Raw genomic sequence first — 57,671 nt, forward strand, 5'->3', positions numbered from 1 at the left:
ATAACTGGCTGCCGGTTCGCTGGCGGGCGGCAGCTTGATGCCTAACCTCTCCAATCTAGAAAACGTATCCTCCATCGGTACATCATTTTCCATGCCGTTGTCCCCCTTCACCCTTCTCTATTGCCGATTGCTTAGATCACAGTCTATACTACAATTGACCCCTAACAAAGTGTCAGTCAACTACTATTTTTAGTGGTCAGATTGACTGAAGCGGAGGCACTTACCCCCATGGATATAACGCTTCATCCGAACGATACAGGAGCGCTATACTTACAGCTTTACAAGCGTATCAAATCGCTTATTCAGGATGGCATCGTACAAAACGGAACAAAACTTCCCTCGGTGCGGACATTATGCAAGCAATTAGGCGTCAGCAAAACGACCGTCGAGACCGCCTATCAGATGCTCTTGGAGGAAGGTTACGCGGCGAGTAAGCCTCGTTCTGGCCTATATGTGATCCATCACCATTATGGACAGCACCCGCGCGTGAGCTCATCTCCGCAGAATAGTGAACCTGCGAGACAGCAATACGAGCAAGACGCAAAGCCGCAGGACGCGGTGATCGACTTCAGCCTATTGACCGTCGACGGCGAGTCCTTCCCGCTCCGCCTGTGGCGATCCGCCCTAGCCGATTCGCTTGCGGCAAATAGCCGCTTCATTCACGAATACGGAGATCCGAAAGGCGAATACAGCTTGCGCGAGCAGCTTGCCCGCTACTTGACGAATTCGAGGGGAGCAGTCTGTACGGCCGAACAGATCGTCGTCGGCACGGGCATTTCGAACAGCATCCATGTGCTGTCAAGGCTGCTTGGAGAGGGATTGGCCGTTGGCGTAGAGGCGTATGGCATTGCTCAGGTGAGGACCATTTTCGAACAAAATCAATTACAGCTCATTCCGATTCAAGGCGAAGGCGACCATCACGAATTGACCTTCGAGCAATTGGAACGCAGCACGCTACAGGCGCTCTACCTGACCCCGTCGCATCGTCCCGCGGGCAGTCCTCTTCCCTACAAAACGCGGCAACAGCTTCTGCAATGGGCACAAGCAAGCGGCAGTTATATCATCGAAGACGATTATGACGGCGAATTCCGTTATTACGGCAAAACAATCCCTTCTTTGCAAGGGATGGACTGCCATGATTCCGTTATCTATTTAGGCACATTCTCCAAGTCGTTCACACCCGCGCTGCGGATGAGCTACATGGTGCTCCCGCCGAAGCTTATGGAGAAGCTAAACGATCTAACGCATATTCTGACATGCCCGTCGCGAATCGATCAGTGGGCGATGGAGCTGTTCATGGAGAAAGGCCATTGGTATCGTCATATTCGCAAAATGAGGCAGGTGTATCGGAGGAAGCATGAATGGCTGATCGCATGCATCGAACGCTGCTTGCCGGGCAAAGCGCAAGTGACAAGCGATCATGCCGGGCTGCATATTGAGCTGACGCTGGAAGCGAGCTGCAGACCCGAGCGGCTCATCGAGCTTGCGGCAGCCGCAGGAGTTCGCGTCTACGGTCTGCAAAGCCCGGACCTACCCGGACTTAACGACAAGCCTAAGCTGTACCTGGGCTTCGGAGGCATAACAGACAGCGATATGTCGCATGGCATTCAATTATTAAGCGAAGCATGGACGCCTGTATGGCGTCATTAATAAAAAAAAGCGATATGGCCCGAGAGCGCATATCGCTTGCTTCGTATTATTTTTTGCTAATTCTAATAACGAGATAAATGACCTCTACAATAAGGCCAACGGCGAATCCGGCTGCAATCAACTCCATGAACACAAGGATACTGATGAGATCCTCCCAGCCGGTCATATCCCTAGAATAAACGGCCATTCCGATTAGACCCGCCGCGAGTCCGGCAGTCGAGCATAATGCCAGCTTACGCGCGCCCAGCCATCCGAAGAAGCCGAACAGAAACGATAAGCCCGTGCCTAACAGCAGAAACCGGAAAGCATACACTCCCGTGAAGGCTTGCTCCATAAGGACGAACCGTATAAGCCATAGCAGCAAGGTTGCCGTAAGCGACGATATGCCCGCCCATAGCCACCACCGACTGCTTCTTGCAGCAGGAAGCCAACGCATAACTACTGCCCCTCTCTCGAAACGCTTTTTCTTGATGCATCTATAAGACGTATCTCGAGTTGCATTTGTTTCGGGACTAGGCTCGAAGCCCGGCGACCTTGCGGTATTTCATGTAAGAGACCACGCGCCAAGGCAATACGTAGGAGAACGCAACGAGCATGAACAAGGCGCCCAGCGTCGAAGGATTAACGATATCCAGGTACCCTCTTAGGGCAAATCGAATAACAAGAATCGCGAGGAAGGCGAAAATAAATCCCATATTTTTTTTCGCATAGATTTGATTGTCGTCCCGAACCTCATAGTTCGTCGTCCATATGAGCGGCAGCGACATCGCGACGCCTAGAACGACTGCGATAAGCCAATCGTACATCGGTGCATGTACGTCCGCATTCATGAACAAAGTGATGCCCGGCAGCATGAAGAGCATCGGCAGCAATAACCGTTTACCTCCGCGCACCGGCTTGTAGAAGGACCTCGTACGCCTCCAAAGCACCAATGCGGCAATCGCCAAAACCATAATATACATTTCGTTCGTGTTCATTTCCCCACCGCTTTCCGCTCCATTTTTATCCTCAATCAGTATACATCGATAAGCATATTTTGGAAATATTTATGTGCGCAAAAAAATAGAGCATCCTAAGATGCTCCTAACGAATAACGATGATGTTGCTTGCTACATTTGACGGCGTCTTACCGTATTCAGTTCCATCTCGTTCTGATGCCATTCTTTAATGATATGCTGATAAAAATGGCTCTCTTGCGAGCTTAAGCCCCGCTTATTGCTCTTCACGGCAAACTTCTCGATGCGCTTCTTCAAAATCTCGTTGCGACGACCCAACAAATCCGAATAAGTCAAGTAAAATCAGCCTCCAGCAGTCGTATTCTGTCTCGTCTCGATTAAGTATATCGGAATAACCGGGTATTGAAAAACCGCATATGCTCGCTATTATCCGCAAATATCCGCCTCAGCGTCTCTCTTCCAAAGCGAGCAAATCGTATTCGGAAATATCCTTCCCGATACGCAGTCTCGCGATAGGAGGGCAGCCTATTTTCAGCTAATAGAGTAGAATCGTCCAAGCCGTTTGGCAACCTTTTCATAGAATATATGAATCTATTGAAAGGTTGTGAGATTAGATGGCTGTGTTTAAATATTCAACTGGCCCCGTCGAGAACTCCGTTAATGTCGACGATTCGTTCACGCCGCCGGGCGCGTCGAGCTTCGTCTTCGTCAAGGCGCTCAACAACAGTACTTGCAATAACGTAAGGGTACGCGTGAAGCTGTTTCAATTGAACGGAAGAAAGCGGCTCGTGAGTAATCAGTCATTTACATTAAGAAGATTCGAATCCAACTTCGTCATCCTCGACGTTGCAACAATCGCGCAATACGAGGTGCAAATCTTCACCAGCCACAAGAGCGTGCTCGTCTCCGCTTGGGGCAAAGACGCAGACGGCCAGCTCGTCGCCGCTCAGCGCTTCACCCAACAGGAGCTTACCAAAGCAACCTTCAAAGGCTAACAAACTAGGATGAAATGGTTGTGCAGGCTCTCCCTCCTGTGCCGCCATTTTTTTGCGTTTAGTGATATAATCTAGAGTAGCCGAAAGACACTGTTCTTTGGCGGCCTAAGATTTTTCATAGTGAAACAAATGGGAGATTATTCGAACATGGATAACTTGTATAGGATAGATAACAATCAATGGAATATGCTTGTTCAAGACGTAAGCGACAGCTTCGACGATGGGACCATTAAGCGCGGGTATGCTTATTACAGACAGGGGCGGGTGCTTCATATCGCGATGAGCGCGCCGCAGCAAATAGAGGGAATCGTCGAGGGGAACGACAATTATAAGGTCGAGATTAACCTCGATTTTTTCACACTGAGCAACTGCTCGTGTCCGGTAGGCGGCAACTGCAAGCATCAATTCGCGATTCTGCTCGAGTACGCCAGACTGCAGAACCGATCCGTCGAGATGCTTGTGAACGCTGGACAGCATGTTTTCAGCCAGCCTTCGCCGCGATCCGCAACTACATTCGCAGCATCCGTACGCAAACAGCAGCCCGTTGCTAATAAGCCAGCCGTCTTATCGGCAGCAGAACTGACCGGCAAGGGCAGCATGCTTGCACAGATGACGATCGCCCAGTGGCAGGAATGGTTCGCCCTCTGCACGGCAGGACTCGAGGAGAAGACGCGGAACGGACAATATGTGCAGGATTCACTGAAGGCCATTATGGCTCACAAGCCCCCGCTCTCGCCCGTACTGGAGCAGCTTCTTGGTCTGAACGCCCGGCTCTTCGTTCTTCAAGCGCTGACGAAGCCGATAGCGAACTCCTCCATGCCGGGCCACTTCTATATGGGTTTCTTCACGAATTCAGCCGCTATCGATCTAGAAAAAGAAATAATGGGCGTATTGGATTCGAATCTTCCCATCCAAGCCGAACCTGAGCAATGGGATCGCGTCAAGGAAACTCTCGCTATTATTCGCCGCGCCATGCTCGTCCAATCACGCATTCAGCAAGCTGCGGTCAGCTTCTACTTCCAACTGTGGACGGAGTGGCTTACACCCAATATGAACGGCACGGCGCTTTATGAGGATGAGCTTCGGGAGCTGGCGGCTGCTTCCGAAGCGCTGGGAAGCGAACTCCGCCAATATCCGTGGCTGATTGCGCGAAGCTGGATGTCGTTCAGCCTATCCGAGGACGAGAAAGCTTGGGAACTGCTGGGCACGATCAAACGGTCCGATGGCAGTTCCGATGATCTTTTCCGATTCCTGCATGCGCTAATCAAGGATGAACATTGGGACCGCTTGATCCAATGGCTGTCATGGTTCGGTTCGAACATCGTAGGCTTAGTCACCCATGCCGAGCAATTGTATTCGCATCTATGGGACGAGGCACTTCTTCATCGTCCAGACGCCGAGCCGCTCATGTGGCATACGCTGAAGCAGCGACTGCCAGCCAGTCAGGAAGCTTATGAGGACAAGCTGCTCAATTACGGCAAGCTGCGCGAGTGGATGGACTTTCAGATGAGCTCGGGCAGGGAACCGCTCGATTATCGCGTCTCGGAATTCGCGGATATTGAGCGCAACGATCCGAAGCTGCTGCTCCCCTTTTACCACCAAGCCGTTGAGCGGTACGTTCTGCTCAAGAACAGAGCCGATTACAAGCAGGCGGTCAAGCTGCTTAAGAGGCTCGCCAAGCTATATAAGAAGCTGAAACGAGAGGACAGATGGGAGCTGTTCTTGAACTCATTCCTTGAGCGGCATAGCAGGCTGCGCGCCTTATCAGAGGAATTGAGGAAAGGAAAGCTGATACCATGAGTGCGAACATGAACATGAGCATCCAAGTAGACATGATTAAGGTTACCGTTACAATAACGACACAAGGCGACGCCCTCTTATATGGACATAGAGCGAATCGCAACACCGCTATGAGCGGCTTGGCGCTAAAGCACCGATTATTTGCCTGGCATGAGCCGTCCTTCTATGGAACAGAGCTAGAAGTCATGCAGGTACAGCATACAGAGCTCATTCTGCTGCCTGCCGAGCAGGTGCTTCCGTTCTTCGCCGAGCTGGAGCTCCTCTCTTCGATTGAATGGGAATGGGCCGGACATGGTCCCTCGCTCGTTCAGCTGGCGCCAGTGCTGGCGGCATGTCTGGAGGAAAAACAATATATTCCGAGTCTCCCTGCCTTCCAGGAAGGCAAGCTGGAATGGTCGTGGGACAATGCAGACGCGCAAAGGATACTGGATCAATCGCAAGATCATGAGGATCAGGATGAGCAAGCGGAGGATACCCTTGCGGAAGGGCTTCGAGCGTCATTCTCGGCCGCCGTATTCGGTCGTTTCTATTCTACCGAAGCCGAGCAAGCCGATCTGCACCGGGAATTTCCGCTCTTATTCGCGGAAGATCGCTCGGCGGCTGCCGGGATGGACGAGCAGGCTTGGCTCATTGCGGTCGGCTGGAGAGCCGATTCGGCGCCGTTCCGGCCGCTTCTGCAATTGCTTGAGCCGGGCGAGGAGGAGCTGGACTGGCGGCTGCGGCTTGTGCTGCAGGACAAGCTGGACGCTGCGGCGATTACGCCAATCCGCCTGACAGGGAATGGCAGCGCGTTAGGCTCTTGGCCGACGTCATGGACGGGCTTCGTGCAAGAACGCTCGGCTGGCTGGCTGGAGCATCTTCGCGCTTGTCTGCCGGCTGCGCAACTTGCTGACGCGGGCGCACACGACGATGATCTGCTTAGCGCTCCGTTATCGGACGAAGCCGCATGGCAGTTTCTAACGACGGACAGCAAGCGTCTGCTCGAAGCCGGCTGGCAAGTGCTGCTTCCCGCCTGGTGGGAGGCGGCGAGCAAGAAGAAGCCGCGGCTGCGCGCCAAAGTGAAAGACAGCGCGGGCCGAGCAACGAACCGCTCGTTGTTCGGTCTCGATTCCCTCGTCGACTTCGACTGGCGAATCGCAATCGGCGAAGCCGATCTCACCGAGGAAGAGTTCGCCGCGCTCGTCTCTCGTAACGAACGTCTCGTTCGCTTTCGCGGGCAATGGATCTCGCTTGACCCTGCCCTGCTGTCGCAAATTCGCAAGCTGATGGCCAGCGTGGATCGGACGGAAGGACTGTCCTTCCAGGACGTATTGCAGCTGCATCTGCTCGGAAACGGCGGCGCGAGCAGCCCTGAAGAAGAGGCTGCTGCAGCGGCGGACAACGCGGCCCGCATCCAGCTCGAGGTCGAGCTTAACGAACACCTCGTTAAGCTGATCGGTCAGCTCGGCTCGCAATCCGAGCTGCCGCCCCTTGAGCCGCCGGCCGGGCTCCGCGCCGAGCTGCGGACTTATCAGCGGGAAGGCTACGCATGGCTTTCCTTCCTGAGACGCTTCGGTCTCGGCGCCTGTCTCGCCGACGACATGGGCCTGGGCAAGACGGTACAGCTGATCGCGTACTTGCTGCATATGAAGGAAACGGGAGCGCTGCAACACGGCGCTCCCCCGGCCCTTATCATCTGCCCAACATCCGTACTCGGCAACTGGCAGAAGGAAATTACGCGCTTCGCCCCATCGCTCAGCGTCACGTTCCACTACGGCGGCAGACGCAACAGCGGCGACGACTTCCTTGCGCAGACTCAGCAAGCCGACATCGTGCTGACCTCTTATGCGACGGCCACGCTTGATCAAGAGCTGCTGCAGTCCATTAATTGGGCTGCAATCTGTCTTGACGAAGCGCAGAACATTAAGAACGCTCAGACGAAGCAGTCGTCGGCCGTTCGCGGCATGAAGGCCAAGCATCGCATCGCCCTTACAGGCACGCCGATCGAGAACCGGCTGAGCGAGCTATGGTCGATCTACGACTTCATCAATCCCGGCTTCCTCGGCAGCGCGGCCGGCTTCCAGCAGCGGTTCGTCAAGGCGATCGAAACCGAGCGCGACGAGAAACGGATGGCCGACCTGCAGAAGCTCGTTAAGCCGTTCATGCTGCGCCGCAAGAAGAAGGATCCCGCGATCCAGCTCGACTTGCCGGATAAGAACGAAATGAAGACGTACATTCATCTCACGGCCGAGCAAGGCGCGCTTTATGACCAGAGCGTGAATCAGCTCATGGACCGCATGCAGAAGCTTGAGGGCATCGAGCGGAAAGGCGCGATTCTTGCCGCGCTCACCCAGCTGAAGCAGCTATGCGATCACCCGCTACTGCTGACGAAGGAGAAGACGGCGGCAGCAATCGGCGAAGCCGCTGCCGATGCCCCGCTTGATACGGAGGCGCTCATCAGCCGCTCCTCCAAGCTGGAACGCCTGCTCGCGATGGTTCGCGAGCTGCGCGACGAAGGCGAGCGCTGCCTCATCTTTACGCAATACGTCGGCATGGGACAGATGCTGCAGCAGGTGCTCCGGCATGAGCTGCAGGAGCCGGTGCTGTATTTGAACGGCAGTACGTCCAAGGCCGCGCGCGACCGAATGATCGAGCAATTCCAATCGCAGACGCTGCCACCCGAGGAACAGCCGAACGTATTCATTCTGTCGATCAAGGCTGGAGGCGTCGGACTTAATCTGACAGCGGCGAACCATGTCTTCCACTTCGACCGCTGGTGGAATCCGGCCGTGGAGAACCAAGCAACCGACCGCGCATATCGGATGGGTCAGACCCGAGATGTACAGGTGCATAAGTTCATTTCGCTCGGTACGCTCGAGGAGCGGATCGACGAGATGCTCGAGAGCAAGCAGCAGCTTAGCGACACGATCATCACAAGCTCCGAAGGCTGGATTACCGAGCTATCGACCGATGCGCTGCGCGACCTCTTCACGCTGCGGCATGATTTTGCCGATTAAATATGAAAACGGGATGGAGCAGACATTATTCTGCTCCATCCCGTTTCAATTTGGCCTCTTCCCTTCGTTGCAGTTTGTACAACTGATAAGGCTTTGAACCGCCCTTTTGTCGGTCCTCCCGACTAGCTATTAAATTAACTTAAATTAGCCAACTTCCCTGCCAGACTTCGCTCTCCCTGCGAAGCAGAACTGAAACGAGGTTCCCGCCCCTATCCTGCTTTGAATGTCTATCTTGCCGTTCATCTTCTTAATGATGCCGAACGACACCATCGTCCCAAGGCCCGTCCCTTTCTCCTTCGTCGAATAATAAGGCGTGCCGAGCCTCCGTATTTGTTCCTGCGTCATGCCGCAGCCGGTATCGTTAATGCTAATAAGCAATTGATCTTGATATTTTTCCGATCTGATCTCGAGCAGACCGCCGCCCGGCATCGCCTCGATCGCGTTTTTGCCGATGTTGATCATCGCTTGGCGGAACTTGTATCGATCCCCGGCAACAAAGAGCGGCTGTTCGTCCGCTACGTACTCTTTAATCTGAATGTTGTTATAGTTCGCATAAGTGAGCAGCACGTTCGACAAATAATGAACCTCTTCATTCAAGTCGATATTTTCGACCGTCTCGGGATCGGGCTTGGCCAGGGTCAAGTAATCGGTGATGATCAGCTGCGCGCGATCTAATTCTTCCAGACTGATCTTTTTGTAAAACTCTTTCTTCTGCTGGCTTAAGTTCGCCGTCCCGAGCAGCTCGATGAACCCTCTAACGGTCGTGAGCGGGTTGCGAATCTCGTGAGCGACGGAGGCGGCCATGTCGCCGACGATCTTCATTTTCTCGCTGCGAATAACCTCTTCCTGCATGTAAAAATATTTGCCGAGAATCTCGATTAAATAAATGCCGATTCCGATAATGACGCCTTGCAGCAGATAGGTTTCCAATGTCTCTATCGGCTTTTTGTAAAGTAATTCGAAACTTCCAATCATCGAGAGGTAGAGAGAGAATGCAATAAGTTTAATGGAAGTGCACAACAAAATGGCGGCCATGATCTTATGCGGCAGCTTGAGCGCATGATAACGTTTGTTGATCCCATAGACGATAATCAGAGTTGGCAAAAGAGCGCACACATAGATCAGCTCGTTCGGATTGCCTGACAAATACCGAAAGATCAGCAATGTCGCATATAACAACAACGCGACGGGCATCCCCCCATATAACGAGCCAATTGCTAAAGGAATAGAGCGAAAATCGTATGTAAGGCCATGGATATGGATAGGAAAAGACATCGTCGTAATGAGCGCAATCGCAAAAAGAATATAGAGAAGAAACCGATAGAGCGGCAATTTGCCCCTTACTCTGAAAATATACGGATAAAACACGAGCGGGGAAAAAATAAGAAAAATGTTAAGAATAAAATCTTTGAATTGAGCAACCATGACTTCCCCCAGCCCTATACCTATTTGACCTAAATATATCATAAAAGGTCGCTGTTGGATGCATCTTTTCAGCAAGAAAAAAAGCGGTCCGCAGTCTTTGTCCAGACTGTCGGAACCGCTTCATTTATAGAGTCCATCTTGGCCGCCCAGCTAGTGCTTCCGCTTGTAATACGTTATCGCTAGCGCAAGTGCCAGAACGGAGCCTTTCACAATATCCATCGCGTAATAAGGTACAGAGAGCATGACGAGTCCGTTGGACAAAATACCGATAAGCACCGCGCCCGCGAACGTGCCGAACGCGTTAGGTTTGCCGGCTCCGAATACGGAGTAGCCGATGAACGCCGCCGCAACCGCGTCCATTAAGTACGAGCCGCCCGAATTAACCTCTGCATTCATGACGCGCGCGCCGAGTATGATTCCGCCGACTGCCGCGAACAACGCCGATACGAGATAAGCGATCAAGCGGTACTTGCCCACAGCGATGCCTGACAGCTTAGCCGCTTCCGGATTGCCGCCAATCATATACATATAACGGCCATGCTTCGTATACGTCAGGAATAGATGTACGACGATGACTACGAGCAGCATAATAATGATGATCCAAGGCACTTCGCCCAGCTTGCCGAAGGAATCGGGAATGACGCCCGTGGCGAAATCGCCGTTTGGCATAATCATATTTTGCGAGATCGTCGCGCCCTTGGTGTACGTCAGCGCCACGCCTTGGAAGATAAACATCGTCGCCAGCGTCATCAACATATCTTGTATCTTGAAGTTGATCACAAGAAACGCGTTAATCAAGCCGATAACGAGACAGAAGGCGATCGTGATCGCGATGCCGACGCCGATGTTCTGTCCGTGCCAGACGAACATGGAGATGACGAGCGCGTTGGCGACCGAAGCCGTCGAGCCGACCGATAAGTCGAAGCCTCCAACCGACAGCGATACCGTAAGTCCGGTTGCGATAATCGTTACAATAGCAATCGAACGCAAAATGTTAATAATATTAGCGCCGTTCAAGAAGTTGTCCGTCATTGTGCCGAACACGGCTATGAGCAGCAGGATCGTAATCAACGTCCCGTATTTATAGAGAAAGTCAAAGAAATGAAACCCTTTCGCGCTCCGATTGGCATTCGCTTCGGCAGCCTTCATGTCAACAAGCCTCCAGTGCTGTATAGCAAAATCTCTTCCTCGTTCGTATGCTTCGTCTCCAGCTCTTTAATGACGCCTCCGTCATACATGACGTACATGCGGTCGGTGATGCCCATCATCTCGGACATTTCGCTGGAGGCGTATAGGATGCATTTGCCGCGGCTAGCCAGCTCGGCTACCAGCTCGTAGATGTCGCGCTTCGCGCCTACATCCACGCCTTTGGTCGGCTCGTCGAAAATGTAGACGTCAGCGTCGACGAGCAGCCATTTGCCGATGGCGACCTTCTGCTGATTGCCGCCCGACAGATTGCGAACCTTCGCCGCTCCGCTTGGCGTCTTAATGCCAAGATCGGCAATGATCGCCGTCGCGGCTTTCTTCTCCTTCGCCGCGCTCAGCCACGAACCCCATTTGGTGAATCGGGACAGAACCGATGCCGTAATGTTGTCGGACACCGACTCATCGACGAAGACGCCTTCACGCCGACGCTCCTCAGGTACGAGCGCCAGACCGTGCTTCACCGCTTCATGCGGCGAACGAACCCGCAGCTTGCGCCCTTGCAGATAGGTATCGCCCGTCGATGTCGATGACGCTCCGAACAAGGCGCGGCAAAGCTCCGTCTTGCCTGCGCCAACGAGACCCGCGAGACCGACGATCTCGCCTTTGCGGATGAATAGCTCGACGTTCTTCACCTTGTCCGTATCGCTGATCGACTTCGCCTCGAACCACTTCTCCCCTATCTCTCTTTCCGACCTCGGGAATTGTCCGTCCAGCTTCGCGCCTAACATATGCTCAACTACTTGCTGCTGGCTGAGCCGCTTGATTTCGTCTCTTATGACAAGCTTCCCGTCACGCATGATCGTGATGTCGTCGCATATTTCATACAGCTCCGGCAGACGGTGGGAAATGAAGATAATGCCTACGCCTTCCGACTTAAGCTGCCGCACTAAGCGGAACAGCTGCTCCGTCTCGCTATGGCTAAGCGGCGCGGTCGGCTCGTCCAATACGAGGAAGCGGCATTCCATCGACACCGCCCGTGCGATCAAAACCATCTGCTTCTCCGCAAGCGTCAGCTCTTGGACAAGCTTGCGTGTCGGCACCTTCACATTCAGACGGTCCAGCACAGCCTGGGCCGAGCTGTGAAGCTGCTTCCAGTCAATGAGATGGCGTCCCTTCATGTTATGGACGGTTTGTTCCATCATAATATTTTCGCCGACGGTCAAGTTGGGAATTAAGACAGTGTCTACTTCCTGATAAACGATCTGAATGCCGTTATCCTTCGCGTCCTTCGGCGACCGAATAGCCGCTTGCTTGCCGTCCAGCCATATATCGCCCGTGTAGTGATTGTACGCGCCCGAGAGCACCTTCATCAGCGTTGATTTACCCGCCCCGTTCGCGCCGATTAAGGCATGGGCCCGTCCCGCCAACGTGTGGAAGTCAACGTCGGTTAACGCCTTTACACCGGGAAACTCAATCGAGATCCGTTTCATTTCAAGCTTGCTTGCTTGTCGCTCCGTCAACTGCCCTACCTTCCTCTCCAAACAGGATAGAGCGCCCCCATCCGGATGGACAAGGGCGCTTTCCTTAAGCTTCATGCAGCTAGTGCTAGCTGTACCTATTTGCCGTTAGCGGCTTTCAACGATTTGATCCAGTCCTCTTCAAAAGCATCCGTCGTTCCCCAGCCAGGGATGATTTCGGCAAGCGTAACCATGTTGACAGGGTTAGCCGACGTCTTCAATGTTGCTTGGTCAATCAACGCCGCTTCCAAGTTGTACGATGCAGGCGTTTCTTCGCCAGCCAGCTTCTTCGCAAGCAATCTTACGTTCACCGCGCCGATCATCTTCGGATCAACCGCAGCAGTGGATGCCCAAGGGCTGTTCTCTTCTTGCATGATTTGCAGATCGGCGTTCGATACGTCGATGCCGTAAATCTTGATTTCCGTACGTCCCGCTTCGATCAGCGCTCTAGCTGCACCGATTGCGAATGCGTCCCATGTTGCGAAGATCGCGTCGATCTCGCCTTTCGGGTATTTCGTCAGCATTGCCGCTACCGCGTTTTGCGTGTCAACCGATGTGTTCTCATTCGCAACGCCGAAACGGTCAACTTCCTTGATGTTCGTATATTTGGCAAGCGTATCCGTGTATACCTTGTTGCGGCGAACCATTGGAGGGAAGCCGTCTACCCAAAGGTATACGATCTTGGCATCCTCGCCTTGCTCTTTCACGAGATTGTCTAGGGCGAATTGCGCGAGCGCTTCGTCGTCTTGCGAAGTAAGCGTAACGCCGGATACGCCGGACAGCTCTCCCACGGAATCGAAAGCAACGACTTCGATGCCTTTATCTCTTAGCTTTTGTACAGCTTTCACCGTAGCAGGGTCATCGCCGTGCGAAACCACTACGCCGTCTACGTCGCTGTTCGCCGCTTGGTCAAGCGCGTCAAGGAACTTCACCGTGTCGCCGTTCGCCGAGAACGTGTCGACGCTGAATCCAAGCGACTCGCCCTCTTGCTTTGCGCCAGCAAGGAATTGTGCTGTATGATCGTCTCCGCCAATCTTGCGGATTACTTTCAGCTTTATATCGCCTTTATCGGCCAATGCCGCAGGAACGTCTACCTTCTCTACATTTGCAGACTGGTTATTGCCGCCTGCTGCTTCGTTTGCGTTGTTGTTCTTCGCTTGTCCGCAGCCCGTAGCTACGATAACGACGGCCAGCATCAGACCAAGCATAGAACGAAGTTTCTTGTTGTTCATTTTGTTTTCTCCCCTTGTATCTACAAATGAATGTATTAATACAAGTAATCCTATCGGATATTCTATAGCACGTCAATAGATTATGTATTTATTATTTTTAAAAACAGCAAATTTGCTTTGATTTTGTTCGCACAATCCCCATTATACCTCAAAAATGACTCATAAGACGAAAAAAACTTCCCGAATCATGAAGAATGTTCGGGAAGTTTGTAGAATTGAGTCTATTATTTTGCGTTTACAGCCATTCCGATCGTCACGATCTGGTATGGCTGAACCTTCAACGACGGCTGGCCGGAGCTATTCGCTTCAAGCGCGGCACCTTGCGTTTCCAAGATGTCGCTGCTGTATGGCGAGCTAGCGTTATGAAGAGACAACGCCGTCTCGTTCGCACCCATGTTGAACCAGCGCAGCATGACATCGTCGCTGCCCGGCTTCAGCTTCATGGAAGAGAAGGCGAGCTCGCTGCCTGCTTCCCAGCGGATTGGCGCATGCGCCGGCGCAACCGCGCCTTCGTGTACACCCGTCTGGCTGGCTGTCCATGGTACTTGGAACTGGTAAGCAGCTGCGTAAGCGCCGCCGTTCATTCCATTGCCGCTGTGCGGTATTAAGCAAAGCTCTACAGTGCTCTCGCCTAGGCACTGCGCCTCCGGCGTAGGGAAGTAACCCCAGTCGCCAAGCTCTCCGACTGCCCGCAGCAGCGTAACCGCGATCGTGTTGCGACCGTCCCTCAGCACCTCATACTCGTTCAACCCGAGGTTCGCAACGGTCAATCCCGCATCGACGCCGCTTACGTCGACGAATGCTTGCTGATGCTGGGCGTTGCTTGGATTGCTCCACTCCGGCGCAGGTTCGTTGCCGCGCTCGGCGATTTCGAACATCGAATCTACCCGGTGCGTGCTCGCAGCCAGATCGGTAGGGAACAATGCCCGGAGACGGTGATCCTTCGCTTGATTATCAAAGGTAGCTTTGACGTTCAGCCCTTTGCCGCTGCGCTCCAAGGACAGCACCGTACGAATCGTCATCGTCACCATCTCAGTAGAGCGGCCCGACTTGCGCTCCGGATAATAGATCAGCTCGCGCTGCTCCTCATCCAGCTTGCTCTCCGCCGATGCCGGCAGCTGCCAGTCATGCGTAATTTCGAAGGAAGCACGGAACGGCGTATCCTCGATCAGACGGATGCTCGCCTTCGAGTCTTTCGTCGTAAGCGCGGCTTCTCCATTCGGCTGCTTGTACATATACTCGTTGCCGATGTCGCCCGTGTTCTCATATACGCCGAGATCGCGGTACTTGGTGCCGCTCGCCTTATCCGTCAGCGTGTATGAACCGTCTTCCGCAATCGTGACCGCTAGACGGTCATTTTCCATCGAAGCAGCTCCCGTCACCATGGAGGCGCGGTTAGCTTCATTCGTCGGCGCTGTTGCGTCGGTTTTGACCAACGCATACGTCTTCCAGCCGAGCGCCGGCACTTGACCAGCCTCGAACGTCAGCTTCACCCGGCGGCACATGTACGGCTGGCGGAACTTATCGTCCGGCAGATCGTAGCCGAATTGCAGCCCTAGATCCTCCATGGCGTATGCCGTTTCCGTTCCCTCAGCATCGATCAGCACGCGACCAGATAGGTCGGTCTCCTTCACGATTCGAGCAGCTTCCTCTAGGGTATACCCGTCGCGGAAGTAGAGGCGCAGCGCGTCGAGCTCTACGGTCAGCACGCCCGAACGCTCCCAGCCCGTCGTGTTGAATACGACGACAGGCAGCGCGTCTTTGCCGTGTTTGCCGAAGCCCGTTGTATCAATCGCATCGGATAGCGCCGCTTTGCTGCTGTCGATGATCGATTCTGCGACATGGCGGCTTTTGTCAAAGCGGGTAACCATTTCGCGGTGAACCTCATCGACGCTGCATCCGCAGATGCTGTCATGCGGATGGTTCTGCATCAACGTTTTCCAAGCATAGGTGAACAGATGATGCGGATAGGCTTGTCCCGTAAGCTTGGCTAATGCCGCCAGAGGCTCGGCAACCTTCTCCAGCATCGCTTGTCCGAGCTGATTCATCTGCTTCAGATAGACGCGGGCCGACGCCGTGTTGACGAGCGTACCCCAGCCGTCTGTCCGCTGGCTTCTCAGCTCGCCCTTAACCGAGGACAGCGCTTGATCCATCGATTGGTTAACGGCGACTAAATAATCTTCGAACGTTGAATGGATAAACTCCGTGTCCGGGTACAGCTGACGCGCCGTCTCCAGCGCTTCAGGCAGATCAAGTTGAATCGGCTGATGATCGCAGCCGTTCATGTAGAGCAATTGGTTGGTCGATGCGTACTTCTCGGCGTCAGCCAGCTTCCGCTCCCAGTAATCGGCTGCCGCTTGCTTATCGACAGGTACCTCGTTGCCGTTGGAATACCAGTTGGCGAACAGGATGCCGAGCACCTTGGAGCCGTCCGGCCCTTCCCACAGCAGCTCGGAGAACGACGACTCGTAGCCGCCGTCGGATACCGTGTTATTGAAGCCCGTCGGTTTCACGCCGCGTCCGAAGAACGCGTTCGTAATGCCTGCTTGCAGCATTAATTGAGGCGTCTGCCCCGTTAGCCCGAACGTATCGGGGAAATAGCCGATTTTGGACGGCGTGCCGTATTGAAGCGCGTCCTGATGCCCGATCTGCATATTCCGCACGTTCGCTTCGCTACTCGTAAGGAACGCGTCCTGCAAAATATACCAAGGGCCGATGATGATGCGGCCTTCTTGAATGTATTTTTCGAGCCGCTCGCGACGTTCGGGACGGACCTGCAAATAATCTTCCAGAATGATCGTTTGTCCATCCATATAGAAGCTTTTATACGCCGGATCTTCTTCAAGCTTATCCATCAGCGCATCCACCAGCTCGACGAGGCGGACGTGATGTTTCTCGTAAGGCAAATACCATTCTCTATCCCAATGCGTGTGGGAGATGATATGCGCCGTGCGTTTTTTTGCCATGATGTTAATCCCCTCCACCGTTAGGAGCCAGCCGGCTCCCGCTTTATTCTCACTTTGTTAGCTCATATATGCATTTACATTTACATTTACAGTTATCGCTATTCGGTGACTGCCACGTTTACCTCGTTCGGACGATAGACCGACAGCAGCCGTCCCTCGCGATCCGCGAAAAATAACACGCTGCGCTCTTTCTCCAGCTTGAACGTATAGGATACGCCAGTGCTCTCATCCTTCACGGCGATATCGGCGTCCCAAGCATACTCCGATACGAACACATATAAATATCCGCTCTCGTAGCTCAGCTTCCGCCCATACACGCCAGGCAGATCGCCGCCGGACAACCATTCGAGGCCGCCCTTAGCGCCAGCCGCGTCAGCGGCGTAACGGTACAGCTTCACAAGCGGCTCGAGCCGCTCGTTAAGCTCGACCGGGAGCGAGCTCCAGAGGAATTTCCCTTTGCCGAGCGGCATTTCAAACAATTCGTAACCGCCAGCTGCGTTATTCCGCTGTTCCATAGCGCCATCAACGGGCACTTCCTTCGCGATCTCCGCAATGCGGCGATGGCCGTACGATACCGGCAACGCTTCGCCGGCAAGTACGAGTCTCTCCTCGCGCTGTACATTGCGAACATCTGTTGCGCCTAGCTTGTCTTCCACGCGCCCAGTCACATGCCAGTATGCGTCCAAGCTAAGCGGACCTGTTGCAAGCAGCGTAGCTCCGGTTTGCTCTGCAATGGCGAATAGCTGGCGGAGCGCATCGCTGTCTACGTTATGCGCGCTTGGCAGCACGATCAGCTTCGCAGGCTGCGCCGTTAGATCGTCCAGATGATACTCCGATACGCCTCGGAACGGAAGGTTCAGCTCGTAAGACATTGCCCGAGTGAGGAGTGTCGTCCCGTCAAAAGCGAGCTTGCGATTCGAGAAGTCATTCGAATACGGGAATACGACTGCAATATCCTCCAGCTCCCGATCTCCGAGCAGATGGCCGATTTCGCTTATGAACGCGCCGAAATCGTACGATACGTCGGCTTCCGGCTTCTCCGTTCCATCCGCGCGAAGCGCGCCGATCTGCGATTCGTTCGCGTTATCCATGTAGAAGTTCGTATTCCAAATCCATTGGATCGCGCCAGCACCGCCCGTTGCAAAGGCGTATGCGTACTTACGCTCCAGGAAGCCGCGAAGCTCCTCCTCGGAACGTTTCGCCCTGCCGTCCGGCGTCTCCACGTACATAATGCCCGTTTCCTGAATGACGTTCGGCTTATCCGCCGTTTTCGCAAAGATTCCGTCCCATAGCAGGTAATCATTGAACCACCAGGAGTGAACGGTCGTATAATCGACCGCTTCCGCATAGAAGAACGGCGAAGGCCGCTGAGCGCCAAGCGCCTCGTCCTGTCCGACCGTTACAAGATGGTTCGGACAGAGCTCCTTGATCGCGGCTGTCAGCTCCGATGCCCATCTATTGTGCATGTCCATCGAGAACAGCACGTAGTCGAGCCAACGCGTCCCTTTTTTCGCCGAATGAATGTCCTGAATGCTGAAGTTGATCTCCTCGGCCTCGGGAGGCTTAGCGGACGCAAAGTCAGGCAATTGCAGCGGCGTCAAATTCCAGTGCTCTCTCAGCACATCGATGGAGCCGTGACGCTTCTCCAGCCATTCCGCGAATGCGGCCTGCTCGAACGGATCGCGGCAAGATCTCGGTCCGTCGGAAAAAATCTGGGCAGGATCGAACATGGATGGCTCGTTGATAAGATCCCAGTCGATGTTAGTTGTCTCGCGATGCCTGGAGACGATCGAGCGGATGAACCGCTTCTGCGCTTCCACGCTGCGCGGATCGAGGTAAGGATTGAGTCCTTCCCACGGCTCCGGCGTGAATGAGAAGAAGGTGAACGTCAATTGCAGATCATGACGCTTCGCCGTTAGGACGAAAGCATCGATTGCCCGCAACACCTCCTCCGACGCATGACCGTCAACCTGCATAATATTGCGGTAAGCCGTCCATATGCCGGTACGGATCCAGTTGATGCCGGCTTTTTTCATTTGGGCCATATCGCGGTCCCAGACCGCCGCATTCGGCAGGAACAGGAATTTGCGCGCAACGTCGCTCGTCATATACGTCATGCCGACGACCGGCATCGTCTTGCCGTTCTTCACGAAGAAGTCGCGTCCTGTTTGGATGGGTTCCCCTTGCTTCAACAGCTCGTCGTCCCTGCCCCAGAAGCCTTGCTTCAGCACGCGTACTTCTCCGCTCGGCGCTTCGGCGCGGCAAGTAACGCGATAGAAGCCGCTTTCGATATCAAAAGGCAGCGAAATGCGGACGATATTGTGCCAGTCCGTCACTTCCTCCTGCCATGTTTTTGTCCATAAAGCCTCTGCTTCGCCTTCCCGTTGGGCGGTTAGATCGAAGCTCCACGTAGTAGACGCGCTTGCAGCGGAGCGGCTTAGCCGCTGCGTTTGCAGCGTCAGCTGCGCGCGGTCGCCAGCTTCATAAGAAGCATAATTCGGCTTCAACCACAGTTCTGTTACGCCGTGAGCGGCGAATGCCGCCCAGCTTGCCACATGCTCTGCTCCGCCGGCAGACCAGAAGTCGGCCGTAAGCGGCTGGCCGACGAACAGCCAGCGGCCGCCCTTGAACGGTCCGCCGACATGCTCCCAAAGCACAGCCGGAGCCGATACTTCGCGGCCTTCCGCGCTAATGCCTTTCAACAGCGGATAGACGCGCGTGTCCATCGGACCCGACGAGCCCATCTGATGCGGGAGGTCGCTGCTCTTCGTGACATGCGGAACCAGATTCCACGTATCGTGAATCGGCAGCAAAGTCTCGCTGCCTTCGAACAATGGAATCTCGGTCATCGATTCAAGCGTTGTCGCGCGTGCGCCATCTACCCGAAGCGCTTCATGGATATGAAGCTGCTGATGGTAGGCGGTTTGCTCCGCTTCCACGATCCATTCGCCGCCTTCTTGGCGAACGGGATGCTTGAACGGCGCGCCTCCAATACTAAGCAGGCTGCCTCCACGCTGCAGGAAATCGATGATATCCGCCCACGCAGCCTTCGGGAAATACGGCGCGTGCATATTAATGAAGCAGCCGCCTTCAGCCGCGCGAAGCGCGGCGCCAAGACCTTCTGCGTCTACTGCCGTTCCGATCTCCATCAATCCCGTCAATGCCGCAGCCGCTTGCGCTGCATCCATCGCGCCGCTGATCGGGAACGCCGGATCGGCGAATAGGATGAATCGGCTCATCATAGAAGACCGTCCTTCATCGCTTTGTACACCAGCTGCGAGAACAAGCTGTTCGACCAAGCGAACCATTTTCGAGTGAAGATCGTCGGATCGTCGGAATGGAATCCTTCATGCATGAAGCCGGTATCCGCATCGGTCGCTTCCAGCATATCGATCATCGCAAGCTTCTCTTCGTTCGTCGTTGCCGTCAAACCTTGCATGGAAAGCGCCATATGCCAAATGTAGCCTGGAGGCGTATGCGGGCTTCCGATTCCTTTTGCCGCTTTGCCTTCATAATAGAAAGGATTGCTGTGGCTAAGCGCAAATCTTCTTGTGTTCTGATACACCTTATCATCCGCGGTGACGTAACCGAGATACGGAATCGAGACGAGTCCCGGCGTGCCGGCGTCGTCCATCAGGCAGTAATTGCCGAAGCCGTCCGTCTCGTACGCATAGATAGGACCGAATTCGGGATGGCGATAGATGCCGTACAGTTGGATGCCATGATCGATGTCCGCTTCCAGGCGCTTCAACTTCGCAAGCAAATCCATATCGCGGAATACCCACTCGGCGAACTCCTGCATTTGGCGCAGCGTCACAACCGCGAACATATTGCCCGGAATGTTGTAATGGAAGTCGCAAGCGTCGTCGCTCGAACGGAAGCCCGACCAGACCATGCCCGTATAGTTGACCGGCATGCCTATTCCATCATTGCGTATCGAGTCCTCCTTGATGCCGTTATCCCGCGTGAAACGGTACGGCGATTTCTCGAAATGATGCTGCTCTGTTTTGAACAAATCATAGATCGTGATCATCGCTTGCTTGAAGCCGGCGTCGAAAATATCCGTAAGGCCCGTTTCTTTCCAATACTGATAAGCCAATCGGATTACGAAGCAAAGCGAGTCGATTTCGAACTTGCGCTCCCATACCCATGGCGACATTTCCGTCTCGTCGGTCGTATTCCAATGCCAATCGTTCGCCGTTTCATTGAACGCGTTCGCGTAAGGGTCAATGCCGATATAAGCGATATGACGTTTGATAAGGCCGCTGATAATACGTTGCAGGTCGGCGTCATCCTTAGCAAGCGGCACGTAGTGAATCACCTGCTCGACGGAATCACGCAGCCAAAGCGCCGGAATATCGCCGGTAATGACGAAGGTCGTGCCGTCGTCCATCAGCTTCGTCGTCGTTTCCAGCGTATTCGGAAAACAGTTCTTAAACAGCTGAAGCAGCTTAGGGCGATGCGCCAGCTTCTGCTCGGCTTCTTTCAACACGTCTTGAACCGCTCCCGGCAGTTCAAACGTAGGCATTGGTATCTTAGGCAATCTGAATTGTTCCACAGCGAATCTCTCCTCTGTCCAAATGAAGTTAATCTTAGTATTTACTTACTTCTATCCGCCGCGTTGCCTCCGAAAAAGCCTCCTGCAACGGTGTCCGTGACCAAATAGAGCTATAATGTAGCTTTATTTCGCAAACTTTGGTGTGTGTCTAGGAAATAGAGCTAGAAATTAGCTCTATTCACCGCGTTCCCTCCGAAAAAGCCTCCTACGACGGCGCCCCTGACCAAATAGAGCTATAATGTAGCTTTATTTCGCAAACTTTGGTGTGTGTCGGGAAAATAGAGCTAGAAATTAGCTCTATTCGCCGCGTTGCCTCCGAAAAAGCCTCCTGCGACGGTGTTCCTGACCAAATAGAGCTATAATGTAGCTTTATTAAGCAAACTTTGGTGTGTTTCGGGAAAATAGAGCTAGAAATTAGCTCTATTCACCGCGTTCACTCCGAAAAGGCCTCCTACGACGGTGTTCCTGGCCAAATAGAGCTATAATGTAGCTTTATATCGCAAACTTTGGTGTTTGTTGAGAAAATAGAGCTAGAAATTAGCTCTATTCGCCGCGTTGACTCCGAAAAGGCCTCCTACGACGGTGTTCCTGACCAAATAGAGCTATAATGCAGCTTTATTTCACAAACTTTGGTGTGTGTCGGGAAAATAGAGCTAGAAATTAGCTCTATTCGCCGCGTTCACTCCGAAAAGGCCTCMTACGACGGTGTTCCTGACCAAATAGAGCTATAATGCAGCTTTATTTCGCAAACTTTGGTGTGTTTCGGGAAAATAGAGCTAGAAATTAGCTCTATTCGCCGCGGCTAATGCCAATACATCTATTTAGAAAGTCAATTTGATCGTTTTGATTTCATACGGCGCGAAGTGCAGCGTGATCAGACCGTCTTCGGTCACGATCGACTCTAGCTCTTCCTCCAGCGCGTTGGAAACCCGCGCCTGCGAGAAAGCATGCGGCCAGCCGAGCGTGACGCTTTCGCGGCCGCCGGACGATTCGTACAGACGGATGACGATGCCGTCGCCGTCCTCGGCAGGCTTCACCGTGTCGACGACGACATGCTCGCCGTCGAACGAAATATACGACTTCTCCGATACCGCCGGAGATTCCGCAAGGGATACCGAAACGGCTTCGCCGTTAAGCTCCGCCGCCTTGCGCAGCGTATGCGCTTCTCGCCAATCGCCCTCATGCGGATACAGCGAGTAAGTGAACGCGTGCTCGCCAAGGTCTGCCGTAACATCCGGCCACTTTGGCGCGCGCAGCAGCGACAGGCGAATGACGCTGTCTTGGATATCGTATCCATATTTGCTGTCGTTCAACAAACTTACGCCGTAACCGCGCTCGGATACATCGGCGAACCGATKGCCGCAAACCTCGTATTGCGCCTGTTCCCAGCTCGTATTACGATGCGTCACCCGTTCCAAAGCGCCGAACGGAATTTCGTAGGTCGCCTTATCCGTCACGATATCAACCGGGAATGCGACCTTCAGCAGCTTATGCGCCTCGTTCCAGTTCACCTTCGTCACGAAGTCGATCCGCTTGTCATCACGGTACAGAATCATGTCCTGGCTTATGTCGGATTGTCCGATTCGCCAGCGGAAGCGCAATACGTCCATCGTCTCGCCCGTCAATACGACTTCCTTGCCCAGCAGTACAGCGTCTCCGGCTGGTTGTTGCTCATAACGGTCGTCAATATCCCAAGCGTCCCATAACGTCGGGCGGTCATGGAAGAAGTCGAACCGGTTGCCCGTCTCGCCGTTCTTCAACACTTCCCTGCCTGCCTGCTTATCGAACAAGCTTGCGATTTCGCCCCGTTCGTTGAATGTAATCAGGTAAAGCTCGGTTTCCCATCTATCCTCAAGCGGAGCATGAGCAGCAGCGGCCGCAACCGCAGTACCCTCACGCTTCAGCCCTATCGTCTTATATCCAAGAGCCGGAACATTCGGTACTCTGATTACCGCCGAACCATCCTCAGTCATCCGGTCCATCGACAGCTTCACTCCATTGCTATCGTAAGCCTGCAGATCTGATGCAGCGTCCGCCAGCTGCAGCATGACGTCACGACTCCAGCCTAGGCTATTGAATACGGCAAGCGATTCGCCAGCCGCGCCGCCAGCTCCGATTCCGGCAGTCAGCTCCTCAAGCCCCGCTTGTAGACCAGCCCGGCCTTTCGCGAACACTTGCTCATATTCCTTCGTCGAAGTCTCATATGCTTCCGTGATCGCCGAGCCTGGAATAATATCGTGGAACTGGTTAAGCAAAATCAGCTTCCAGCCTTCATGCAGCTGCGACTTAACGGAATCCAGCCGCGCCTTGTTGCCACCTGCATAAGCAAGCGATTGCCACAGCTCGGCTTCCCTGTACAGAATTTCCGCTTTGCGATTGTACAGCTTATTGCGTCCATGCGTCGTATACGTGCCGCGATGAAGCTCCAAATACAAGTCGCCTCGCCACTTCGGAAGCGAAGACGATGCCTCGTCGGTGCCGGCGAAGAAATCGGCCGCCGTACTGTAGCGGCTGGCCGGTTGACCGACCATCAGCTCTGCGCGGTCGATGTACTCCAGCATTTCGCGGGTTGCCCCGCCGCCGCCGTCGCCATGTCCGAACAACAACATCTGCTCCGCATGTTTATCCTTCTCCCGGTAAGACTGCCAGTGATCGTGCACGTCCTTCGGCAGCGTGTTTTCGTTGACGCCGTGATTCAAATACGAGAGCATCGGCGTGCCGTCGATGCCGACCCAATGGAACAGGTCGTAAGGGAAAACGTTCGTATCATTCCATCCAAGCTTCGTCGTCATGAAATAACGAATGCCGCCATGCTTCAATATCTGCGGCAGCGAAGCGCAATAACCGAACGTGTCCGGCAGCCACTCGATCTCCGAGGTTATGCCGAACTCTTCCCGATAGAACCGTTGCCCGTACAGCATTTGACGCATAAACGATTCGCCGCTCGGAATGTTCAGATCGGGCTCGACCCACATGCCTCCGACCAGTTCCCAGCGTCCTTCGCGGATTCTGGCTTTCACCCGCTCATACAATTTCGGGTCGTTCAGCTTCAAGTATTCGAACAATAACGGTTGACTCTGCGTGAACCGATATTGCGGATATTCATTCATTAAGGCATCAACCGTCGAGAACGTACGGCTCGTCTTCCGAACCGTCTCACGCGCCGGCCACAGCCAAGCGATGTCGATATGCGATTGGCCGACCATATGCATCAGACCTTCCGCATTGCCGCCAATCCGCTGAACCTCGGCACGCAGCCGCTCCTCGATGGCTGCGACCGCTCCCGTCACGGGCAGCGACCATTGCCGCTCGTCCAAAGATACGAACGCGTCCATCGCTTCATATAGCGCGGCCATCAACCGGCTGCGCCGTCCATCCTGCTCGGGAATCAGCAGCATGCTGTCCCTCACGACTGTTGCCGTGTACATCAGGCTTTGCACAGGCCGGTTAACCCTCACCAACAAGCTGCGAATAGAAGTCATCGGAGGCTGAATAACAGCCTGCTGATTAAGCGGATCCACCGGTTCGGGAATCGGATCGTACATCTCGATCTCCAGCTCCAACCGACCGTCGCCGCCCGCCATGCTTTCGCTCAGCGTAACGAACGTATGATTCCGATCAATCCCTTGCGCGGAAGCGCCGTTAACGCGCAGCAGCCCCTCGCCGCCGGAATCGAAAATCAAGCCGATACCGCCGCTGCCCGCCCAACCGGCAGGCAGCTCCAAGCTTTTACGGAAAAAATAAGTCGTGCCTTGTTTGCTCGGAAAACGGCTATAGTCGTTTCCCTCCGGATAGGGAGCAATCCCTTCATACTGTCCCGGCAGCACATAAGTCGAGCGGTCGATCGTCCAATCGTTCAGCTCCACCTGCTCGAGCCACTGGTGCTCCGAAAGCTCGCGTATAAATCTTCTAATCCGCTCCATCCTTACTTCGCCTCCCGGACGATGAGGTCTGCGCTTAGCGTATCCTGCACATTGCGCCCCACAAGCACGCGGAACAAGCCAGGTTCTACGACAGGCACCATGTCCTTGCCGATATATTGCAACTGCTCGGCTCCAACCGCGAATGTAACGGTACGTTTCTCGCCAGGAGCAAGCTCAAGCTTCTGGAAGCCCTTAAGCTCGCGCTCCGGACGCGTCACCTTGCTGGCGACATCGGACACGTAAAGCTGCACGACCTCCGCCCCGGAGCGATCACCTGTATTCATAACGTCCACCGTCACCAGCGCTTCCTCGCCCATAGCGAGCTCAGCCGGCTCGACCGACAAATTCGAATATTCAAACGTTGTATAGCTAAGCCCGTATCCGAACGGATAACGCGGCTGCGAATCTTCCTCCAAATACCTCTTGCCTCGCGAGCGCTTGCCGTTGTAGTAAACCGGCAGCTGCCCGGTATGCTTCGGAATCGATACCGTCAGACGACCGGACGGATTCTCGTCGCCGAACAGCACATCGGCTATCGCACTTCCGCCCTCCTGCCCCGGATACCAAGCCTCCACGATCGCATGCGCGTTCTCGTCGATCCACGGCTCCACGATCGGACGGCCGTTAATGTACACGACGACGACCGGCTTGCCGAGCTTATGCACTTCCTGAACCAGTTCCAGCTGCACGCCTGACAAGCCAAGCGAGACGCGGTCGATGCCTTCGCCGCAATCCATGTCGTTCCACGCGTTTTCCGTTACCTTCGAGGCGCCGGTGCGCAGATCGATCGTGCCTTCGCCGAAGTCGCGCGCGCTCGAGCCGCCGACGACCATGACGATCGAATCGGCCGCGGCGGCGCATGCCAGCGCCGATTCGAACCCTTCGCGCGACTCGCCGCGAATGCGGCAGCCCGGCGCGTACAACACTGCTTCCGGATCGTCCTTGTACCGGCTGCGAATCGCTTCCAGCACGGTCACGACTTTATCCTTCGGCTGCGGCGACGTATAATCGCCAAGCTGATTATAGAAAGCGTCGGCATTCGGACCAATGACCGCAATCCGACCCGCGGTACCCTTCTCCAGAGGCAGCGTCCCACCATCATTTTTCAGCAACACGATACCCTCGCTCGCAACGCGGCGTGCCAACGCGATATGCTCCTCGCTGCCGATCAGCTTCTCCGCCCGATCAGGGTCGGCATAAGGCTGCTCGAACAAGCCGAGCTCGAACTTCAGCGCCAACACGCGAGCAGTTGCCGTATCCAATACGGCCGGATCAAGCTTGCCCTCGCTCAAAGCCTGCAGCAAATACTGCCCGAACATAACACCTGACATTTCCATATCGATACCTGCCGTGATGGATTGCACGGATGCGTCCAAGCCGTCCTCGGCTACATCATGTCCGGACGCCAGCATATCGATCGCTCCGCAATCGGTAATGACCATACCGTCGAAGCCCCACTCGTCGCGCAATATATCCTGCAGCAGCTCGCTGCTCGTCGTACACGGCACGCCGTCGATTTCGTTGTAAGCCGTCATAATCGATTTCGCTCCTGCTTCGACCGCCGCCTTGAACGGAAGCATATCAACCTCCAGCAGCTCGCGCTTGCCCATATGAACCGGGCCGGCGTTGCGTCCGCCCTCCGAGCTGCCATACCCGACGAAATGCTTCAACGTCACGGCCACGCTATCTTCATGAGCAAGCGACTCGCCTTGGAAGCCTTCAACGGAAGCTTTCGCATATTCAGCGATCAGATGCGGATCTTCACCGAAGCATTCTTCCGTCCGTCCCCAGCGCGGATCGCGCACGACGTCGAGCACCGGCGAATACGTGACGGCACCGCCTTGGCTGCGCGTCTCCTTCGCCACGGCGCGGCACATCTCGCGATACAGCTCGACGTTCCACGCGCTGCCTAGCGACAGCGGCACCGGGAATACCGTCGCCCCGATCGCCATATGGCCGTGCGAGCATTCCTCGCCGATCAGAATCGGAATGCCAAGCCGCGAATGCTCCATCGCGTACCGCTGAATCGCATTGACCGCTTCCGCGCCCTCGCGCGGCGACAAGCCCGACTCCAGCGTCACGCCCGTCCATGGATCGGCGCGAAGCGCGCCGTACAAGGAGCCGACGCCCCCGGCCGCGACTTGCTGCTTGAACGATTCGGCAAGCTCCACCTTGCCGTCCTTATGCTCGTAAGTCTGCCAGCCGAACGGCTGCAGCAGCTGTCCGACCTTCTCATCTAGCGTCATTCGGCCAAGCAGATCGGCTACCCGTTCCGCTATCGGACGATGGCTCTCTTTATAGATCACGTAAGATCGCTCCTCTCTCCTATTCCTTAACCGCTCCGACCGTCAAACCTTGAATGAAATAACGCTGGAAGAACGGATAAGCGAAGATGATTGGTCCCGTCGCCAATACAACCATCGCCATACGCGACGTATCCTGCGGCATATTGCGCAGCGCCTCAAGTCCAAGCGAGCTGTTCTGCGAATTTTGCATAATGAATTGCAGATTCGTCTCGATACGCATCAGCATCGATTGCAGCGGTACGAGATTCGGATTGTCGATATAGAGCAAAGCGTTGAACCAGTCGTTCCAATAACCGAGCGTGCTGAACAGGGCGATCGTAGCCAGACCCGGCAGCGACAGCGGCAGAACGAGCTTAATGAATGTGCCGAACTCGCCGGCGCCGTCGATTTTACCCGATTCGATGACTGCATCAGGCACGCTCGTGCTGTAGAACGTCCGAAGAATCATAATATAGAACGCATTGACGGCCAGCGGCAAAATAAGCGCCCAAACCGTATCTTTAAGACCGAGCAATTGCGTCGTCACGATGTAAGAAGGCACAAGACCGCCGTTGAACAGCATCGTGAAGAAAGCGAAGAAAGCGAAGAAATTGCGGTATTTGAAGCTTTTGCGCGATAGCGCATAGGCATATAGGGCAATGAACAGCAGGCTGACGATCGTGCCTACGACGGTGACGAAGATCGTTACCCCATAGGAACGAAGCAGCGTATCGCCTGTTTGGAATACATATTTATAGGCCTCGAGGCTCCACTCCGTCGGAATGAGTCGGTATCCGTCCCTTGCCAGAGCGTTCTCATCCGTAAACGAAATAATGACGACGAACAAAAATGGAAATACGCATATAAAAGAGAATAGGCCGGCGAACAAATTAAAGGCCGCGTTCCATGGCGTAGACAGCTTATGGAAATCTCGTTGTTTTTTCTTAACTAGTGACATTTGGCGTCCACTCCCTTCCGAAGTTTAGAACAAGGCGTTATCTTTATTGAATCTGCGTACGATATAGTTCGACGTAATGACCAAAGCGAATCCGACTACCGATTGATACAAGCCGGCCGCCGTGCTCATGCCGATCTCGCCTGTCGTTTTCAGACCGCGGTATACATACGTGTCGATAACGTTCGTGACCGAATACAACGTTCCCGAATCCCTCGGCACTTGATAGAACAAGCCAAAGTCTGCGTAAAACACTTTACCTACGGCTAGCAACGTCATGATCGTAATGATCGGCGACAGCAGCGGAAGCGTAATGTTGCGAATTTGCTGCCATTTGTTAGCTCCGTCGATCATCGCCGCTTCATAAAGCGATTTGTCGATGCCCATAATGGCCGCCAAATAGACGACGCTGTTATAGCCGACGGCTTTCCATAGATAGATGAACACGATGATATAAGGCCAGTACTTCGGATCGGAGTACCATTGCATCGATTCCCAGCCGAAATATTCGAACACATAATTCAATAGACCGCGCTCGGAACTTAGGAAGCTGAACGCAAAATATCCGACGATTACCCATGACAAAAAGTACGGAAGGAACATGCCGGTCTGATATAGCTTCGACAGCTTCTTATTCGTAATCTCGGACAATACGACGGCCATAAGCACCGCCAGCGCAAGACCGACTACGATGAACACCGCGTTATACAAAATCGTGTTGCGGGTAATGATATAAGCATCATCCGTGCTGAATAGAAACTTGAAATTATCAATACCTACCCATTTGCTGTTGACGATACTGGCCCAGAACCCGTCTCTGTCGAACCGGTATTCCTTGAACGCGATAACCGTCCCGAGCATCGGGATATAGGAGAAGAACAGAAACCATAGGGCACCCGGAAGCACCATGAGCAGCATTACTTTATTTTTAACGACGTCTTTGAAAATAGCGCCGAGCGTTTTCATAATCATCCCTCCAGACTCCTGATAGCTTAAAAAAGAAAAGAATCGGGCGAAGATTCTTCACCCGCCCGATTCGCGTTGCCTACTATTTGTTGTTCGCTGCTTTCCAAGCGTCAAGCTGCGATTGTACTTCCGCTATTACCTTATCAAGGCCAGCAGCCTTGAATTTCTCGTTCGCTTTCGGCAGGAACTCGTTAGGATCAACGGCTCCCGTCATCAATGCAGACCAGAACTCTTCTTTAACGTTTTGTACAGCTGCAATTTCTTTGGATACTTTTGTTGCGTCGAAGTTAAAGCCAAGCAGCGGAGCGTCGATGCCCGATGCGTTGAATTCTTTGAACAGCTCCCATTTGTTCTCAGGGTCGTTCTCATTCAAGTACGTAATAAGCAGGTTGCCGAGGGAGAACGTCGGCATATCGTAGTTTTTCGAGTCAGGCAGGTTCTTCATTACGTTTTCGCTGACTTTCTCGTAGTGAACGCCTTCGATACCGGAGTCGATCATGTTGCGAAGCACCGGATCGGTGTTAAGCAGGTTCAAGAACTCCATTGCTTTCTCTGGGTGCTCCGAGTTAGCCGAGATCGCTTGCATCGAGCCCATAACCGACCAGTTGAACGTGTACGCTTTGCCGGCAGGTGTCGATGTAACCGGGTAGCCGTAGCTTGCCGTCCATAGATTTTCTGCAAGCGGTTGAGTCGAAGCGCGGTCCGTGAACCATTTGCCCGATTTGTACAGGTCTTCAACCGATGTTGTCGTCGCTGCTTCAGGCGAAATGTAACCTGCTTCGTAGAACTTGTGCATCGTATCCAGAGCAGCCTTCAGCTCAGGCGTGTCGAAGATGTTAAGCACTTTGTAATCTGTTGTGTCCAAGTAAACGGCCATTGGCAGCTTCTCGATAATGTAATCGAAAGGCATGAGTGGCACGAAGTCTTTCGTAAGGGAAAGCGGCGTCACTTGCGGCTCGTTATCCTTGATTGTTTTCAGAAGCGGCTCTAGGCTTTCCATCGTCGTAACGCTCTTGATGTCCAGGTTGTATTTCTTCACGAGCTCATCGTTGAAGCGCCATACCTCTTGAGCAGGAAGCTCTTTGTTGGCAGGCACGCCATAGTTATGGCCGTCAACCTTGGAGCCTTCGAGGAACGCCGGATCAAGCGTTTCTTTGATGCCTTTGCCGCTTGTCTCGAGCAGATCGTCGATCGCCGTGAATGCGCCTTTACGCGCGTTTTGCACGTAATCGAACGCCCACGAGCTTGTGAACAAGATGTCCATCGGCTCGCCCGAGGAAACCATTACCTGCATTTTTTGTGTATAGTCACCAAAGTCGATCATTTTCATGTTAACCGTTGCATTGATTTTTTCTTTCGTATATTCGTTGATTTTTTCATTGACCTTAGCCAAATCTTTCTGCGGTACACCAATCGTGTACCAGATAAGCTCAACCGGCTTCTCCGACGATCCGCCGTTGCCGTTGCTCTCCGTTTTGTTGTCACTGCCGCATGCGCTTACAACTAGCGCGAACGCCAGCAGTGCCGTTAACAGCACAGAAAATCGGGTTTTCTTGTTACTCATGTATGTTACCCTCCCCTTCGAATATCGCCCTCGGGACAAGCTTCGCATGGTTACATCCTTCCGCGCAGCATGATCGTTTATACGTGCTGTCGTTGCGTGAAAGCCTTTTCCCTGTTACTTAACGCTTGTCCTTCGAACTCCCTTAACTTTATAAAATGAAAACATTTTCAAATAGAATAGAAACTAAATAAATCATGCTCAAAATAAAGAAAGCTGCTTCGCGACGAGAAATCGCTATAGCAGCCCTCTATATTCCGACGGCGAGATGCCGACATGTTTTTTGAATTGCTTATAGAAGTAACCCGTCTCCCAATAACCGACGTTCGTGGCGATATCATGCACCTTAAGCGTCGTATTCTTCAGCAGCTCCTTCGCCTTCTCGACCCTATACTTATTCATGTACTCGGTGAACGTCTCGTTCACTTCCTTATGAAATAGCTGGCCCAAGTAAACGGGATGGATGTTGTACATGGCGCCCAGCTTCTTCAGCGAAAGGTCCTCGTTGAAGGCGTCCTTAATATGGTTCAGCACCTGCTGCACGATCGGACTCTTCACATCGCGAATGAGCGCATCGACCGTCAGTCCCGCCGCTTCCTTCAGCATCTCCACCACTTGCTCGAGCGATGCCGCCTGCCGCAGCTGATCGAAGCTTCCTTGGAACAGCTGCGTTTCCTCGTCATGGCGAATTTCCTCGAGCTGCATCTTCAAGCGCACCGCCAGCTCCATGCCCGTATCGCGAATATCGGCCGGAGTGAGTCCTTCCCGTTTCTGAAGCTGCGCAAAATCATCCTCGAGGCGGTGCAAGAGCTCCTCCTTCTCCTTCGCCATAATGAGCTGCGCATACTCCGCCCAATCAAGCGGAAACCGCTGCTGATTGTCGCCTTGCCCGCTCGGCAGCTCGTCATAACGTACGATTTCCCGGTCAGGGTAGATCATGTAGTATTCCTGAGCCTTGCGGGCATGAGCATAACTTTGCGCTGCATCCTCCAGCTTCTCCACGCTTCCGAGCGAAAGTCTCGGCTGCTCCTTGCCCGGCCACTCGGCTCTAAAGCTGCGCAGCAATTGCACTGCTTGCTCCAAGCCTTCTTCTCGTTCGTTCAGCTTGAACACAACGACGACATCGCCCTCCATATCGCGGAATGCGATGATGGAAGTGCCATAGTCGCTTTCGTTACGGGTCGCCATCCAATCGAGCGTCTCCCTCTGCAGGTGCGCCATGCTAATGATGGCGATCGCGACATAAGGCGTATCGAGTCTTATGCCGAGCAGCTCCGCGCGTTCGCCGAACTGCGCCGGATCGATCTGATTCATCAGCCAGCGGTACATGACATTGTCCCGCAAAATCCGTATGCTCTGCTTATTGAAATCGATGCTCGTCTTGGCTTCGTTAAGCTTGCTGATCGTATTGGCCAGCGTCGCCTTCAGCTCCTCCAGATTGATCGGCTTCAGCAAATAGTTCTCGATGCCAAGCCGCATGCCTTCTTTCAAATAATCGAACTCGTTGAAGCCGCTCAGCACGATAACCTTCAGGTCGGCATTCAGCGTCTCCCTCGCRCTTCGAATAAGAGCCAGCCCGTTCATGACCGGCATCGAGATGTCGGTAATCAGAATGTCGGCCGGACGCCCCGTGAGAGCCTCCAGCGCATCCTTCCCGTTCTCCGCATGGCCGACAATCTCCAGATCCATGCCGCCCCAATCGATAATATCGTAAAGCCCTTCGATGATGAACGGCTCGTCGTCCACAATAAACACCTTGTACATATCCGCATCAAACCTCCCCTTCATCCGGAAAATAAACGGACACCGTCGTCCCTTCGCCCAGCTTGCTCTCGATCGCGATACCGTATTCGTCGCCGTAGAGCAGCTGCAGCCGTTCATGAATGCTGCGCAGCCCGAACGATTCGCCGACGTTCTCCGGCGCGGACAGCGCCGACTTTATTTCACCGAGCCTTTCCGGCTTTATGCCCTTGCCGTTATCGGAAACCGTTACGCTAATCAACTCGCCTTGCTTCGCCACTTCAATATCGATGCGGTTGTCGCTGCTGTCCGAGCGAAGACCGTGCAAAATGTAATTTTCAATAATCGGCTGCAGCGACATCTTCAGCGCCTTCTTGTTCTTCAGCTCAGGGCTGCAATCGAAAGCGTAGGCGAACCGGTCCTTGTAGCGTATGCGGAACAACTCGAGGTAAAGGCGGCATGCCTCCAGCTCGTCCTGCAGCGTATAGTTCGGCTTCTGGTGCACGTAGCTTTTGAACAGCACCGACAGACTGTAGATCATTTCGCCGACATCGCTTGCCCCTTGGGAGATAGCCCTCATCCGGATGACCTCGAGCGTATTGTACAGGAAGTGCGGATTGACGCGCGCCTCGAGCGCCGCCAGCTCCGTATGCTTCTGCTTGATCTCGGCCTTGTACACCCGGTCGATGTATTGATTCAGCTCTTCGAGCATATCGTTGAAGCTCTTCGAGATTTGGCCCAGCTCGTCTTCCTTGCCGTCCACGATCCGGACCGTCAGATCTCCTTGCTTCACCTTGCGGGTAACGCGAATGATGTTATGCGTCCGCTTGGCGAAATTCGAGATGAAGATGGACGGGATGAGAATCGCGAACAAAATACAGATCGAGCTGATCGTCAGGATCGTGCTGCGAACGCCGCGATACGACGCTTCTATCTCTTTCTTCGGCACGACGCTAAGCACAGTGAAGCCGCCTTTCGTGCGCTGAAGCTTCGACACGATCATCCCTTGGCTCGTTTCACCGTCCGAATCGTATACCGATTCGATCTGCTCCAAGTACGGATAGGGCTTGCCATAATAGACGTCCGAAGTATCAAACACCACGTCCCCTTCCTCAGACAGCACGAGGATGGAGCCCATCAGCTTGTCCTCCATCGAAGCGTAGCTGGCTTTGACTTTGTCCGCATCGAAGAAAACGAGCAGTTGGCCGATATTGCGCAGCGTCTGATTGTTGTTAATCGGCACTTTCACGCCGTACAGCTTGAGCTCAGGATTCAGCTTAACGGCTTTTTTCACCCAAATGTTCGGAAGCGATACGTTCGAGCCCTCCTCCAAGTACATGGCATCAKGCACGTACGAATTTGCAGCGTTCGTCGAAACGATTTTGAACTGCCTGTTCACGTTATACGTATAGAGCTGCTGCTGCTCCGCGCTGTACATCATGAGGCTCGTAATGTCTGCATCGTCGTCCAGCATATTGCGAAAATATTGCACGGCATCCACGGAGGAGCTGTTGTTGTTGTAATATTGGTCGAGCCCGAACCTCACGTAGTCCGGGTAAGGCTTTTCCATCAAATAAGACATATTGAACGCCAACTGATTGTCTCGATACACGTCGACCATCATCGTCTGCACGGAATCGTATTTGTTCCCGATATAATTGCCTACGCTTTCGATCGCCCGCTTCTGCACGTCAAGCTGCCTTTGGAGCGCCGATTGCGACATGGATAAGTACATCAGATAGGAGAACGTGATGATCGTGACGATCGTGATGCCGGCGAACAACAGAATCATTTTGACGAATAAGTTATTTTTCATATATTTGCGGTACAAGTTGCCCGTCCCCACGTTTTAGCCTCCCCTCCTTCTCTTCGCAAACCATTATACCGAACGCACTTCATTTCTCATAAGCAGACGATTCAATTGTTCATAGCTTGACGCGATATGATGCGGCATATGCTCCGACTCGGGCTTCGCGCCGCGGTGATTGAACCAAATGACGCTCCAGCCCGCCTCAATCGCACCAATGACGTCGTTGCGCCACGAATCGCCGACATAGATGCAGTTCGCCGGCTTCGTTCCCGTCTGTTCATTCACGTATTCGAAAATACGGCGATCCGGCTTGTCGTGGCCAACCTTGCCCGAAACGAATTGACGTTCCGGCGGGATAAGCGCATCGAGCTCCATCGCTTTGATCTTGCTCATCTGATGCGCTTCCGCCCCGTTCGTGATGAGTCCGACAACGAAGCCGGCCCCGCTCAGCCGCTTCAGCAATTCGCGCGCGCCGTCGAACATCTGAATGTCGAACTGGCAGCCGATATAAGCAGCCTGAATGTCGGCCGACTGCTGCTCGCTAACCTCGATGCCGAACTCGGCAAGCGTGAGCTGGAAACGCCGACGGCGCATCATTTCCGTCGCTTGCCCTTCCTCCATTTTGCCCGCTCCGCCCATCTCCAGAGATAGTATGTCGCTATAGTAGCGCATCCGATGATACGCCTCTTCGTACGGGAACGCTTCAGTAGTCGCTGCGACCGTCTTCAACGCTTTCCGAAACGGCGTCAAATGATCGTATAATGTATCGTCCACGTCAAAAAATACGGCTGTATGAGTAACATTGGTGTCCAATTTCATTACTTCTCCTGTCTATCACTCGTTTTTTTGTACTTATTCTACCACTAGACGGGGGCAGATAGCTTCTACGATTGCAAAAAGGCTAAAAGTGCCGTGTTCGTGCGAGGCTGTAAGTGCGTATGCGCTCTTACAGCGAAGGAGTAACCCGTTTGTGTCACGGGTAAGGTCATATATGCTCTTACAGCGCTAGGCTTGGCGGTTTCGGGACTGTTGTGTGGGTCCACGCCTAACACAAAAAAGCTCTGCCCGCTCCTATTGGAACGGACAAAGCTTTGGTTAAACTTAATTCCTATTGCTTCTTCACCACGACCGTTATCGTATCGCTCCAAGTAACGCCAGCCGCATTCACAAGCTCGCATCGATACGTATAGGTGCCCTTAGCCTTACCCGTGATTGTTGTCACTGCGTTTTGCGCGCCAGGCGTAGATTCGCTGAGCGGCTTCACATCGATGAGCTGACCGTTCTCGTAGAGACGATACTCCGTGGCATTCGTTCCCCACCACATATTCATCGTTACCTTGAACTGGCCGTCTCCATCCCAGTTGTCGCTGGACAATACGGGTTTGCCCGGGTTTGCATCCTTAACGACGACGACGAGCGGCGTGCACGAAGTTGTGCCGAAAACATTCGTCAGCTCGCATGTATACGTGTACGTACCGTTTGCTTTGCCTGCAATCGCAGTCGCGACGGTTTGCGCAGATGGCGATACGTCCGTCAGCTTCTTCGTGTTAACGAGTACGCCATTCTCATACAACTTGAACTCCGTACCGTTGTTGCCGTGCCACAGGTTCATCGTAACGGTATAGCTGCCATCCTTCAATCCGGTGTCATAACCATTGTTGTCGCTTAACACCGGCTTGCCAGGAGCGCCTTTCGCCAGCGGCTTCACAACTCCAAAGGTAACACTGCCTGCTTGTTCATTGCCCGCTTTGTCCGTAATGGTAAACTGAACCGTATGCGATCCCGCCGAAAGAGCCGATGAGTTGATAGCCTTACCGCTGACAATCGCTGTTCCGTCAAGCAACAATTGCTCGGCTGCAACGCCGGATGCCGCATCCGTACTTGTCAGATCGAATCGCAGCGGCTCTCCTTGCGTAATATCATGGACAGCACTGCCCGACTGCAACAGCTGCGCCGACGGCGCTGTTTTGTCCAGCTTCACCTGAACCGTCTTGACCGATTCCGCTGCACCTGCGGCATCAACCGAATAATACGAAATCGTCGTCTCGCCTTCGAAAGAAATCTCCATAGGCTCTGCATATACCCCGTAAGCGCCATCGTTGACCGCATAATACGTGGTTAGCGAATCTCCTTCACCAGAAGGGCCGGCGGTTAAAGTCACCGTAACATCCTCGTTAAACCATCCATTCGCATTCGGCGATGCTGATAAGGAAGCCGACGTATCCGGCAGTCCGTAGCTGTATATATGGTCAGGCAGCTCATCCAGCGTAATGACATAATCACTGTTAAATACTTTATCCAAATGTTCTGCGGTGTTAGTGACGCCGTCCGTAATGAAGCTGCCTGCCCATGTGCTGAACCAGCTCCAGTCGGCGTTATAAATTTGTAGCAAATCCGGATCCGGAATCGGTCCGTTCTCTGGCAGCGTAACCAGCTTCTTATCGTTCACAAGCGATACAAGGCTGTCGTATTTATTGCTGCTCGGGCTGTAATCACCCGCCGGATTGTAAATGTCGGTACTAATAATATCTACTACATCATCGCCTGGATACCAGTCCGCTGAAGGAGAGTTCCAAATCCAGATCAGGTTGTTCAAGCCATGGTAGTTTGTCATCCGGTCGTACATCATACGATAAAGCTCTTTCGCTGCTTCTGGACCGCTCGCTCCCCACCAGAACCAGCCGCCTTCTGCCTCATGCAGCGGTCTCCATAGCACGGGAATGTTCGCATCTTGCAGTCGCTTCAACTGCACCGATATCGCATCGATGTCGCGAATCAGCAGCTCATAATCCTCCGAATCCTTGTTATCTAGCGCATACTGAAGATTAAAAGTTGTGAATTCTGTATAGAAGCCTCTCCACCATTCCTTGCCCACTTCATTGCCGAACAGCCCCTTCGGAGCGTTCCAATGCCAGCACAAGGAAATTAGTCCGCCTCTCTCCGCCCAGTCCATCATCTTCTCGACCTCTTGCGAAGTCGACCCGTACTCGACGCGGGAAGGCGAATACTCAATCAGGTCAGTTGAGAAAATAGCCGGATATTTGCCCGTTTGCTCATAAATCCATTCTGTGTTTTCCAACGTTTGCTGGCCGGAAATAATCTTTTTGCCGTAGTTGTCCACGAGATAGTTCATGACCGCTTGCGCCTCTGGCGAAGCGTTCGGATTCACAAGCGTCTTCGGCACATTATGCGTCTTCGGCGGAGCCGTAGGCGTCAACGAAACGTAGTCGATATTGTACCAGCCCCAGAACGGCTCGAACGTAATCGTATTTTCACCTGCTTGAAGCAGCAGCTTACCTGCCTGCTTCTCCGAGAACTCGGTCGTCTGCTCAAGCGGAACGCTTGCGACAGGAGAACCGTTCAGCAGCACGGATGTCTCTTTGTAACCATACGGAGCTTGGTAGCCGATAGCAAAATCATACAGCCCCTCAGAAGCCGCGTTGTACGTCAGTGTAATAGTACCGCTCCCCGACATGAACACGTAGCCCGTGCCCGAATACCCCGGCGCGTCCATCAGCACGGATGCCCCTTCGCCTATGACGCCGTTCTCCGCCTCGACGCGGTCGGCTACCGGTTTGTCGGATTCAAGCGTAATGTACTCAATGCCGTAGTATCCCCAGTTTCTCGCAAAACCGATTGTGTTTGCCCCCTCTTGCAGAAGTACTTTACCGGCCGCGTACTCACCAGTTACTTCACCCGCGGGCAATATCGGCAGCTTTGAGTTGCCGTTTGACTGTCCGTTAATGAGAATCGACGTTTCCTTGTCGCCATAGGGCGCGTAATAGCCGACTATTAACTTGTATAGCCCTGTCTCCGGAACGTTCACATTGAACGTAGCCGTTCCAGGACTCGCTTCGTCATGCTCATAGAAGAAGGAGACGTAGCCTTCGCCTTCATAGAGAGCATCGCCTCCAACTGGAACGGTTCTGAATTCAGGTCCAATGCCAGCCAGCAACGCATCGACAGCCTTGTACGTACCGACGACTTGCGTAGGCGGCTCCGGATCGACAGGGACATCAGTCCGTGCAGACAATCGGATATTATCTACATAGATTGCACCGTTGTAGACGAGATCCATGTTCTTCTGCATTTGAATAACGAGCTCGCCTTGCGCTGAGCCTGTCGGTATGACGACGCTTTTATGGATCGGCACATAGGAGATGCCATTGATCGTCTGAGCACCCGAGGCAAGCGCGGTTATATCATGATTGCTGTAGTCTAACCCCTGCCAACTGCCGTTCAGATCAGTGCTGACCCCGAGAACGCCGGGGAAAGACTGCGGGACATAGAGATCATAATCGACCTTGCCGTATTTCGTTAGATCAAGGCCGTGATATACACGAATGGCAGCGGTCTGCCATGTCGCAGTGTTCGAATAGCTCGTATTTACTTTTAGCGCATAGCTATTGCCTTCAGCAGCGAGATCGCCGCTTGCTTCTACCGATACTAGCGCATCCCCCCAGCCGCCCTGCCAGCCGCTTATCGTGCCATCCTCGAAGTCATAATTCACATCCTCTGTCTGCGCATATGCAATGCCTGCAACCGGTACTAACAAATAAATCAGCATCGATAAAGCTATGAGACTGGACAACCATTTTTTCCTTGCTATGAACAAACCGCATCCCTCCGCACCATATATTGGATAACATCATTATAATTACACCAATATTATACATGGAAGCGATTACATAAAACATGGCGTGATCATTGTTTTTTGTATCTTTTTTGATATGTTAGCTAACAAAAATAACAAAATAAAAATAGCTCTGGACAAGAGTTTCCTCTTGATCAGAGCTATTACCTCATGGCATCACGCTAGATTGACCCGCATATTGCAGTATTGCAATAGCCGCACGTTCCCTCCGATCCGCATTGTCGCTATGCAGCGCAGCTTCCAATACCGTCAGCGCCTCTGCGATGAGATAAGCAGGTACTGCAGAAGAAGGCCCTTCATCGCTCGTTTGATTAACGTTCGGCTTCTTTACTGCCCACTCGTTCTCCAATTCCGTCCTGGAGACGGGCTTCTCGAATCGTGATACCGCAGCCTCATCCGTTAGAAAAGCGTGCAGCTCCTCTCTAAGGTCGGCACGAGCATACCGTTTCAACCATGTAACCCCGCGTCGATGACAGCTGCCGTCTTCCTCATTATCGAAGCGATCGACATAATAGTAGTCGCCTAGATCTCCTAGATGAACATCGTCCCCGTCAGCCACAAGCACGTAGTCGCCATCTTGCATATGGAGCACGAAGCGGCTGAGCTCCTCGATATTTTTGCTAAGCGCCGCAGCTTCCGCCCCGTATTGCCGAGTTACCCGCGCAACGAGCTCCGTCTCACTGACACACTCCAAATCCCCTAATCCAGCAGAACCTGTGCAAACGTAGTTATCCTCCAGAAAAGAAACCATACGATGCTGCCCATTCTGTATAGGCTTCATTTGAAACAAGGTCATTGCCCATCCCCTCCTTTACCAACGAATTTGGGTGATTACATGCAAAATACGTTCCCCTTCACCCGAGTCGATATCCCATCCTCCGATTTCTTCTTTTAAACGCGACAGGTTGGTGTACCCTTTGGCTAAACCATTCAAACGCGCAGCTAGCGTAGAACTCAGCAGCTCATCACGCGAGGAATACAGACCATTAAGCGCATCAACCGCTTGTGGATATCTGTGCAAATAATATTTCTGATGCCTATCCTCAGCTTCCCAGAACATTGTATACGGTTGTATTTCCGTATCGGGTGCTGTCTCCCGCTCCTTCAGCACCTTTTGTATAGCGTCTAGCTGCGATTCATGATGATAGATCAATAAGGACTGATATTGTCTTCCCTTGTAACCATTAATATTGTAGGGGTTATGGTTATCCCAGAAAAGCCGCAACAGCTCTTCAAGGGAAACAACGGCGGTATTGTACTCTAGCTCTACCGTCTCCGAATGGTCGCCCATCTGGCGATAGGTTGGAGCTGGCGTTGTGCCTCCGGCATAACCTGTCCGCGTACGAACGACGCCCGGGACGCTGCCGAACAATGCATCCGGACTCCAGAAGCAGCCCATACCAAGTATAATCGTATCGCTCATCTGCGCGCCTCCTTCTCTAAGAATAATTACCGGAACGCCGACCTTTGGCCGCTGTTTTGCTGGTGGGTATTGCTATAATGGATTTCTGCAGGATAGAAGCCCCATTTGAAGCTTGACTGAGTGCTATATTGGATTTTCGCATCAACTCCATGCTTGAACAGCCGAAAAGTTAATGCAATTATCCAACATAGACGCAAATAAAGTTTGAGCACAGTTGAGATGATTCCGATCGAATCGAATAAGCCATGTATCTTTATTTTAGCCGAAAGCTGTCTATCTGACGAAATAGTTGGTAAAAAAAGAATCATAACCCCAATCGGTTATGATCCTTATCGCCTTACTTATGAGTATGGAACCGCATACTGGGCATGATGATACTCCATCGACATCGTATCGCCCGCTTCCTCTTGGGCCGAGAACGAGACGACGTAGTCGCCGTATGCATACTCCAAATACCACCCGCTGCCCTCTTCGTCCCCATAACGATAGCCCTCTCCCATAACGGCCTCGATCTCGTCGAACGTATCACCGACAACGACACCGCCGATTGAAGCGCCCCTCGGAAGCGCTATGGATATGATTTTGCCATGCTCGATCGTTCCGTCCTCCGCCCTCGCGGCGCTAGTCAGAAAAACAACATCGGAGTAGGAAAAATAAAGACCGCCTTCATAATAATCAGCCTCAACCGGCTCGCCGTAATGCTCGGCAATCAGCTCTGTGGAGTCGCCCAAAACGAGCGAAATTACTTCTAGCTGCCCTGCGTACATACCCTCAATATTTTCGTTCGCATCTGTCATTGGCGCTTGAGTAGACTCGGCAATTTCCTCAATTCCCTCAACGGGTTGCCCCTCTGTTCCGGAAGCGGCCGAGCCGTCTTCGAATACTTTGGTCAGCACGGACAGCTTAATCAGCTCCGTCTGCGGGACATCATTGAAGGACAATGCACCTACCTCGAACGTATCCGACTCGTCGTCCACAATAAATTGCAAACGTGCTTTAACTTCTGTATCCATATACATCATCATACCTGTAAACTCAACGACATGCTCATCCGTATCTGACAAGAAATAGGTCCATGTAGGTCCCGCAAAAAACTGCTCGAATGTATCTCCGTACAATTGATCCGGGTTATCCTCCTGGTAGCCACCCTTAACTGCCAACACATAAGGATTCGCGCTATCCGTGACATTCTCGATCTGATCCTCGATCATCTGTGCAGTCTGCTTCGTTTCGACCGAGCACCCGCTTAGAATAACAAACAGCAAAGCTAATCCCGCAATACCCTTAACTATCTTTCTAGTACGATTATGACCCCTCATGATTCCGTTCCCCTTCTGTATGTATGCTAGGTGTGCCAGAACCGTCACGGGGCTTCCAAATATCCCCTAGTTCCAAAGTCCATCATACTCACATCATCAAAATCATACAAGCATGAAATGAAGATAAGTCCTTCGATGCATAAAAAAGAAGCGGATCCGGCTGCTTATTGCCGAATCCGCTTCATCCCTTATATTTTGCGCTTCTGCTTCACCGTAGATCCGCTCATCAGCTCGAGGCTTTCCTTATATTCGACTGCGCCGATCTCACAGCCGGGCCCAATCGTCACACGTTTACCGCGAACAATACCCGCCTTCGTATACTCGATATAGATTTGATCGCCTTCAATGACGTTCGTTGTCAACGACGCCTTGGCGTCCGGCCTGAAGAAAAACAGGTTGAACGGATTGAGCAGGCTTGCCTTCTTGATCGTGATCTTCTCCCCGCCAATCTCATCAGCCGAGCAGTCCTGATACAGCTTAATGTCCAGCCGTCCCGCATTCAGGAGGCCTCCAATGTGGAACATGCCTCTCACCGTGAACTGATCAACCTCGCAGGCTCCCTTCGCTTTCAGTTCACCTTTCAGTATGAACCGCTCGCTGCGCACGTTGCCCGCAACCTCCATCGCCCCCGAGCAGCGAAGCTCCTGTATTTGCACATTTCCTGCAACTGTCGCCGTTCCTGTCACCTTCGCGGTTGCTGCTTGCACATGATCCGAGAAGACGGCTGTGCCGACAACATGAATGTCCTTCGTCTGCAATCGCCCGTTCATCTCCAGCGTGCCCATAACTTTGAGCTTATTGCTCTGCACATCGCCCTCTATCGAGCCTTCTCCGACAATTTTCACCCGATCATAATGGCCGCCAAGCGCAACGGAGCTACCCGTAATCGTTAAGCCACCGCTCGTTAATCCGCCTTGTGACATACTGCTCATTCCTTTAGCCTCCCTCCGTCTTCTCCTTTATTGCTTAACCTTGCTGCCGACATGCGCGCTCTTATCCTGAACGAACTTCTCCTTATACTCCACAAGCTCAATCTCGCAGCCCGCACCAATCGTAACGTTATTCCCGCGCACGACCTTTGCCTTCGTATATTCCACATGAATGTCGTCGCCTTCAATTGTATGAACACTCAGCTTATCGCTGAATGGAACAGGAAGCGTCTTCAGCCATTTAAGTAGACCTTTGCTCGATCCCTTCCGAATACTAATGCGCTCGCCGCCGATTTCTCCAATGCTGCAGTTCCCGTGGATCTTCAGTTCGACCGTCCCTGCGTTTAGCAACCCTACATGCAGCCTGCCGCTCCCGCGGAACGTTTCCATCTCGCACTTGCCCTTGACCGTCAACATCCCGTTAATCTCCATAAAGTCGCCTATCAAATCGCCATCTATTGTTACTTTACCGTTCAGCTCAAGCTGCTTCGCGAGCATATTGCCCTCGATGTGAGACGTTCCATACAATCGGGCTTTTACAGATTCCAGACTGCCAGAGATCGTCGCTATACCATCCAGCACAAAGTCCGTGCAGCGTATGCTGCCCTTCACTCGCCCGATTCCTTCAATCTTCGCCATGCCGACTTCGCCGCCCTGCGTAGAACCTATGCCCACTATCTTAAGATCAGGCTTACGTATCGCCTCCATTGACATATCCCCCTTCACCTCTTGTTAATAAGACGACAGCTTCAGCTTCAATTCCTCGATACACTTGGCAATAGGAATATGCAGGGCAATTCTAACGCCGCTTTCCATGTAAAGCTCGCTTCCCGATGCCATAAGAAAAAACGTCGATACGCCCATTTTGCGAATCAAATATAGATCACAAGGTTTGCCCTCGAATTTCGGGTAATGCTCCGTCAACGTTCGAAGCAAGTTTTTGACCTCGTCCAGGCTCATCTCGCCCGTCAACAAGCTTTGGTCCAATATGTAAAAGTACATCGTCTGCTCGAAGGTGTAGAGAGGCAATCTGCCCATTTGCTCTTCCGCAAAATCCGCTGTAACATTCGTAACAATGTTTCGTTCAATTAATTGCTGCACACTGAGTGCCAGTCCGGCAGGCGTTGGCGAAAACACTTCAGCCAGCTCATCGAGCGACAAATCATCCTTCATGTTAATGATTTTATCGATTCTGGCCAGCATTCGTTGCTTCGGAAAAAACGTCTCTTGTCCCGTAAATGCGGACTTCCGGATAAACCAATCCTCCGGCAGGAGGTTTTTGCGCTTCCATCGGTACAACTGTCCGTATGAAATACCCGTCAGCTCAAGCAGCTCTTTCTTGGATATGAGTTCATCGTCCATCCATCATAACGCCCCTTTCTGCTATCAATGTAACATAACATTGTTACGCAGTAAAGAGGCGGATATTGCTTTGAATTCTACCGCTGGTTGCAAACCTTAATTCTACCAACAATTGATAGGCTGCCGATCGCCCGCATGCTATGCTGTTATTGACAGTGCGCGCTGTACGTAACCTTTTAGGAGGAATCAAAATGCTTGATTTACGATTAATAGGAGCCTACATCTCGAAGCTTAGGAAAGAGAAGGACCTGACGCAAATGGAGGTGGCCGATCAACTGAACGTGAGCCACCAAGCCGTCTCGAAGTGGGAACGCGGAGAGTCAATGCCTGATATCGGAACGTTGCCCGGGCTGGCGAAGTTCTACGACACAACCGTCGACGACATTATCAATGGCGGAGTCGCTGGAGTTGGGCATAGTCACCATACCGGGACGATTATTGAGAAAATAGCTGTCAACGAAACCGATCAAGTAGCCGATATGGTGAACGACGGCAGCATAGAAGCGGATGAGCTCGTGGAGGTTGCTCCGCTTATGAGGGCAAGCACGCTTAAGCAGGTCACCGATAAAGTCGATCATACAAGGTTCAGTATGAATGTCATTCAGCAGTTAGCGCCGTTCCTGCCCGCAGAGACGATCGATGCGCTCGTGCTCCAGGCAGCGGATAATGAAATACCTTGGGAAACGGTTGGTTCGCTCGCTCCGTTCATTAGCAGGGAAGCGCTCGGCAAGCTGGTCGATCGGACAATCGCCGGTACCGTAGATTTATCGCAAATCGTCGGGCTCGCCCCTTTCCTCCACCGGGAGAATATCGACAAACTCGTCACCCAAGCGGCAATCGGCAACATGAACTGGAACGCCGTGCAAGGTCTCGCACCGTTCATCAGCCAAGGCACGCTCGGCCGGCTCGTCGATCAAGTGGCCGACGGCAGCCTGGATGCGAGCCGCGTTATCGGTMTCGCCCCTTTCCTCGGCAAGGCTCATATCGAAAAGCTGCTGGAAGGAATGAACGAGGACAACTACAATCCCGACCTGCTAGCAAGCCTCGCCCCCTTCATCGGGAGGGAGTCGCTGAGCAGACTAGTGACGGGGCTTGTGAACGGGATAAAATAATGCGAAAACCCGCGAAGCTGCACAGCTTCGCGGGTTTTCGCATTTAACGCCCTATTTTACTTGCCGCTTAATCGGCGTTCCAGCTTACAATCGTGCTTCTTGCCTTCATACATCGCGAATTGCAACCAGCTTAATGCCCTCCAGAAGCAATTTCAACGTCCGCATGGCTTCTTCAAGCGCATCCGGCCGCGCATCCGCATGCGCCAGCCAAAGCGAGGCTTCGTTCAGCGCGCCCGATAACAAATGCGTCATCGCGTCGATGGATGCACGGTTTAAATAACCTTGCTCCTTCATAAGCCGCAATTGGCCTCGCAGCAAGCTCATCGCATGCTGTTCGTCCATTTCGCGCCACACGTTCCAACCGAGGATTGCCGGGCCGTCGATCAGCATAATGCGCTTGCGGTTCTCTTCTACCGCCGCCATCACGAATGCGCGGCAACCCAGATAGAGCTGCTCCCAGACGTCTTCCGATGCCGAAGCGTCCCGTTCAACGCGCTGGGCCACTTCGCGCTGTACCGATTCCAGCACGCTGCGGAACAGCTCTTTTTTGCTGCGAAAATGATGATAAACGGCACCGCGCGTCAGATTCGCTTCCTGTACGATCATCTCCAGCGCCGCATCCGCATAACCGTATTCCGTGAAATGCCGCCTGGCTATTGCCGTAAGCGTATGAATCGTCTCGTTCGTCTCTGCTTTCGTTCTTCTGGCCATAAGGAAGCTCCAATCGTCTGCTTGTCAACCGTTCTAGCCGGTCCGTCTCGTTGTCATACATTGTAGCGGACGATTCAGGGTCTTACAAGTATTGTTCGCTATAAGCTTCAGAAGGCGGAATGACTTGAATCATATCGATCAGTACGCCGTTCGGATCGGCTGTAATAAAGTGTCGCTGACCGAACTCCTCATCCCGAATATCTTGCAGTAGCGGCAGCTTGGCGATCTGAATAAGACGCTCGTACTCGGCATCCGCATCCTCTATCTCCAGGTTCAAGATAAGTCCATTTACGCTCGCCCCATGTCCCTCAGGAACGGTAGAATGCGCCGGATCCAAAATCGCCAGCTCGAACGGAATTTCACTGTTAGCAAGCTTCAAGCTCACGTACCAATCTGCCTCGAATACCTTTTCAAAGCCGAAATATGCCGTGTAAAACGCTGCGGTCTCCGATACTTTCCCCGACTGAATGACCGGATAAAAACTCGTTACTTTCATTGGAACAGCCTCCTTGATTTCGTCATTTGATGTGTTGATTGCATTCATATTAACATACATACTGTATGTATGTAAAATGCGCGCTATAAACCAAACAATAAAATAACACACGATCATCGTAGGAATAGCTATTCAGTAATGAAGGGAACTGCTTTATGCTAGGCTCATACGACCAATCCGAACCTTGCCTCATGAAACGACCCTTTCATCCTCCACTATCTTTGCACGATGCATGTTGCACGATGCATGTTGCACGCTGCGACCTCAACTCTGCACACTCTACTTCTGTCAAATTGTGAAAACAAATGAAAACAACATAACCTATCTCTCTATTAAGGAGGTGATCGTCAAAAGTCCACTCGTTTTGCGCAATAATGTAAGCGCATTATTTTCCTTAAGAAAGATATAACTAGGAGGTTATTTATGTTCTCTATGAGCAAACGGCTTACGAAAAATCCGTCCTTCATCCTGTTCCTGTCCTTCGTGGTATTGCTGTCGCAGTTCACCCTCTACCCTTCCGACTCGTCCGCCGCTGGCGGGCCTAACCTCGCCGCGGGCAAAAACGTAACCGCAAGCGGTCATGCCGACGTGTACGTTGCGGGCAACGTCGTCGACAGCAACGCAAGCACGTATTGGGAAAGCGTGAACAACGCATTCCCGCAGTGGATTCAAGTCGATCTCGGCGCTAGCGCCAGCATMGATCAAGTCGTGCTGAAGCTGCCGGCAGGCTGGGAGACGCGCACGCAAACGTTGGCCGTGCAGGGCAGCTCGAACGGCTCATCGTTTACCGACATCGTTGGCTCTGCAAGCTATGTGTTCAACCCTTCCGTTAGCGGCAACTCCGTAACGATTAACTTTGCCGCTGTCAGCACGCGTTATGTTCGCCTGAGCATCTCCGCCAACACGGGCTGGCAAGCTGGACAAATTTCCGAATTCGAAATTTACGGATCAACCGTCACACCTACACCAACGCCTCCAGTTACTCCTACTCCTACAACAGCACCTACAGGCACTTATCAAGCCGAAAGCGCCGCACTCGCTTCCGGAGCCAAAGTAAATACCGATCATACCGGATACTCCGGCACAGGTTTCGTAGACGGTTACTGGACACAAGGCGCGACAACTACGTTTACGGTTAGCGCAGCGTCAGCCGGCAACTACGATGTTGCCTTGAAATACGGCAACGCCCAAGGCGGTTCGCGCACGATCAGCGTTTACGTCAACGGCACGAAAATTCGCCAGACAACGCTATCTAACCTCGCGAACTGGGATACATGGGGCACGAAATCGGAAACGCTGGCTTTGAATGCCGGCAGCAATACGATCGCGTACAAATATGATGCGGGCGATTCCGGCAATGTTAATCTGGACCAGATTACGTTGACATTCACGAATACGACGCCTACACCTACACCAACAGCTTCGCCAACGCCTACACCAACACCGACTCCTACACCAACTGCATCTCCTACTCCGACACCTACGATTACGCCTACACCTACACCTACGACGCCAACTGGAAATAATGTCGCATTGAACAAAAGCATTACCTCTTCCTCTACCGTCCACACTTTTGTAGCAGCTAACGGCAACGATGGCAGTACGGCTACATACTGGGAAGGCAGCAGTAACCCGAGTAGCCTCACAGTCGATCTCGGCTCCAACCATAACATCACATCAATCGTCTTGAAGCTGAACCCGGCTACGGAATGGGGCACTCGCACCCAAACGATTCAAGTATTAGGCAACAACCAAGAAACGGCAACCTTCAACAATATCGTATCCGCCGCGTCGTATACGTTCAATCCGGCTACAGGCAACTCTGTCACGATTCCGGTCACCGCTGTAGTCAAACAGGTACGCTTGAACATTACAGCCAACACCGGTTCTTCTGCGGGTCAAGTAGCGGAGTTCGAAATATACGGCACACCAGCTCCGAATCCGGATCTGACGATTACCGGCATGACCTCCGCGCCGGCATCACCAGTCGAGACCGATGCCATTACATTGAGCGCAACCGTCAAAAATAACGGCAACGCGAACGCACCGTCAACTTCGGTCAACTTCTATCTGGCTGGCGAGCTTGTCGGTTCTGCACCGGTCAGCGCTTTGGCGGCCGGCGCCTCAGCAACGGTTACACTGAATGCCGGAACGAGAAATGCCGGCACTTACGCAGTAAGCGCCAAAGTCGATGAGAGCAATGCCATCATCGAGCAGAACGACAGCAACAACAGCTTTACGAGTGCGTCCTCGCTGACAGTCGTTCCCGTGCCGAGCTCCGACCTCATTACAACGGCTTCCTGGAATCCAAGCAATCCGAGCGCAGGTAACACCGTAACGTTCACGGTTAATTTGAAAAACCAAGGCAACGTTGCATCAGCAGGCGGCGCCCATGCGATTACGCTTCTGCTGAAGAACGCGGCAGGCACGACGATTCAGACGCTGAACGGCTCATATAGCGGAGCGCTCACGGCTGGCCAATCTGTCAACGTCAATATGGGAACTTGGACCGCTGCGAATGGCAGCTACTCCGCGACAGCAACGGTTGCCAATGATGCGAACGAAGTAAGCATCAAGCAAGCAAACAACACAAGCACATCAAGCCTTTATGTAGGCCGCGGCGCGAATATGCCGTTCACCATCATTGAGGCGGAAGCTCCCTCCAACACGACGAACGGAACGAAGCTTGCCCCTAACTTCAAGCCTGGCGACTTCGCCGGCGAAGCTTCCGGACGTTCTGCCGTCCATCTCGATGCAACGGGTGAATATGTCGAATTTACGCTTACCGCCCCAGCGAACGCATTCGTTCTTCGCAACGCGGTAGCCGAAAGTACGACCGGAACGGTCAGCATTTACGCTAACGGTGTCGATAAAGGCAACTTCAACGTCACCTCCAAGTTCTCTTACGTGTACGCAACGCCTAGCACGCTCGGCCGACTCGGCTACGACAACGCTCCTGGGGCAGGCTTAACTGCATACTGGCTCTATGAAGATTCGCAGCTCATGCTCGATCAAGTGTATCCGGCAGGCACGAAAATCAAGATTCAGAAGGATGCCGGCGACGTATCCTGGATTTATGTCGACATGATCGAAACGGAAAACGTCGCGGCGGCTGCCTCCAACCCGGATCCAAGCAAATACGTACAAGTTTCGGCTACCAAATCCATTGAGCAGGCGCTTAACGAATTCAGGCAAGACAACACGAAGAAGGGCATCTTCATCCCTGCCGGCGAGTGGACGATCAACAGCAAAATCTTCCTCTACGGCCGTGCAACGGAGATCATCGGCGCAGGCCCATGGCATACGAAGCTCGTCGCTCCGCAGAGCCAATCCAATACGGATGTGGGCTTCAATATCGGATCGACCGCGAACGGTTCGACGATCAAAGATCTGTCCGCATGGGGCAACTATGTTTACCGGACAGACGGTCCAGGCAAGTTCATTGACGGCAACGGCATGCAGGACGTTACGGTTCAGAACATTTGGGTCGAGCACTTCATCTGCTTGTACTGGGGCGTCAACTCCTCCTACAATACGTTCCAAGACAACCGAATCAAAAACACGTTCGCGGACGGCATCAACATGACGAACGGCTCGTCCTATAACGTCATCGACAACAACTACTCGCGCGGAGCCGGCGACGACGCTTTCGCCTTGTTCAGCGCGGTGGATGCAGGCGGGTCTTACAACGTAGGCAACGTATACTCCAATCTGACCGCTACTTGCGTTAGACGCGCAGCCGCATTCGCCGTATACGGCGGTTCCGGCAACCTGTACCAAAACCTGTACGGCGCAGATACGCTTACGTATCCGGGCCTCACGATCAGCAGCCTCAGCTTCGGCTACAACACGCTCGGATTCGGGGATCAAGATACGGTCATCGACGGCGTAACGCTCGACCGTACCGGCGGCGACTTCTGGACCAGCGTTGGCGCGGACGACAAAATCAACGAATACCAGAACTTCGGCGCGATCTGGTTCTTCGGCGGCGACCGGACGTTCAAGAACATCCTCGTCAAGAACGTCGACATCAATAATCCGGTCTACTTCGGCCTAATGTTCCAGACGAAGTCGCCGGAAAATCTTGCGATGCAAAACGTTCGCGTCGAGAACGTCAACATCAACAACCCTACCCGCTACGGCATCAAACTCGTCGTCAGAGCGGAGCAAGGGCAAGGCCCGGCGGTCGGCGGGGCGAGCTTCACGAACGTGAAGATCAACAACCCAGGCGTAGCCGCCATTTACGGCGAGAGCGGCAGCCCGAACTTCACCGTCACGAGAGTGTCCGGTAACAACTGGTGATCATACGCTGCAACGCAAAAAAAGAGCTTACTCGGGCAACCGAGTAAGCTCTTTTTCTATTAACTGGACTTTTCCATATATAGGTTCCTTTCGTCAGTCGTATAGAGTATCTTTAAAATATGTCTAAAAAGTACACCGATGGTTAAAGGAGCACAACTATGCCGGACTGGTCGTATCAGACCTTATTTCGACCTTTGTTATTTATACTGCCATCACGATTAAGCAGAGCAATAACGTTAAAAGCCATAGGAACCCTAAGCAAGTTGCCTAGCGGTCCCTTTGTCATACGGACGCTTGGCCATATGGAGCCGTCGCCGCTGCTGGAGCAAGAGCTGGCGGGACTGTCATTAAGTACGCCAGTAGGCTTGTCTGGCAGCTTGGACCCGCAGGGAACGGCTCATAAAGCGTTCGCTCAGTTCGGCATCGGCTTCATTGAGCATGGGCCCATTACGGTTCGCCCTGTCCGCATTCAAGCGCCGATTGAGAACGACCAAGCGAACGAAACGATACGCTACCCCTCCTATTACGAAAACGAAGGCGTTGAACGTACGGCTATCCGCATGGCCAAGCCTGGGCATCGATTGCCTCAAATGGCGCGGATTACGCCGCTTCCCAGCTCCTCCCCGGAGGAGGCTGTTCATGAGCTTTGCAACATGATGGCAAGGCTAAGCCGTTCTGGCGCTTCGGCCTTTTATGTGGATATCATAAACGGAACTCGCTCTTTGGAGGAAACGGTAGAGATCGCCAAGCGCTTTACAGCAGTAGCAGCGTCCTATAACCCGAATCAAGTGCCGCTATTTCTTTATGTACCGCCCGACTTCCCTAATGACAGATTATGCAACCTGCTGGACATGGAAGGGGCTTCTTTCTGGAAAGGGGTTGTTATTGGAGAAGCCATTCACGAATGCGAGGATGACCCTAGCAGTCACAATTACCCGATTAAGGTTGGAAGAGAAGCAAAAGCAGCTTCCCTGCAAAAAATAAAACATCTTCGCGACCGTTACCACTCCTCCTGCGACTCGTTCGTGATCAAAGCGGGAGGCGGCGTTCATGAGCCGCAGGATGCGCTCGACCTCATGAATGCCGGCGCGAATGCCGTCATGCTGCATAGCGGACTCGTCTATGCCGGCCCGGGTCTTCCGAAGCGGATCAACGAAGCCGTCATTTATGAACGGGTTCGGCATACAACTAAACCCAAGACGCCTTCCTTTTGGAAGCATTGGGGCTGGATGTGCTTGCTTGGGGTCGGAATGATCATTGGCGGCATCCTTTCATGGATCATTGCCGCGACGACTGTACTATTGCCTTACGATTTGGATTTTATAGGCATGTCCGTGGAAGAGCTTCATGGCATTAACCATCATCTGCTCCATTTCATGTCGCATGATCGGATTACGCTGGCCGGGACCATGATTTCTATCGGCATTCTTTATTACCAGCTGGCGAGGTATGGACTGAAGGACGGCCTGCACTGGGCCAAGACGGCTTTAATAACCTCCGGCCTGGTTGGCTTTGCTAGCTTTTTTCTGTATCTGGGCTACGGCTATTTCGATCCGCTCCATGCGGTCGCTGCCGCTTTGCTGTTTCCTATGTTCCTTCTCTCCATGCGCGGCAACCCCGACCAGCCCTATCGGAAGCCAGTCAATTTGCGCAATACTCGACTATGGCGTACGGCGATGTGGGGGCAATTATGCTTTGTTGTACTCGGCTTTGCGTTAGCGATCGGGGGTCTAACGATTGCGACGGTCGGCGTCACGGAGGTATTCGTACCGGAGGATCTTGCCTATTTGAAGGTAACGCCCGCCGAGCTGGACGCAGCCAACCCGCGGTTAATGCCATTAATCGCCCATGATCGGGCCGGCTTTGGCGGCGCGCTGCTTTGCGATGCATTGGCTATTCTCATCATCGCTTTGTGGGGCATTCAACAAGGAGCGCGCTGGTTATGGTGGACGCTGCTGCTTGGCGGAGCTCCGGGCTTCTATGCCGGTTTCAGCGTGCATTTCTCGATTGGCTATACCGATTTTTGGCACTTGCTGCCAGCGTTATTCGCACTGCTCCTATACGTTTTCGGAATCATTCTTTTATATCCTTACCTGATGCGGAGCGAGCCGGCTAAGTAATTACGCGAGTGGCGACGTTTAACTTGACGGCTTCCCCTTCCGCTGCGACAGAATTTCCGGAATGTGCAGCTCTCGCAATGCGGGCACGATTTCCTGCACGCTGTTTTTATTGAATTTTTTCAAAATGCTGTTGATTTGCGATTTGAGGGTCGAAGGCTCTACATGCCTCAGCTTACATATTTCCTGACGCGTGTAATCCTTCATCAGCAGCTCCAGCACCTCAAGCTCCGTAGGCGTCAGCTGCGTCAAAATATAGAAGTTGTGCAGCAAGCTGTCTTCCGTCGTTTTGATCCGTTTGAACTCGCGCGTAATCTTACCCGCGATATTGGCATGCAGAGACGGCTGGTCGTAATAGGCATCCTTGATAGCCTCCAACACGGCATCCGCTTGCATGTTTTTCAGCAAATAATTCGTAGCGCCGAGTTCAAAGGCGCGAAACACGGTTTCGTCCGTTTCGCAGACGGTCAGCATCACGATTTTCACATCGGGCATATAGTTCAATATTTCGGACGTTGCCCGCAGCCCCGCCTGTTTATCCTCCAGCTCCACGTCCATCAATATAATATCCGGCTTGTTCAAAGCGGCCAGCATCGTGCATTCGTAGCCGCTGGACGCCCTCCCCACGAATTCGATCTGATCGTCCTTGGAGAGAATCATTTGGTACCGCTTCGCGATTAAGTGATCGTCTTCCACGATAAGTACCTTAATCTTCGGCTCGCTCATGCTGCTCATCTCCTTTCGCTCATGTCCGTCGACAATAAAGGCATGACAATGTGGAAGGCGCTGCCTTCGCCCTTCTTGCTCTCGGCGCTAATCTTGCCCCCATGCGTCGTAATGATCGTGTGACAGATAGATAGTCCCATGCCCCAGTTGGTCGCGGTCGGCTTAGAGGAATAGAACGGCTGAAAAATATGCACAAGAGCCTCTTCCTCCATACCGATGCCGTTATCCCGAATGACTACCTCTACCCACTTGTTCTTCACGTTGATCTCAATGGTCAGCTGCCGCGATTTTTCCGGAACGAATTCGAGCGCATCGACGGCGTTCGAAATAATATTTTCAAGCGCTTGCGCGAAATAATAAGGGTCGGCCATAATGACCAGCTGCCGCGGCGGCATCGCATAATGAACCTTGATCGGCTTCAATTCCATTCTTTTATCGTCCAGAAGCTTGTTGAGCAGCTCATTCAGCATAACAGGCTGCAGCTCGATTTTGGACTTCAGGTTTTTCTGATGGACAGCGTCGAGCCGATCATATACCTTCTTGCAGCGCTGTTCAATGACCCGAATCTCCTCGACGACCTCCGGCGACTTCTCGCACATGTTTTCCAAAAACTCTGTTTGCGCCATTATGGCAAGCAGTTCGTTCTTCATATAATGGCTGAACACGCGCGACGTTAAGATAGCGGAATCGATATTATGCGAAATAACCGATTCTTGATTGCGAATGCTGTTCTGGATGCGCGCGTATTTGTAAATGCTGTACAAGCTGACGAACAGACAAACCCCCGCAATGTACGGCAGCATTGTATAAATAGAAGGGTTGCCGACGAGGTTAATCGGCTTGAACCTTATAAAACGGGCGGCTTTGGATACTTTAATCAATATATCGGGCGCCCAATAATTCATGTAATAATACGTAATTTGAACCGAAATGTAAGAGATTAAGATCATTAATATATTGCTTCGAATTTGACGAACTTTAGGCGCATCATACAAAGCGTATACAAGCAGCACTACCCCCGCAACAATATACAGCGTATTGACGACGAACGTAACCGTGTGGATGGATTCATACAGCGAGACGAACCCTTTCGCCGTCATGTAGTCCGGGTACATCCGATAGTACATATGCGCGTAGAAGAAAGGATCGTACAGCATGATCTGAACGATGCAGGGAATGGCTAGCAGCGATAATAGCAAGGTTCTACGTCTGGACGAAATGTTGAAAGCGAAATAAATGGCGGAGCACAGCCCCGTATACAGAAACATCATTGTAAACACGTTAAATACGCGAATGAGCGCAAAGCGCGAGATCGGCAGAAACATCAATTGATTTTGCAGCGACTGCCTGATCCCGAAATAATCGTCGAGGCTGAAGTAGTAGTAAGCATCCTTGGACATGTACGTAATGATGCAGGAAACGACGATCAAATAAGCAAACCCCATCAGCAGCATGAAGAGAGTCGCTTTCGTATATTTCTGCTGTGTCAGACAAAATACCGCTATCGCAATAAACAAGATAAACACGAAGAAAATGAACACCAGCGACCCTCCCGCTCTCTTTCCATGCAAATAAAATAGATTTTATTTGATCCGCACGCCGCTGTATAGGTTGAAGTTTTGTACACCTAGCTAGCCGCATAACCCGCGTAAAGCGCAATTATTCCCCTATAATCCCCTACCATTATCCAATTTACCCTGTCTCGCCCCTTGAAAGCGATGATAAAACTTCAACCTTACGTTCACGGCCGGTTGCCATTACGATGGAAGCACGACAAAGATACAGGAGGGGTTTTCATGAATCAACGTTTTAGATACCTCAGTATAACGCTTATGGCGGGGCTTGCGGCGACGATCGTAGGTTGCGGCTCGAACAACGCGAACGAACCAAGCAGCACGAACGGCAACGACAAGGTGGTATTGGAATATTACACTTGGACCGATGAAGAAGCCTATATGAAGAAGGTCGTTGAGGCGTTTAACGCCCAGAACAGCGACATCGAAGTGAAGATGAACACGATTAGCAACAACTCGAATGAGTATAACACCAAAATCATGACCAACCTATCCGGCGGCTCCAAAATGGACGTATACAGCATTAACGGCACGACGAGCCTAGGCACGTACTCTTCCAAAAACCAGCTTCTCGATATAACCGATCGAATCAAAGAAGCGAACCTAGACGTTGGCGCTTATGGACCTAGCTTCCAAGATATTACCGAGGTGCTGACGAAAGGCAAGTATTACGCGCTTCCTTACCGCACATCGCAATATGCTTTGTTCTACAACAAAGCGATCTTCGACCGTGAAGGCATTAACTACCCTACGCAACTGACATGGGACCAATATGCCGAGCTGGCGAAGGCTCTCACGAAGGGCGACGGGGCTAGCAAGCAATGGGGCGGCTACTATGCGGACTGGATGACCGCGCCGCTTGGCGCGCTTCAGAAGGGCACGACTATTCTTGACGACAGCTTGGACGATGTAGCGGACTGGTTCGATTATCTCGACCGCATCTACTACAAGGATCAATCTCATATGAGCTATAAGCAAATGAAGTCGCAGAGCACCGACTGGATCAAACAATTCGAAAGCGGCAATGTCGCGATGCTCGTTAACGGCGAATGGACGATTAATATGCTGAAAGCGGATATCGAAGCCGGCAAAACGAACATCGAATTCGATATGGCGCCGCTTCCGCTGCCAGACGGAACGAGCGATCCGATTACGGTCGGCGGCGTAAGCACATTTATGGGCATTAATCCTGACAGCAAAAACATCGATGCGGCGTTCAAGTTCGTCCAGTTCGTAACGGGCGAAGCAGGCGAAGCGATCATTGCCGAATCCAGCGTATTGCCGGCTTATGCCAGCGACAAAACGAAGGAATCATTCCTTAACGCAACCGGCATTAAAGGAAGCAGCTACTTCTTCGAAGCGAACACCGTTGTGGAAAACCAGCCGATTGCCCAGATCGACGAAGTCAATCGCGTCTATAGCGAACAACGGGATCTCTATCTGTTCCAGGAGCTGGATGCCGCGAAAGCCATGAAAAACTTCATGGAACAGCGCGCTTCCGTTCTTAAACCGTAACTATAGCTAAGCAGTCGGCTTCCGTATCCTAGGACGGAGGCCGATCTTGTTTCACGAGCTATACCATTCTATCAGGAGGTTGTTTCTATGACGGACAAACGTCTTCTCAACTACAAGTCATACCTAACAGGGACGTTATTCATTCTACCGGCCTTCGTCTTATTCGCCGTATTCATATTCATTCCGTTAGTCTATGGCATCGTCATGAGCTTCACGGATTACGGCGGCTTCAATATTACGCCTAATTTCGTTGGTTTGGATAATTACGCGAGGCTGCTGCAGGACGATTATTTCCGTGTTTCTCTGAAAAACAATTTTATATACACGCTATTATTCGTGCCATTAACGATGCTGCTAGCTTTGCTGTCTGCTATAGCGCTGAACAGCATTCTGCATCTGCGCAAATATTTGCGCATGGCCTTTTATTTTCCGCAAATTACGTCGATGGTATCCGTTGCGATCGTCTGGGGACTATTGTTCAACCCGATGTCCGGCCCGATCAATCATATGCTGGAAGCGATCGGCATATCGAATCCGCCGGAGTGGCTTATGTCCTCGCAGTGGGCGCTTCTTGCCGTCGTCATTGTCGCGGTGTGGAAGAGCTTCGGCTACTACATGATTATTCTGCTCGCGGGCATTCAAGGCATTCCCGAGCATTTGTATGAATCCGCTAGGCTGGACGGCGCAGGCAAGCTGCAGCAGTTTTTCTATATTACGCTGCCAAGTCTGTCGCCAACGTTATTTATGGTGTTAATCCTAACGATTATTAACTCTTTCCAAGTGTTCGATCTCGTATCCGTCATGACCGACGGCGGGCCGGGCCGATCAACGAACGTATTGGTATTCCGTATCTACCAAGAAGCGTTTATCAACTACAAGATGGGGTATGCCGCAGCGATGTCTACCGTCCTGTTCCTCATCATTATGGTCATATCGCTCATCCAATTCAG

General features: G+C 52.7%; 39 protein-coding genes (2 of these 39 only partly in view). 9 read left to right on the forward strand and 30 right to left on the reverse strand.

Going from position 1 to position 57,671, the window contains the following annotated elements; all coding sequences use genetic code 11:
• A protein-coding gene (locus AC1DF0_RS21595; protein ID WP_477575274.1) for a RidA family protein crosses the window boundary here: on the reverse strand, positions 1-93 show its 5' portion. The gene continues 387 nt to the left of window position 1, outside the view; only the first 93 of its 480 coding nucleotides appear in the window; it begins with the start codon at positions 91-93; its stop codon lies beyond the left edge, outside the window.
• A 135-nt stretch (positions 94-228) separates the two neighbouring features.
• On the opposite strand from AC1DF0_RS21595, the gene pdxR reads away from it, so the two are divergent.
• Positions 229-1,650, forward strand: a complete 1,422-nt coding sequence (gene pdxR, locus AC1DF0_RS21600) for a MocR-like pyridoxine biosynthesis transcription factor PdxR (RefSeq protein WP_442048454.1) — start codon at positions 229-231, stop codon at positions 1,648-1,650.
• Between the two features lie 46 nt (positions 1,651-1,696).
• On the opposite strand, the gene AC1DF0_RS21605 is transcribed toward pdxR, so the two are convergent.
• The 3 genes from AC1DF0_RS21605 to AC1DF0_RS21615 form a co-directional block, all read right to left on the reverse strand.
• The gene (locus AC1DF0_RS21605; protein WP_442048453.1) at positions 1,697-2,086 is read right to left on the reverse strand and encodes a hypothetical protein; all 390 of its coding nucleotides are present in this window, start codon (positions 2,084-2,086) and stop codon (positions 1,697-1,699) included.
• A gap of 76 nt (positions 2,087-2,162) precedes the next feature.
• Positions 2,163-2,627, reverse strand: a complete 465-nt coding sequence (locus AC1DF0_RS21610) for a CcdC family protein (protein ID WP_442048452.1) — start codon at positions 2,625-2,627, stop codon at positions 2,163-2,165.
• 132 nt (positions 2,628-2,759) lie between these two features.
• On the reverse strand, positions 2,760-2,942 hold the full coding sequence (locus tag AC1DF0_RS21615) for a hypothetical protein (RefSeq protein WP_337102878.1): 183 nt from the start codon (positions 2,940-2,942) through the stop codon (positions 2,760-2,762).
• A gap of 278 nt (positions 2,943-3,220) precedes the next feature.
• Here AC1DF0_RS21615 and AC1DF0_RS21620 point away from each other — a divergent pair, with 278 nt between their 5' ends.
• The 3 genes from AC1DF0_RS21620 to AC1DF0_RS21630 all read left to right on the forward strand — a co-directional run bounded on the left by AC1DF0_RS21620 (position 3,221) and on the right by AC1DF0_RS21630 (position 8,397).
• Positions 3,221-3,601, forward strand: coding sequence for a hypothetical protein (locus AC1DF0_RS21620; RefSeq protein WP_442048451.1), 381 nt, complete (start codon positions 3,221-3,223; stop codon positions 3,599-3,601).
• 147 nt (positions 3,602-3,748) lie between these two features.
• The gene (locus AC1DF0_RS21625; protein WP_477575275.1) at positions 3,749-5,401 is read left to right on the forward strand and encodes an SWIM zinc finger family protein; all 1,653 of its coding nucleotides are present in this window, start codon (positions 3,749-3,751) and stop codon (positions 5,399-5,401) included.
• A gap of 14 nt (positions 5,402-5,415) precedes the next feature.
• The gene (locus AC1DF0_RS21630; RefSeq protein WP_477575317.1) at positions 5,416-8,397 is read left to right on the forward strand and encodes a DEAD/DEAH box helicase; all 2,982 of its coding nucleotides are present in this window, start codon (positions 5,416-5,418) and stop codon (positions 8,395-8,397) included.
• Positions 8,398-8,541: 144 nt separating this feature from the next.
• Here AC1DF0_RS21630 and AC1DF0_RS21635 read toward each other — a convergent pair whose 3' ends face one another.
• The 22 genes from AC1DF0_RS21635 to AC1DF0_RS21740 all read right to left on the reverse strand — a co-directional run bounded on the left by AC1DF0_RS21635 (position 8,542) and on the right by AC1DF0_RS21740 (position 44,168).
• Positions 8,542-9,822 carry an ATP-binding protein gene (locus tag AC1DF0_RS21635; RefSeq protein ID WP_477575276.1) on the reverse strand — a complete coding sequence of 427 codons (1,281 nt, stop codon included), beginning with the start codon at positions 9,820-9,822 and terminating at the stop codon, positions 8,542-8,544.
• A gap of 150 nt (positions 9,823-9,972) precedes the next feature.
• Positions 9,973-10,971 carry an ABC transporter permease subunit gene (locus AC1DF0_RS21640; protein WP_475822365.1) on the reverse strand — a complete coding sequence of 333 codons (999 nt, stop codon included), beginning with the start codon at positions 10,969-10,971 and terminating at the stop codon, positions 9,973-9,975.
• Positions 10,968-12,458, reverse strand: a complete 1,491-nt coding sequence (locus tag AC1DF0_RS21645; RefSeq protein ID WP_477575318.1) for a sugar ABC transporter ATP-binding protein — start codon at positions 12,456-12,458, stop codon at positions 10,968-10,970. The genes AC1DF0_RS21640 and AC1DF0_RS21645 overlap by 4 nt, the downstream gene beginning before the upstream one ends.
• A 125-nt stretch (positions 12,459-12,583) precedes the next feature.
• The gene (locus AC1DF0_RS21650) at positions 12,584-13,717 is read right to left on the reverse strand and encodes a sugar ABC transporter substrate-binding protein (protein ID WP_477575277.1); all 1,134 of its coding nucleotides are present in this window, start codon (positions 13,715-13,717) and stop codon (positions 12,584-12,586) included.
• Between the two features lie 224 nt (positions 13,718-13,941).
• Complete coding sequence (locus tag AC1DF0_RS21655; RefSeq protein WP_477575278.1) at positions 13,942-16,683, reverse strand: alpha-mannosidase; 2,742 nt, start codon at positions 16,681-16,683, stop codon at positions 13,942-13,944.
• Positions 16,684-16,781: 98 nt separating this feature from the next.
• Entirely contained in the window at positions 16,782-19,925 is a 3,144-nt protein-coding gene (locus AC1DF0_RS21660) for a beta-galactosidase (RefSeq protein ID WP_477575279.1), read from the reverse strand.
• Positions 19,922-21,241 (reverse strand): glycoside hydrolase family 125 protein, encoded by a 1,320-nt coding sequence (locus tag AC1DF0_RS21665; protein WP_477575280.1) that lies wholly within the window; start codon positions 21,239-21,241, stop codon positions 19,922-19,924. The genes AC1DF0_RS21660 and AC1DF0_RS21665 overlap by 4 nt, the downstream gene beginning before the upstream one ends.
• Before the next feature lie 821 nt (positions 21,242-22,062).
• Positions 22,063-25,164, reverse strand: a complete 3,102-nt coding sequence (locus tag AC1DF0_RS21670; RefSeq protein WP_477575281.1) for an alpha-mannosidase — start codon at positions 25,162-25,164, stop codon at positions 22,063-22,065.
• Positions 25,165-25,166: 2 nt separating this feature from the next.
• A complete protein-coding gene (locus AC1DF0_RS21675) occupies positions 25,167-27,410 on the reverse strand; it encodes a glycoside hydrolase family 3 N-terminal domain-containing protein (protein WP_477575319.1) in 2,244 nt (747 codons plus the stop codon).
• Between the two features lie 79 nt (positions 27,411-27,489).
• Positions 27,490-28,407, reverse strand: coding sequence for a carbohydrate ABC transporter permease (locus AC1DF0_RS21680; protein ID WP_442048442.1), 918 nt, complete (start codon positions 28,405-28,407; stop codon positions 27,490-27,492).
• 24 nt (positions 28,408-28,431) lie between these two features.
• On the reverse strand, positions 28,432-29,370 hold the full coding sequence (locus AC1DF0_RS21685; protein WP_477575320.1) for an ABC transporter permease: 939 nt from the start codon (positions 29,368-29,370) through the stop codon (positions 28,432-28,434).
• Between the two features lie 82 nt (positions 29,371-29,452).
• Entirely contained in the window at positions 29,453-30,934 is a 1,482-nt protein-coding gene (locus AC1DF0_RS21690; RefSeq protein ID WP_442048441.1) for an ABC transporter substrate-binding protein, read from the reverse strand.
• A 234-nt stretch (positions 30,935-31,168) separates the two neighbouring features.
• Positions 31,169-32,695, reverse strand: coding sequence for a response regulator transcription factor (locus AC1DF0_RS21695; RefSeq protein ID WP_477575282.1), 1,527 nt, complete (start codon positions 32,693-32,695; stop codon positions 31,169-31,171).
• A gap of 7 nt (positions 32,696-32,702) precedes the next feature.
• Positions 32,703-34,517, reverse strand: a complete 1,815-nt coding sequence (locus AC1DF0_RS21700) for a sensor histidine kinase (protein WP_477575283.1) — start codon at positions 34,515-34,517, stop codon at positions 32,703-32,705.
• A 33-nt stretch (positions 34,518-34,550) separates the two neighbouring features.
• Complete coding sequence (locus AC1DF0_RS21705; RefSeq protein ID WP_477575284.1) at positions 34,551-35,300, reverse strand: HAD family hydrolase; 750 nt, start codon at positions 35,298-35,300, stop codon at positions 34,551-34,553.
• Positions 35,301-35,589: 289 nt separating this feature from the next.
• Positions 35,590-39,096, reverse strand: a complete 3,507-nt coding sequence (locus tag AC1DF0_RS21710; protein WP_477575285.1) for a glycosyl hydrolase — start codon at positions 39,094-39,096, stop codon at positions 35,590-35,592.
• 187 nt (positions 39,097-39,283) lie between these two features.
• Positions 39,284-39,931: a hypothetical protein gene (locus AC1DF0_RS21715; protein WP_442048436.1), complete on the reverse strand. Its 648-nt coding sequence runs from the start codon at positions 39,929-39,931 to the stop codon at positions 39,284-39,286.
• Positions 39,932-39,946: 15 nt separating this feature from the next.
• A complete protein-coding gene (locus tag AC1DF0_RS21720) occupies positions 39,947-40,558 on the reverse strand; it encodes a peptide-methionine (S)-S-oxide reductase MsrA (RefSeq protein ID WP_477575286.1) in 612 nt (203 codons plus the stop codon).
• A gap of 341 nt (positions 40,559-40,899) precedes the next feature.
• Entirely contained in the window at positions 40,900-41,877 is a 978-nt protein-coding gene (locus tag AC1DF0_RS21725; RefSeq protein ID WP_477575287.1) for a hypothetical protein, read from the reverse strand.
• A gap of 188 nt (positions 41,878-42,065) precedes the next feature.
• Positions 42,066-42,809, reverse strand: coding sequence for a bactofilin (locus AC1DF0_RS21730; protein ID WP_442048433.1), 744 nt, complete (start codon positions 42,807-42,809; stop codon positions 42,066-42,068).
• A gap of 27 nt (positions 42,810-42,836) precedes the next feature.
• Positions 42,837-43,514 carry a bactofilin family protein gene (locus AC1DF0_RS21735; protein WP_442048432.1) on the reverse strand — a complete coding sequence of 226 codons (678 nt, stop codon included), beginning with the start codon at positions 43,512-43,514 and terminating at the stop codon, positions 42,837-42,839.
• A gap of 24 nt (positions 43,515-43,538) precedes the next feature.
• The gene (locus tag AC1DF0_RS21740) at positions 43,539-44,168 is read right to left on the reverse strand and encodes a YhbD family protein (RefSeq protein ID WP_477575288.1); all 630 of its coding nucleotides are present in this window, start codon (positions 44,166-44,168) and stop codon (positions 43,539-43,541) included.
• Positions 44,169-44,359: 191 nt separating this feature from the next.
• On the opposite strand from AC1DF0_RS21740, the gene AC1DF0_RS21745 reads away from it, so the two are divergent.
• Positions 44,360-45,280, forward strand: a complete 921-nt coding sequence (locus AC1DF0_RS21745) for a helix-turn-helix domain-containing protein (RefSeq protein WP_477575289.1) — start codon at positions 44,360-44,362, stop codon at positions 45,278-45,280.
• A gap of 105 nt (positions 45,281-45,385) precedes the next feature.
• Here the strand turns inward: AC1DF0_RS21745 and AC1DF0_RS21750 are convergent, their stop codons facing one another.
• Complete coding sequence (locus tag AC1DF0_RS21750) at positions 45,386-45,991, reverse strand: TetR/AcrR family transcriptional regulator (protein ID WP_477575290.1); 606 nt, start codon at positions 45,989-45,991, stop codon at positions 45,386-45,388.
• Between the two features lie 82 nt (positions 45,992-46,073).
• Positions 46,074-46,487 carry a VOC family protein gene (locus AC1DF0_RS21755; protein ID WP_477575291.1) on the reverse strand — a complete coding sequence of 138 codons (414 nt, stop codon included), beginning with the start codon at positions 46,485-46,487 and terminating at the stop codon, positions 46,074-46,076.
• Positions 46,488-46,910: 423 nt separating this feature from the next.
• Here AC1DF0_RS21755 and AC1DF0_RS21760 point away from each other — a divergent pair, with 423 nt between their 5' ends.
• Together AC1DF0_RS21760 and AC1DF0_RS21765 are read left to right on the forward strand one after the other, a co-directional pair.
• A complete protein-coding gene (locus AC1DF0_RS21760; protein ID WP_477575292.1) occupies positions 46,911-50,789 on the forward strand; it encodes a galactose-binding domain-containing protein in 3,879 nt (1,292 codons plus the stop codon).
• A gap of 263 nt (positions 50,790-51,052) precedes the next feature.
• Entirely contained in the window at positions 51,053-52,909 is a 1,857-nt protein-coding gene (locus AC1DF0_RS21765; RefSeq protein ID WP_477575293.1) for a beta/alpha barrel domain-containing protein, read from the forward strand.
• An 18-nt stretch (positions 52,910-52,927) separates the two neighbouring features.
• Here AC1DF0_RS21765 and AC1DF0_RS21770 read toward each other — a convergent pair whose 3' ends face one another.
• Positions 52,928-53,632, reverse strand: a complete 705-nt coding sequence (locus AC1DF0_RS21770; RefSeq protein WP_477575294.1) for a response regulator — start codon at positions 53,630-53,632, stop codon at positions 52,928-52,930.
• Positions 53,633-53,637: 5 nt separating this feature from the next.
• Positions 53,638-55,173: an ATP-binding protein gene (locus AC1DF0_RS21775; RefSeq protein ID WP_477575295.1), complete on the reverse strand. Its 1,536-nt coding sequence runs from the start codon at positions 55,171-55,173 to the stop codon at positions 53,638-53,640.
• Between the two features lie 255 nt (positions 55,174-55,428).
• Between AC1DF0_RS21775 and AC1DF0_RS21780 the strand changes: the two genes are divergently transcribed.
• Complete coding sequence (locus AC1DF0_RS21780; protein WP_442048423.1) at positions 55,429-56,721, forward strand: ABC transporter substrate-binding protein; 1,293 nt, start codon at positions 55,429-55,431, stop codon at positions 56,719-56,721.
• 87 nt (positions 56,722-56,808) lie between these two features.
• Positions 56,809-57,671, forward strand: the 5' portion of a protein-coding gene (locus AC1DF0_RS21785; protein ID WP_477575296.1) for a carbohydrate ABC transporter permease. 28 nt of this gene lie beyond the right edge of the window; 863 of the gene's 891 nt are visible here — the first part of the coding sequence; the start codon lies at positions 56,809-56,811; its stop codon lies beyond the right edge, outside the window.

This window comes from Paenibacillus sp. 05T425 (genome assembly GCF_056396205.1).

What these genes read in the sequence shown, in the direction of transcription:
- AC1DF0_RS21735 (WP_442048432.1), bottom strand. Translation starts at nt 43,514, where the DNA reads ATGGAGGCGATACGTAAGCCTGATCTTAAGATAGTGGGCATAGGTTCT.
- AC1DF0_RS21770 (WP_477575294.1), bottom strand. Translation starts at nt 53,632, where the DNA reads ATGAGCGAGCCGAAGATTAAGGTACTTATCGTGGAAGACGATCACTTA.
- AC1DF0_RS21605 (WP_442048453.1), bottom strand. Translation starts at nt 2,086, where the DNA reads ATGCGTTGGCTTCCTGCTGCAAGAAGCAGTCGGTGGTGGCTATGGGCG.
- AC1DF0_RS21675 (WP_477575319.1), bottom strand. Translation starts at nt 27,410, where the DNA reads ATGACGCTAGATGAGAAGGTCGGACAGCTGCTGCAGCCGTTCGGCTGG.
- AC1DF0_RS21690 (WP_442048441.1), bottom strand. Translation starts at nt 30,934, where the DNA reads ATGAGTAACAAGAAAACCCGATTTTCTGTGCTGTTAACGGCACTGCTG.
- AC1DF0_RS21625 (WP_477575275.1), top strand. Translation starts at nt 3,749, where the DNA reads ATGGATAACTTGTATAGGATAGATAACAATCAATGGAATATGCTTGTT.
- AC1DF0_RS21740 (WP_477575288.1), bottom strand. Translation starts at nt 44,168, where the DNA reads ATGGACGATGAACTCATATCCAAGAAAGAGCTGCTTGAGCTGACGGGT.
- pdxR (WP_442048454.1), top strand. Translation starts at nt 229, where the DNA reads ATGGATATAACGCTTCATCCGAACGATACAGGAGCGCTATACTTACAG.
- AC1DF0_RS21725 (WP_477575287.1), bottom strand. Translation starts at nt 41,877, where the DNA reads ATGAGGGGTCATAATCGTACTAGAAAGATAGTTAAGGGTATTGCGGGA.
- AC1DF0_RS21720 (WP_477575286.1), bottom strand. Translation starts at nt 40,558, where the DNA reads ATGAGCGATACGATTATACTTGGTATGGGCTGCTTCTGGAGTCCGGAT.
- AC1DF0_RS21635 (WP_477575276.1), bottom strand. Translation starts at nt 9,822, where the DNA reads ATGGTTGCTCAATTCAAAGATTTTATTCTTAACATTTTTCTTATTTTT.
- AC1DF0_RS21750 (WP_477575290.1), bottom strand. Translation starts at nt 45,991, where the DNA reads ATGGCCAGAAGAACGAAAGCAGAGACGAACGAGACGATTCATACGCTT.
- AC1DF0_RS21610 (WP_442048452.1), bottom strand. Translation starts at nt 2,627, where the DNA reads ATGAACACGAACGAAATGTATATTATGGTTTTGGCGATTGCCGCATTG.
- AC1DF0_RS21705 (WP_477575284.1), bottom strand. Translation starts at nt 35,300, where the DNA reads ATGAAATTGGACACCAATGTTACTCATACAGCCGTATTTTTTGACGTG.
- AC1DF0_RS21715 (WP_442048436.1), bottom strand. Translation starts at nt 39,931, where the DNA reads ATGACCTTGTTTCAAATGAAGCCTATACAGAATGGGCAGCATCGTATG.
- AC1DF0_RS21660 (WP_477575279.1), bottom strand. Translation starts at nt 19,925, where the DNA reads ATGATGAGCCGATTCATCCTATTCGCCGATCCGGCGTTCCCGATCAGC.
- AC1DF0_RS21630 (WP_477575317.1), top strand. Translation starts at nt 5,416, where the DNA reads ATGAGCATCCAAGTAGACATGATTAAGGTTACCGTTACAATAACGACA.
- AC1DF0_RS21620 (WP_442048451.1), top strand. Translation starts at nt 3,221, where the DNA reads ATGGCTGTGTTTAAATATTCAACTGGCCCCGTCGAGAACTCCGTTAAT.
- AC1DF0_RS21730 (WP_442048433.1), bottom strand. Translation starts at nt 42,809, where the DNA reads ATGAGCAGTATGTCACAAGGCGGATTAACGAGCGGTGGCTTAACGATT.
- AC1DF0_RS21685 (WP_477575320.1), bottom strand. Translation starts at nt 29,370, where the DNA reads ATGAAAACGCTCGGCGCTATTTTCAAAGACGTCGTTAAAAATAAAGTA.
- AC1DF0_RS21680 (WP_442048442.1), bottom strand. Translation starts at nt 28,407, where the DNA reads ATGTCACTAGTTAAGAAAAAACAACGAGATTTCCATAAGCTGTCTACG.
- AC1DF0_RS21650 (WP_477575277.1), bottom strand. Translation starts at nt 13,717, where the DNA reads ATGAACAACAAGAAACTTCGTTCTATGCTTGGTCTGATGCTGGCCGTC.
- AC1DF0_RS21780 (WP_442048423.1), top strand. Translation starts at nt 55,429, where the DNA reads ATGAATCAACGTTTTAGATACCTCAGTATAACGCTTATGGCGGGGCTT.
- AC1DF0_RS21755 (WP_477575291.1), bottom strand. Translation starts at nt 46,487, where the DNA reads ATGAAAGTAACGAGTTTTTATCCGGTCATTCAGTCGGGGAAAGTATCG.
- AC1DF0_RS21655 (WP_477575278.1), bottom strand. Translation starts at nt 16,683, where the DNA reads ATGGCAAAAAAACGCACGGCGCATATCATCTCCCACACGCATTGGGAT.
- AC1DF0_RS21645 (WP_477575318.1), bottom strand. Translation starts at nt 12,458, where the DNA reads ATGAAACGGATCTCGATTGAGTTTCCCGGTGTAAAGGCGTTAACCGAC.
- AC1DF0_RS21640 (WP_475822365.1), bottom strand. Translation starts at nt 10,971, where the DNA reads ATGAAGGCTGCCGAAGCGAATGCCAATCGGAGCGCGAAAGGGTTTCAT.